The 56,788-nt window shown below is 55.4% G+C and carries 51 protein-coding genes, 1 tRNA gene and 5 pseudogenes (2 of these 57 cut by a window edge); 25 read left to right on the plus strand and 32 right to left on the minus strand.

Annotation, left to right across the window (positions count from 1 at the left end; all coding sequences use genetic code 11):
* Positions 1-315, plus strand: partial view of an IMPACT family protein gene (locus tag ACZ1HV_RS08450; RefSeq protein WP_472717818.1) — the 3' portion only. Its footprint begins 234 nt before the window's first position; only the last 315 of its 549 coding nucleotides appear in the window; the start codon falls outside the window, past its left edge; the stop codon is at positions 313-315.
* Here ACZ1HV_RS08450 and ACZ1HV_RS08455 read toward each other — a convergent pair.
* Positions 312-1,112, minus strand: a complete 801-nt coding sequence (locus ACZ1HV_RS08455) for an ion transporter (protein ID WP_472717819.1) — start codon at positions 1,110-1,112, stop codon at positions 312-314. The two genes, ACZ1HV_RS08450 and ACZ1HV_RS08455, sit on opposite strands and share 4 nt — an antisense overlap.
* A gap of 157 nt (positions 1,113-1,269) precedes the next feature.
* Here ACZ1HV_RS08455 and ACZ1HV_RS08460 point away from each other — a divergent pair.
* A tRNA-Gly gene (locus tag ACZ1HV_RS08460) sits at positions 1,270-1,343 on the plus strand.
* Here ACZ1HV_RS08460 and ACZ1HV_RS08465 read toward each other — a convergent pair.
* Positions 1,332-1,610: a DUF1127 domain-containing protein gene (locus ACZ1HV_RS08465; RefSeq protein WP_472717820.1), complete on the minus strand. Its 279-nt coding sequence runs from the start codon at positions 1,608-1,610 to the stop codon at positions 1,332-1,334. The two genes, ACZ1HV_RS08460 and ACZ1HV_RS08465, sit on opposite strands and share 12 nt — an antisense overlap.
* A gap of 154 nt (positions 1,611-1,764) precedes the next feature.
* Between ACZ1HV_RS08465 and ACZ1HV_RS08470 the strand changes: the two genes are divergently transcribed.
* Positions 1,765-2,217 (plus strand): Lrp/AsnC family transcriptional regulator, encoded by a 453-nt coding sequence (locus ACZ1HV_RS08470; protein ID WP_298813516.1) that lies wholly within the window; start codon positions 1,765-1,767, stop codon positions 2,215-2,217.
* A gap of 135 nt (positions 2,218-2,352) precedes the next feature.
* Here ACZ1HV_RS08470 and ACZ1HV_RS08475 read toward each other — a convergent pair whose 3' ends face one another.
* Complete coding sequence (locus ACZ1HV_RS08475; protein WP_472717821.1) at positions 2,353-3,279, minus strand: MurR/RpiR family transcriptional regulator; 927 nt, start codon at positions 3,277-3,279, stop codon at positions 2,353-2,355.
* Between the two features lie 182 nt (positions 3,280-3,461).
* Between ACZ1HV_RS08475 and ACZ1HV_RS08480 the strand changes: the two genes are divergently transcribed.
* The 5 genes and pseudogenes from ACZ1HV_RS08480 (at position 3,462) to ACZ1HV_RS08500 (ending at position 8,876) form a co-directional block, all read left to right on the plus strand.
* Positions 3,462-3,968, plus strand: coding sequence for a TRAP transporter small permease (locus ACZ1HV_RS08480; RefSeq protein ID WP_298813520.1), 507 nt, complete (start codon positions 3,462-3,464; stop codon positions 3,966-3,968).
* A 41-nt stretch (positions 3,969-4,009) separates the two neighbouring features.
* A pseudogene (locus ACZ1HV_RS08485) lies at positions 4,010-5,250 on the plus strand (TRAP transporter large permease).
* Between the two features lie 30 nt (positions 5,251-5,280).
* Positions 5,281-6,321 (plus strand): TRAP transporter substrate-binding protein, encoded by a 1,041-nt coding sequence (locus tag ACZ1HV_RS08490; RefSeq protein ID WP_298983631.1) that lies wholly within the window; start codon positions 5,281-5,283, stop codon positions 6,319-6,321.
* Positions 6,322-6,409: 88 nt separating this feature from the next.
* Positions 6,410-7,875: pseudogene (locus ACZ1HV_RS08495) on the plus strand (M81 family metallopeptidase).
* A gap of 149 nt (positions 7,876-8,024) precedes the next feature.
* Complete coding sequence (locus ACZ1HV_RS08500) at positions 8,025-8,876, plus strand: transporter substrate-binding domain-containing protein (RefSeq protein ID WP_472717822.1); 852 nt, start codon at positions 8,025-8,027, stop codon at positions 8,874-8,876.
* Here the strand turns inward: ACZ1HV_RS08500 and ACZ1HV_RS08505 are convergent.
* Positions 8,870-9,722, minus strand: a pseudogene (locus tag ACZ1HV_RS08505) (sterol desaturase family protein). The gene ACZ1HV_RS08500 and the pseudogene ACZ1HV_RS08505 sit on opposite strands and share 7 nt — an antisense overlap.
* Before the next feature lie 112 nt (positions 9,723-9,834).
* On the opposite strand from ACZ1HV_RS08505, the gene ACZ1HV_RS08510 reads away from it, so the two are divergent.
* The gene (locus ACZ1HV_RS08510; protein ID WP_298813532.1) at positions 9,835-10,476 is read left to right on the plus strand and encodes an alpha/beta family hydrolase; all 642 of its coding nucleotides are present in this window, start codon (positions 9,835-9,837) and stop codon (positions 10,474-10,476) included.
* Here the strand turns inward: ACZ1HV_RS08510 and ACZ1HV_RS08515 are convergent, their stop codons facing one another.
* The 5 genes from ACZ1HV_RS08515 to ACZ1HV_RS08535 all read right to left on the minus strand — a co-directional run bounded on the left by ACZ1HV_RS08515 (position 10,477) and on the right by ACZ1HV_RS08535 (position 18,641).
* Positions 10,477-13,881 carry an efflux RND transporter permease subunit gene (locus ACZ1HV_RS08515; RefSeq protein WP_472717823.1) on the minus strand — a complete coding sequence of 1,135 codons (3,405 nt, stop codon included), beginning with the start codon at positions 13,879-13,881 and terminating at the stop codon, positions 10,477-10,479. It abuts the gene before it with no gap.
* A gap of 11 nt (positions 13,882-13,892) precedes the next feature.
* Entirely contained in the window at positions 13,893-15,308 is a 1,416-nt protein-coding gene (locus ACZ1HV_RS08520) for an efflux RND transporter periplasmic adaptor subunit (protein ID WP_472717824.1), read from the minus strand.
* 220 nt (positions 15,309-15,528) lie between these two features.
* The gene (locus ACZ1HV_RS08525) at positions 15,529-16,503 is read right to left on the minus strand and encodes an Hsp33 family molecular chaperone (RefSeq protein ID WP_298813538.1); all 975 of its coding nucleotides are present in this window, start codon (positions 16,501-16,503) and stop codon (positions 15,529-15,531) included.
* A 12-nt stretch (positions 16,504-16,515) separates the two neighbouring features.
* Complete coding sequence (gene argF / locus ACZ1HV_RS08530) at positions 16,516-17,445, minus strand: ornithine carbamoyltransferase (RefSeq protein WP_298813540.1); 930 nt, start codon at positions 17,443-17,445, stop codon at positions 16,516-16,518.
* A complete protein-coding gene (locus ACZ1HV_RS08535) occupies positions 17,442-18,641 on the minus strand; it encodes an aspartate aminotransferase family protein (protein WP_298813542.1) in 1,200 nt (399 codons plus the stop codon). Before ACZ1HV_RS08535 ends, argF begins: the two co-directional genes overlap by 4 nt.
* Positions 18,642-19,083: 442 nt before the next feature.
* On the opposite strand from ACZ1HV_RS08535, the gene ACZ1HV_RS08540 reads away from it, so the two are divergent.
* Entirely contained in the window at positions 19,084-19,620 is a 537-nt protein-coding gene (locus ACZ1HV_RS08540) for a GcrA family cell cycle regulator (RefSeq protein ID WP_298813544.1), read from the plus strand.
* Positions 19,621-19,705: 85 nt separating this feature from the next.
* Here ACZ1HV_RS08540 and phoB read toward each other — a convergent pair whose 3' ends face one another.
* The 8 genes and pseudogenes from phoB to ACZ1HV_RS08580 form a co-directional block, all read right to left on the minus strand.
* Positions 19,706-20,404, minus strand: coding sequence for a phosphate regulon transcriptional regulator PhoB (phoB, locus tag ACZ1HV_RS08545; RefSeq protein ID WP_298813546.1), 699 nt, complete (start codon positions 20,402-20,404; stop codon positions 19,706-19,708).
* Between the two features lie 73 nt (positions 20,405-20,477).
* Positions 20,478-21,176 carry a phosphate signaling complex protein PhoU gene (phoU, locus tag ACZ1HV_RS08550; RefSeq protein WP_298813548.1) on the minus strand — a complete coding sequence of 233 codons (699 nt, stop codon included), beginning with the start codon at positions 21,174-21,176 and terminating at the stop codon, positions 20,478-20,480.
* 34 nt (positions 21,177-21,210) lie between these two features.
* A complete protein-coding gene (pstB, locus tag ACZ1HV_RS08555; RefSeq protein ID WP_247649271.1) occupies positions 21,211-21,972 on the minus strand; it encodes a phosphate ABC transporter ATP-binding protein PstB in 762 nt (253 codons plus the stop codon).
* Between the two features lie 47 nt (positions 21,973-22,019).
* Positions 22,020-23,369 carry a phosphate ABC transporter permease PstA gene (gene pstA / locus ACZ1HV_RS08560; RefSeq protein ID WP_298813551.1) on the minus strand — a complete coding sequence of 450 codons (1,350 nt, stop codon included), beginning with the start codon at positions 23,367-23,369 and terminating at the stop codon, positions 22,020-22,022.
* A pseudogene (gene pstC, locus ACZ1HV_RS08565) lies at positions 23,369-24,840 on the minus strand (phosphate ABC transporter permease subunit PstC). The gene pstA and the pseudogene pstC overlap by 1 nt, the downstream one beginning before the upstream one ends.
* A gap of 83 nt (positions 24,841-24,923) precedes the next feature.
* Positions 24,924-25,961 carry a substrate-binding domain-containing protein gene (locus tag ACZ1HV_RS08570; RefSeq protein WP_298959142.1) on the minus strand — a complete coding sequence of 346 codons (1,038 nt, stop codon included), beginning with the start codon at positions 25,959-25,961 and terminating at the stop codon, positions 24,924-24,926.
* 392 nt (positions 25,962-26,353) lie between these two features.
* On the minus strand, positions 26,354-27,709 hold the full coding sequence (locus tag ACZ1HV_RS08575) for an ATP-binding protein (protein WP_298813557.1): 1,356 nt from the start codon (positions 27,707-27,709) through the stop codon (positions 26,354-26,356).
* A 190-nt stretch (positions 27,710-27,899) separates the two neighbouring features.
* Positions 27,900-28,379: an SRPBCC family protein gene (locus tag ACZ1HV_RS08580; RefSeq protein ID WP_472717825.1), complete on the minus strand. Its 480-nt coding sequence runs from the start codon at positions 28,377-28,379 to the stop codon at positions 27,900-27,902.
* 190 nt (positions 28,380-28,569) lie between these two features.
* Between ACZ1HV_RS08580 and ACZ1HV_RS08585 the strand changes: the two genes are divergently transcribed.
* The gene (locus ACZ1HV_RS08585) at positions 28,570-29,505 is read left to right on the plus strand and encodes an MBL fold metallo-hydrolase (protein ID WP_472717826.1); all 936 of its coding nucleotides are present in this window, start codon (positions 28,570-28,572) and stop codon (positions 29,503-29,505) included.
* Position 29,506: 1 nt separating this feature from the next.
* Here ACZ1HV_RS08585 and ACZ1HV_RS08590 read toward each other — a convergent pair whose 3' ends face one another.
* A complete protein-coding gene (locus ACZ1HV_RS08590) occupies positions 29,507-30,490 on the minus strand; it encodes a DUF1499 domain-containing protein (RefSeq protein ID WP_298813563.1) in 984 nt (327 codons plus the stop codon).
* Between the two features lie 230 nt (positions 30,491-30,720).
* Here ACZ1HV_RS08590 and ACZ1HV_RS08595 point away from each other — a divergent pair, with 230 nt between their 5' ends.
* The 3 genes from ACZ1HV_RS08595 (at position 30,721) to ACZ1HV_RS08605 (ending at position 32,669) form a co-directional block, all read left to right on the plus strand.
* Positions 30,721-31,119, plus strand: coding sequence for a hypothetical protein (locus tag ACZ1HV_RS08595; RefSeq protein ID WP_298813565.1), 399 nt, complete (start codon positions 30,721-30,723; stop codon positions 31,117-31,119).
* A 285-nt stretch (positions 31,120-31,404) separates the two neighbouring features.
* Positions 31,405-31,545, plus strand: a complete 141-nt coding sequence (locus ACZ1HV_RS08600) for a hypothetical protein (RefSeq protein WP_298813567.1) — start codon at positions 31,405-31,407, stop codon at positions 31,543-31,545.
* A 149-nt stretch (positions 31,546-31,694) separates the two neighbouring features.
* Complete coding sequence (locus tag ACZ1HV_RS08605) at positions 31,695-32,669, plus strand: magnesium transporter CorA family protein (RefSeq protein WP_298813569.1); 975 nt, start codon at positions 31,695-31,697, stop codon at positions 32,667-32,669.
* A gap of 16 nt (positions 32,670-32,685) precedes the next feature.
* Here the strand turns inward: ACZ1HV_RS08605 and pdxH are convergent, their stop codons facing one another.
* Complete coding sequence (gene pdxH, locus ACZ1HV_RS08610; RefSeq protein ID WP_298983612.1) at positions 32,686-33,321, minus strand: pyridoxamine 5'-phosphate oxidase; 636 nt, start codon at positions 33,319-33,321, stop codon at positions 32,686-32,688.
* Between the two features lie 81 nt (positions 33,322-33,402).
* Here pdxH and ACZ1HV_RS08615 point away from each other — a divergent pair, with 81 nt between their 5' ends.
* Both ACZ1HV_RS08615 and ACZ1HV_RS08620 read left to right on the plus strand, forming a co-directional pair.
* On the plus strand, positions 33,403-33,870 hold the full coding sequence (locus ACZ1HV_RS08615; protein ID WP_298959125.1) for an RT0821/Lpp0805 family surface protein: 468 nt from the start codon (positions 33,403-33,405) through the stop codon (positions 33,868-33,870).
* A 199-nt stretch (positions 33,871-34,069) separates the two neighbouring features.
* Positions 34,070-35,055: pseudogene (locus ACZ1HV_RS08620) on the plus strand (DnaJ C-terminal domain-containing protein).
* 77 nt (positions 35,056-35,132) lie between these two features.
* On the opposite strand, the gene ACZ1HV_RS08625 reads toward ACZ1HV_RS08620, so the two are convergent.
* A complete protein-coding gene (locus ACZ1HV_RS08625) occupies positions 35,133-36,026 on the minus strand; it encodes a DMT family transporter (RefSeq protein WP_472717827.1) in 894 nt (297 codons plus the stop codon).
* A gap of 131 nt (positions 36,027-36,157) precedes the next feature.
* Between ACZ1HV_RS08625 and ACZ1HV_RS08630 the strand changes: the two genes are divergently transcribed.
* The gene (locus ACZ1HV_RS08630; protein ID WP_472717828.1) at positions 36,158-36,457 is read left to right on the plus strand and encodes a winged helix-turn-helix transcriptional regulator; all 300 of its coding nucleotides are present in this window, start codon (positions 36,158-36,160) and stop codon (positions 36,455-36,457) included.
* 63 nt (positions 36,458-36,520) lie between these two features.
* Here the strand turns inward: ACZ1HV_RS08630 and ACZ1HV_RS08635 are convergent, their stop codons facing one another.
* Both ACZ1HV_RS08635 and ACZ1HV_RS08640 read right to left on the minus strand, forming a co-directional pair.
* Positions 36,521-37,012 carry an SRPBCC family protein gene (locus tag ACZ1HV_RS08635; protein WP_298813581.1) on the minus strand — a complete coding sequence of 164 codons (492 nt, stop codon included), beginning with the start codon at positions 37,010-37,012 and terminating at the stop codon, positions 36,521-36,523.
* Positions 37,013-37,033: 21 nt separating this feature from the next.
* On the minus strand, positions 37,034-37,384 hold the full coding sequence (locus ACZ1HV_RS08640) for an ArsR/SmtB family transcription factor (protein ID WP_472717829.1): 351 nt from the start codon (positions 37,382-37,384) through the stop codon (positions 37,034-37,036).
* 88 nt (positions 37,385-37,472) lie between these two features.
* Here ACZ1HV_RS08640 and ACZ1HV_RS08645 point away from each other — a divergent pair, with 88 nt between their 5' ends.
* From ACZ1HV_RS08645 to ACZ1HV_RS08655, 3 genes are read left to right on the plus strand one after another with little or no spacing between them, the layout of a single operon-like run.
* On the plus strand, positions 37,473-38,000 hold the full coding sequence (locus ACZ1HV_RS08645; protein ID WP_298813585.1) for a MarR family winged helix-turn-helix transcriptional regulator: 528 nt from the start codon (positions 37,473-37,475) through the stop codon (positions 37,998-38,000).
* On the plus strand, positions 37,997-38,320 hold the full coding sequence (locus tag ACZ1HV_RS08650) for an antibiotic biosynthesis monooxygenase (protein WP_472717830.1): 324 nt from the start codon (positions 37,997-37,999) through the stop codon (positions 38,318-38,320). Before ACZ1HV_RS08645 ends, ACZ1HV_RS08650 begins: the two co-directional genes overlap by 4 nt.
* 1 nt (position 38,321) lies before the next feature.
* Positions 38,322-39,020, plus strand: a complete 699-nt coding sequence (locus ACZ1HV_RS08655; protein ID WP_472717831.1) for a GNAT family N-acetyltransferase — start codon at positions 38,322-38,324, stop codon at positions 39,018-39,020.
* Here ACZ1HV_RS08655 and ACZ1HV_RS08660 read toward each other — a convergent pair.
* The 5 genes from ACZ1HV_RS08660 to ACZ1HV_RS08680 form a co-directional block, all read right to left on the minus strand.
* On the minus strand, positions 39,017-40,048 hold the full coding sequence (locus tag ACZ1HV_RS08660) for a VOC family protein (protein ID WP_472717832.1): 1,032 nt from the start codon (positions 40,046-40,048) through the stop codon (positions 39,017-39,019). The two genes, ACZ1HV_RS08655 and ACZ1HV_RS08660, sit on opposite strands and share 4 nt — an antisense overlap.
* Before the next feature lie 103 nt (positions 40,049-40,151).
* Positions 40,152-40,652: a ClbS/DfsB family four-helix bundle protein gene (locus ACZ1HV_RS08665; protein ID WP_472717833.1), complete on the minus strand. Its 501-nt coding sequence runs from the start codon at positions 40,650-40,652 to the stop codon at positions 40,152-40,154.
* A 72-nt stretch (positions 40,653-40,724) separates the two neighbouring features.
* On the minus strand, positions 40,725-41,231 hold the full coding sequence (locus ACZ1HV_RS08670) for a GNAT family N-acetyltransferase (protein WP_472718418.1): 507 nt from the start codon (positions 41,229-41,231) through the stop codon (positions 40,725-40,727).
* A gap of 116 nt (positions 41,232-41,347) precedes the next feature.
* Complete coding sequence (locus tag ACZ1HV_RS08675) at positions 41,348-42,682, minus strand: NAD(P)/FAD-dependent oxidoreductase (protein ID WP_472717834.1); 1,335 nt, start codon at positions 42,680-42,682, stop codon at positions 41,348-41,350.
* 1 nt (position 42,683) lies between these two features.
* Positions 42,684-44,009, minus strand: coding sequence for an NAD(P)/FAD-dependent oxidoreductase (locus ACZ1HV_RS08680; protein WP_472717835.1), 1,326 nt, complete (start codon positions 44,007-44,009; stop codon positions 42,684-42,686).
* Positions 44,010-44,208: 199 nt separating this feature from the next.
* On the opposite strand from ACZ1HV_RS08680, the gene ACZ1HV_RS08685 reads away from it, so the two are divergent.
* Both ACZ1HV_RS08685 and ACZ1HV_RS08690 read left to right on the plus strand, forming a co-directional pair.
* Entirely contained in the window at positions 44,209-44,439 is a 231-nt protein-coding gene (locus ACZ1HV_RS08685) for a DUF3329 domain-containing protein (RefSeq protein ID WP_209006670.1), read from the plus strand.
* A gap of 7 nt (positions 44,440-44,446) precedes the next feature.
* On the plus strand, positions 44,447-46,816 hold the full coding sequence (locus tag ACZ1HV_RS08690) for a fatty acid cis/trans isomerase (protein ID WP_472717836.1): 2,370 nt from the start codon (positions 44,447-44,449) through the stop codon (positions 46,814-46,816).
* Positions 46,817-46,838: 22 nt separating this feature from the next.
* Here ACZ1HV_RS08690 and ACZ1HV_RS08695 read toward each other — a convergent pair whose 3' ends face one another.
* Positions 46,839-47,726: a LysR substrate-binding domain-containing protein gene (locus ACZ1HV_RS08695; RefSeq protein WP_472717837.1), complete on the minus strand. Its 888-nt coding sequence runs from the start codon at positions 47,724-47,726 to the stop codon at positions 46,839-46,841.
* Between the two features lie 184 nt (positions 47,727-47,910).
* Here ACZ1HV_RS08695 and ACZ1HV_RS08700 point away from each other — a divergent pair, with 184 nt between their 5' ends.
* Genes ACZ1HV_RS08700 through ACZ1HV_RS08710 form a run of 3 tightly spaced genes read left to right on the plus strand, consistent with a single transcriptional unit; the run spans position 47,911 to position 52,232 of the window.
* Entirely contained in the window at positions 47,911-49,524 is a 1,614-nt protein-coding gene (locus ACZ1HV_RS08700) for a GMC family oxidoreductase (protein ID WP_472717838.1), read from the plus strand.
* Entirely contained in the window at positions 49,524-51,011 is a 1,488-nt protein-coding gene (locus tag ACZ1HV_RS08705) for an aldehyde dehydrogenase family protein (RefSeq protein ID WP_472717839.1), read from the plus strand. The genes ACZ1HV_RS08700 and ACZ1HV_RS08705 overlap by 1 nt, the downstream gene beginning before the upstream one ends.
* 9 nt (positions 51,012-51,020) lie before the next feature.
* The gene (locus ACZ1HV_RS08710) at positions 51,021-52,232 is read left to right on the plus strand and encodes a mandelate racemase/muconate lactonizing enzyme family protein (protein WP_472717840.1); all 1,212 of its coding nucleotides are present in this window, start codon (positions 51,021-51,023) and stop codon (positions 52,230-52,232) included.
* Between the two features lie 34 nt (positions 52,233-52,266).
* Here ACZ1HV_RS08710 and ACZ1HV_RS08715 read toward each other — a convergent pair whose 3' ends face one another.
* The 4 genes from ACZ1HV_RS08715 to ACZ1HV_RS08730 all read right to left on the minus strand — a co-directional run.
* Positions 52,267-52,617, minus strand: a complete 351-nt coding sequence (locus tag ACZ1HV_RS08715; protein WP_298813613.1) for a putative quinol monooxygenase — start codon at positions 52,615-52,617, stop codon at positions 52,267-52,269.
* A 188-nt stretch (positions 52,618-52,805) separates the two neighbouring features.
* Positions 52,806-53,780, minus strand: a complete 975-nt coding sequence (locus tag ACZ1HV_RS08720) for an MFS transporter (protein WP_472717841.1) — start codon at positions 53,778-53,780, stop codon at positions 52,806-52,808.
* A 56-nt stretch (positions 53,781-53,836) separates the two neighbouring features.
* Positions 53,837-54,910 carry an ABC transporter ATP-binding protein gene (locus ACZ1HV_RS08725; RefSeq protein ID WP_472717842.1) on the minus strand — a complete coding sequence of 358 codons (1,074 nt, stop codon included), beginning with the start codon at positions 54,908-54,910 and terminating at the stop codon, positions 53,837-53,839.
* Positions 54,907-56,788: the 3' portion of an ABC transporter permease gene (locus ACZ1HV_RS08730; protein ID WP_472717843.1), read on the minus strand. The gene runs 329 nt beyond the window's last position; only the last 1,882 of its 2,211 coding nucleotides appear in the window; its start codon lies off the right edge, out of view — the gene reads right to left on this strand; it ends in the stop codon at positions 54,907-54,909. The genes ACZ1HV_RS08725 and ACZ1HV_RS08730 overlap by 4 nt, the downstream gene beginning before the upstream one ends.

Here is a 56,788-nt window from a genome sequence, read left to right on the forward strand (position 1 = left end):
ACCTTGCGCGTTCTGCAAGGGGCGGAGCTCATCAATTGCGCGGTGCTGATTGTGCGTTATTTCGGTGGCACCAAACTAGGCGGCGGTGGCCTCGCGCGGGCCTATTCCGGCGCAGCTCAGGACGCCATCAACAACGCCGATCTCGTGCCTTTCAGAAAAATGGCGCAAAGGGAGTTCAGTGCGGACTTCGCCCACAGCTCAGACCTGGAGCGACGGGTTGAGGTGCTTGGCCTCAGCGTTGTCGCGCGCGATTACACGGAAAACGGTGTACGTCTTCTCGTTGAAGGTCCCCAGGAGACGCTCGAGGACCTCTAGGATCTGGTCTTGTCGACCTCGGCTCTGAGCGCCTTCAGTTCGGTTCTAAGGGCTTTCACTTCTTCCAGGATCAAGCCCGTATCGTCATGGATCGCCTGCCGGTTTGCATCGGCTTCGGCATCATGTTCTTCCTGCATGGCCGACACGATGATACCGATGAAGAGGTTGAGCACCGTGAATGCCGTGCACAGAATAAAGGGCACGAAGAACAGCCAGGAATAGGGATAAGCTTCCATCACCGGACGGACGATGCCCATGGACCAGCTTTCCAGCGTCATGATCTGGAAGAGCGTATAAAGCGAGGCTCCAAGATCGCCGAACCATTCGGGGAAAGATTCTCCGAAGAGCTTGGTCGCCATGACGGCAAAAACATAGAAAACCAACGCCATAAGGACGACAATCGAGCCCATGCCTGGAAGGGCTGCAATCAGGCCGCCGATCACGCGTCTGAGCGAAGGAACGACCGAAATCAGGCGCAGGACACGCAAGATGCGCAACGAACGCAGCACCGAGAGATTTCCACTGGCCGGCACAAGCGAAATCGCCACGATGACAAAGTCAAAAATGCTCCAGGGATCCTTGAAGAATTTCAGGCCATGCGCGTAGAGGCGCAAGATCAGCTCGACGACGAAAATCCCGAGGATCACCTTGTCGACAAACACCAGCGTTCCGCCAACCTGGTCCATCACCGTCTTGCTGGTTTCCAACCCCAGCGTGATGGCGTTCAGGACGATAATCCCGATAATACAGAATTCCCAATTGCGCGAAGTGACGAGCGCCTTGACCTTGTTTCGCATATATCCGACCTGGAGTGTGCCATCATCATTGGCGCAGTTTGCGCCCGCGCGAACATGGCGATTTCTTTGCCGCAGTGCAAGATCAACAGCTCGTCGAAATCCAACTTCTTGAGTTGACAGACCCGTCCACTCGGCGCAGAAAGCTCCCGGAGCCATCGCGGGTGTAGCTCAATGGTAGAGCAGAAGCTTCCCAAGCTTAAGACGAGGGTTCGATTCCCTTCACCCGCTCCAGCAATTCAGCCGCCTTAAAATCCTCTGCGTCTCGGTCTCGCTGTAATCGGTTGGAACAGTGGTCAGTTCGCTCCTCAGCATTCTTGAGGCATCTGTCCGGCTTAGGCCGAGGTCGCGCAGCAAGTGATCCGGCATCTGCGCCAGGCTTTGCGCGTCCTTCCGGCGCTTCGATTGGCGCTGAAGATTTCGAACAACAATCTGCAACAGTTCCGGGAAAGACGCCCAGGTGAATTGGAGTGGGCTCTGACTTGTTGTTTGATCGCTCATCTCGAGTGCTCCTTTGTCTTGACTGTATTGAAGACTAGGGAGCATCGCTGCACTCGGTGCGCAAACATCTCACTTAACCAAGAATTTTTCGCAAAAAATAGAAGATTGTGATAATTTCTCGCACCTGATTTCTTTTTTTGAAGAGGTAACTCTCATGGACCCACTAGATGACTTCGACCACCGCCTGCTGCGTCTGTTGAGCCTCGATGCACGCCAGACCGGCAAGGAACTTTCCGAAAAGGTCGGTCTGTCGCCTGCAGCGTGTCTGCGACGGGTTCAGCGGCTCCGGGAGATCGGCGCGATCCGTAAGGAAATTGCCATCCTGGCGCCCGAGGTAACCGGCACTACCGTCACCCTGCTCGCCATGCTGGAAATGGTGCGTGGCCAGCCGGAAAGAAATGCCAGAGCCCGTGAGACGCTGTTGAAATTGCCGGAAGTGAAAAAGCTCTACCATGTCACCGGCAAGGCCGACCTGGTGCTGACCATTGAATGCGCCTCCATGGAAGCTTATGCCGCCTTCACCGAAAGGCACTTTTATGCGGAGGAAATAAAGGGCTTCGACACGATCGTTGTGCTGAGATCTTATGATCCGGAGGTGGAGGACTGACACCGCGCTTGACAAAGCCGGCAAGTGCGCTGTGTCCTTGAGTAGTGTCTTTCGCACATCACGGGCTTCATATTCCGGGAGTTATGCGCCAGGGATCTGAAACCGGTCCGATAAAAGGCCTTGTCGCCACCTCGTCTAGTCGCCCAATGGCTGAGGAGCGGTGCGCCCGTGATATGCTGTCAGGGACGCGCGGATCCGGCGCAGGTTCTCCGTTGTTTCCTCGCTTGTGTCGTAAGCGACCGACATGGCGATCGCGTCCAAAACGGCGAGGAATGCATAGCGGCTTGCAGTCGGCTTGAAGATATGCGGGTCTTCCGGCAGATCAACGACGATCGGGATGGAAACGACGCTTGCAAGCCGGCTGCCGGGCTTTGAAATGCAGATTGTCTTTGCACCATAGGCTTCTGCAACCTTTGCGGCGGCGACAATCGCATCGGTTTCGCCACTTGCCGAAAACAGGAGCAGCGTATCACCGCGCCCCAGCGTCGCGGCCCTCATTTGCAGGATGTAACTGTCATTGACGGCCATTGACGTGATGCCCAGCCTGAAAAAGCGGTTGGCCCCCTCCTGCGCAAGCACGGATGACCCTCCGCCCATACCAGCGACAAGCAGCTGCTTGCTGCCTACGATCGCTGTCTTGGCTTGCTCCAGCTGCGCCGGATCGAGCTGCTGGCGCATAGCGTTGGTCGTCGCGTAGATTGCTGCCAGAACGTGGTCGATCGAATTCTCCATGCTGGCAGGCTCTTCACCCACGTCCGGTCGAATATACTGAAGGCTTACCGCCAGATTCTGCGCCAGACGCAGCTTGAATTCCTTGAAACCATCGCACCCCAGCGACCTGCAGAAGCGGATTACGGTCGGGGTGGAAACATCGGCAGCCCCAGCAAGCTCTGCGATGGTCATTGTGCTGATGCGGTCGATATTGGCCTTGACGTAATCTGCAACACGTTGTTCGCGCGTAGCAAGTTGACCGTCTATGCGGTCCAACGCGGAAATCAGATCTGCAACGGCACCCTGACCACGTTTGGGAAGTTCTGTTTCCGCGCCTTCACCATCCGACATTTCCTGCTCCCACGCCTTCATTTTGATTTGTAACGTAAGTACATTTCTTTTTGAAATCCAGACTCAAGATACAGAATTCTGAGCTCGCCTCGCTTAAATTTGTACTTTAGTTAGAAATTTTGCTTGATTTTGTATTTTTACCTCCACACAATGTACTTCAGTTACGTATCTGGGAGGGTGGAATGCAAACGTGGGCACGTCTCGCTAGCGCACGGATCAACACAATCACCGAAGCCGTGGTTGCCTTATTGATGCTGCTGCTGGTGCTTGATGTCTGGCTGGGCGTTGTCGACCGTTATTACTTTCATTGGCAACTCCCCTGGCCCGAGGTCATGGCTCGCTACCTGATGATCTGGGCGGCGATGTTGGCGATTTCCTGCGGTATTGCCCGGCGGGAACATATTGGTCTCACAGCCTTTTTGAATTTGTGGCCCAAGCCAGTGCAGCGAACGGTCCTCATTTTCATGGACCTGCTCGCTCTGAGCCTCTTTCTCTATGTTCTTTGGTATGGCCTTGGCTTCGCTCAAAGCGGCGCCAGCCGGCAGGCAATGATCTTCGGGCTCAGTCTCGAGCCTTTTTATGCAGCCATACCGGTTTCTGCCGCGCTTTGCAGCACTCAGCTCGCTCTCGTTCTTGTGCGGGATCTCGGCACACACCTGGAGTTTCCTGCCGAAGAGGAAGCTGTCTGATGTGGGCGGGCATTGCATTTGTTCTTCTGATCCTGCTCGGCATGCCGATCGGTTTTGCCATTGGTCTTGCCGGGGTTGTCGGTCTGATCGACATGGGCGGCACCCAGTTCCTGTCCATCGGACCGAGCAAGATCTTCAACGGTCTGAATATCTTTCCGTTTCTCGCCATGCCGTTCTTCATCCTTGCCGGTGAAATCATGAACGGCATCGGCATCACCAACAGGCTCGTCAACCTGGCGCAGGTTCTGGTAGGCCGGTTCAGGGGTGGTCTGGCTCACACCAACATGCTGGCTTCTGTTTTCTTTGCCGGATTGACCGGTTCGGCGACTGCAGATGCGGCCGCTTTCGGACGAACACTCGTGCCGGCCATGGTCAAGGAAGGCTACAAGCGCGACTATGCCTGCGCCGTGACCGCAGCCGGTTCCATCATCGGTCCAACCATCCCCCTTCCGGGCTCATGGTTGTCTATGGCTCACTCATGGGCGTTTCGATCGCCGGTCTGTTTGCAGCCGGAATTCTGCCTGGTCTTGTCATCTGCCTGGTCTGCATGGCGGTCATCGTGATTGGCGGAAACCGTGAAAACCTGCCAAAGGCGGCGCGTGGCGCCACCTTGAAGGAAGTCTGGTCGACATTTGTCAGCTCGCTTACGGCGCTGGCCATGCCGATCATTATTCTGGGTGGCATTCTGGGTGGTGTCGTTACGCCGACGGAAGCGGCCTCCATCGCAGTGGCCTACGCGGTCTTCATAGGTGTTTTCGTCTACCGCACGCTCAAGCTCAAAGCCTTCTACCGGATGCTGGTACGCACCGCCCGGATCACCGGCGTCATTTTCGTCATCATCGCCTTTGCCGGAATTCTCGGCTGGTGGATGAGCTTTGAACGTATTCCGCAGCTGATCGCCGAGAACGTTCTAAGCCTGTCCGACAACCGCTACGCGGTCATTGCAATCATCATCGGGCTTTTGCTGCTTGTCGGCATGGTGATGGATATCACCGCGATCCTGATCATCCTTGCACCTGTCCTCGTGCCACTGACCGAGCAGGTCGGTCTGGAACCCATTCACGCCGGGATCATCTTCGTTCTTGCACTGAACATTTCGCTGATGACACCGCCGGTCGGCGCCTGCCTTTTCGTCCTGTCCTCTGTGACGGGGGAAAAGCTCGAACGCATATCGATCAAGCTGATGCCGTTCCTGGTGGCCGAAATCAGCATCCTTTTCATCTTCGCATTCTGGGAAGACGCAGCGTTGATGCTGCCCCGTTTCCTTGGATTTGCCAACTGACCTCATAAGAAACCAGAGAGGACTGAAAAAATGAGACTACTTACAACAGGACTGGCCCTAGCCGTGACCATGACAGCAAGTACCGCGCTCGGTGCTGGCGGTACCATCAAGTTCGGCCACGACAACAAGACTGACCCATTTGAAAATCCGGCACATGCGTGCACAGCAGTGTTTTCCAACCTGGTTCAGGCGGGGACCAACGGCAGCGTAAATGTCGAGGTTTTTGGCTCGAACCAGCTCGGCTCAGCCGCAGAACACGTTCAGCAGGTTCGTGACGGACTGATCCAGGCAACTCTCACGTCTACCGGGGCACTCGCCAGCTACTATCCGCGCATTGATGTTCTGAACCTTCCGTTTGCGTTTGCAGGCAACGAAGCGACCTACAAGGTTTTTGACGGCGACTTCGGCAAAGCGCTCGCAGCCGACATCGAAGCATCATTGGGTGATGTTGTCGTCCTGGGCTTCCCAGACACGGGTGGCTTTTTCGCTGTGACAAACTCGCAAAAGCCAATTGCAAACCTTGAAGACTTCGAAGGCATCCGCATCCGCACTATGACCCTTCCTTCACACCAGACAATTATTCAAGCGCTTGGTGCCGAGGCCTATCCGCTCTCTTGGGGTGAGGTGTATTCCGGTCTGCAGACTGGTGTGATCGACGGTCAGATGAACCCCGTTCCGATCATCTCCTTCGCCAACTTTTCCGAGGTACAGAAGTATCTGACGCTCACCAACCACCTGTTCTCGCCATACACGTTCATGATCAACCGCGCTTTTTATGAAGGTCTCAGCGATGAGGAGCGCGCTACGCTTCATGCAGCGGCGGAAAACTGTGTCACCGCAAGCCGGGGCCTGTCCCGCATAATCGAGTCCTCTGAACGCGGTCTCGCCGGTCTCATGGATGCCATGGAAGTCACCGCTCTGGACGATGCTCAGCGCGAGGCGATGGCCGCGGCGACGCAGCCTGCATTTGAAGGCCACGTGAATGAAAACCTCGATGAAAAGGCGGTTGAGCTCCTGACCCTGTTCAAGGCGGAAGTCGCCAAGGCAAACGCTGAAACCTACCTCGACTAATCAGGGATGGCCGGTGGAGACCCACGACCCGCCGGCCATCTTCCGACAACGAGAACAAGAAACGCCTCTCATTGGACAGGACATTTCAATGCGCGTCTTCTGTGCTTCCATCGCGACTGAAACAAATACATTTTCTCCGCTCCGAACGGATCTCGCCGACTTTAAAGAAAGCTTCTATGCCCCTCCCGGGGAACATCCCGAGACACCAACCCTATGCAGCGGGGTTTTTCCAGCGCTTCGCAAACGCGCACGTGCCGGTGAGATCACTCTGATCGAAGGCACTGCAACCTGGGCAGAACCAGGCGGATTGGTCAACACGTCAACCTGGACCCGATTGCGCGAGGAAATTCTCGGGCAGCTTCATGCCGCACTGCCGCTTGACGCCATCATCCTCGGTCTTCACGGAGCAATGATCGCCGACAATTGTGTCGACTGCGAAGGAGATCTGATCGCTGCGGCTCGCCAGATTGCCGGACGAGCAACTAAGATCGGCGTGACTTTTGATCCGCACAGTCACCTCAGCGACAAGCGCGTCCAGAACGCCGACATCATTACGGTCTTCAAGGAATTTCCGCATACGGATTTTGCTGAGACGGGCGAAGCATGTGTGGACCTCACATTACGGGCATCGCGGGGCGAAATTGAACCGGTCCTGTCTGTGTTCGATGTGCGCATGATCGAAATTCTGCCGACAAGCCGTGCTCCCATGCGTGCTTTCATCGACAAGATGGTGCGCCTTGAACAGTCCGGAACAGCCCTGTCGTTGTCCGTCATCCATGGCTTCATGGCAGGAGACTCGCCCGATCTCGGTGCCAAGGTCCTCGTGACCACCAACAACGCGAAGCAAGCAGGCGATTTGCTGGCTGAAAAACTCGGACTGGAACTGTTTTCCTTTCGAGGAACGACCCGGCCGGAATTTCTGTCGCCAAGTGCAGCCCTTGCAAAGGCAGCAGCGCATCCGCAAGGACCTGTTGTCATTGCCGATGTCTGGGACAATCCCGGCGGTGGGGTAGCAGGCGATTCAACCATATTGCTGCGCCGGGCACTTGATCTGGGATTAACGGAGATTGCGTTCGGTACGATCTGGGACCCTATGGCTGTCCGTCTGTGCCATGCAGCCGGAGAAGGCGCGTGTCTTGACCTCAGGTTCGGGGGAAAACCGCCTCAGACGCCGGCGACCCTGTCGACGGCAACGTTAGGGTGCTTAAGACACAGCGCAACGCTGTGCAAAGCTTTGGTCAGTCCGTTGTTCCCCTTGGAGACAGCGCGGTTATTGATATCAATGGCATTGTCGTGGTTTTGAATTCGAACCGGGCACAGACCTTTTCGCCGGATCTCTTTACCAATCTAGGCATCGACATCACCGCTCAAAAAACACTTGTTGTGAAATCCACGAACCATTTTCACAGCGCATTCGAAACCATTGCTGCGGATATTTTATACTGTGCCGTCGATGGGCCCTATCCGAGCGACCCCAGGAACAACGCCTACACAAGACTGGAACGCCCGATCTGGCCGATCGTCGAAAATCCTCATGAGACCGAAGCTGCTTAAAGAGCCATTGTCGACTGGACTGATTGTCTGGTCATGAAATGACATTGCGTGCTGACAAGCTGACCCTGAACACGATACTCTGCGCCCACAACTGATTTGGCAGCAAGGCAGCTACTGCGCTGTAGCAAATGAGGCATCGGGAATACCGCGTGAGGATAGACCAACCAAATTCCATTCGCTTTCTGTGCGCCTGCTTTTGCCTTCTTGCTATTATGGGCCAATCCGCGAGTGCCCAGGACGAGGCGATCCGGGTGCCGAATTTCTGGGATCCTAAAGCGGTGCATGATCGCCCGAGTACGATCCCGGACAAGATCCAGTTTCTTGCAACTGATGGATATCCACCTTTTGTCTTTCGCGACTCGCAGGGCCGTCTGACAGGTTTCAACGTCGACCTGGCGCGCGCGCTCTGCCAGGAATTGGGCAGCTCCTGCGCGCTGCGGATCAAGGACTTCGATGTTCTTTTGCCGGCGCTTGATGAGGACGAAGGCGATGCCATCATTTCCGGCCTGTCGCGCAATCTGGCGAGCACGCGGCGCCTGAATTTCACTGAAGACTATATGAAGCTGCCCGCCCGGTTCATCGTCGCTGCCGACAAGGCGGCAACATTTGACGAGCAGAAGCTGGACGGCGTCAAAATCAGCGTCGAAACAGGCACACGCTACGAAGCCTTCGCCAACAGGTTCTGGCCCATGGCTGAGATTGTCAGCCTGGAGACGGAAACAGCAGCCCGAGAAGCAATCATATCAGGCGAAGCAGACGCGCATTTCGGCGATGGGCTCAGCCTTTCTTTCTGGCTTCCTAGCCAGGCCGCCGATGGTTGTTGCAAATTTGCGGGCGGTCCCTGGTTGGAGCCCGGCTATTTCGATGAAGGATTGGCAATCGCCACACGCTCAGACGATCCGGAGCGCGCCGCCGCCCTGACTTATGCGCTCCGCCAGCTGCATCAAAAAGGTATCTTCCGCGAGCTTTATCTGCGGTACTTCCCGCAGAGCTTTTACTGACGGTCCACCTTCTCTTTCAGTCCGCTTTTTCTTTCCGGCCTGGTGTCGCCATTTGCCAGGAAAGGAATTGCGAGGCTAAAGGGAAACGAATGCGCACGCGGCGTCAGCGCCGGTCCCAGACCGATTTCCATGCCGTCATGGCCTTTTTCCGGTTCTTCCACATAGGTGCCGAAGAGCCTGTCCCAGATAGAAAGATAGAAACCGTAGTTGGAATCGGTTTCCCGGCGCAGCACCGAGTGATGGATGCGGTGCATGTCCGGCGTGACGATGACGAAGCGCAGAATATTGTCCAGTCCTGCGGGGATACGAAAGTTGGCATGGCTGAAGACGGCTGAAGCATTCAGCACAATCTCGAAGATCAGGACGGCTTCCCAGGGCCCGCCAAGCGCGACGATCACCAACCCCTTCCAGACAAAGGACAAAAGGATTTCTATAGGGTGAAAACGCAGCGCCGTAGTGGCATCGACTTCGCTGTCAGCATGGTGCATCCGGTGGATCTCGCCAGAAAATCGGCACTTTGTGTGACACGACATGCTGGCCCCAGACGGCAAAATCAAGCACGAGAAATGTCAACACGCCGGCAACGAGACCGCCCCAACCCAAGAGGCTAAGGAGCCCCCATCCCTGTTCCTGTGCAAGAAGGGCAAGACCCACACCACCGATCGGGAAGATGAGGCGCACCAGCAGTGCATCCAGGAAGATAATGCCCCAGTTGGTTGGCCAGCGCTTCAGCCTGCTGCTTTTCATCTGCCGCCGTGGCAAACCCGCTTCGAGCAGAGCCATAAGCAGGAAAATGCCGGCAAAACAGGCCATGCGAACCTGATTGATATCCAGCTGTTCAAACATTGGGCCTCGTCATTGCGGAATGGATCATGCGCCTTGCAAAGGCGTCCCCGGCTCTATACGCCAGATACTACCGCCTTTTACATCAAATACCCCTGCGACAGATCACATCATCATGAGCGCCTTTCTCTGGACCCGACCCGACACGCCCGCACACGCCAGCCTGTTGCTTGCCCACGGCGCCGGTGCACCGATGGATTCAACCTTCATGGGAAAGCTCGCCACAGCGCTGGTTCTGCAAGGCGTGGCTGTTGCGCGGTTCGAATTTTCCTATATGGCCGGACGCCGGACCGGCGGTTCCAAACGTCCGCCACCGCGCGCGGACAAGCTGATCAGTGAATTCCAAACGGCACTACAGGCAACCCTGGCGGAAACTGAAGGGCCTTTGCTGATTGGTGGCAAGTCCATGGGTGGACGTGTCGCTGCGATGCTTGGCGGCGGCGGGTCTTTGCCTGCACGGGTTAAAGGCATTTGCTGTTTCGGGTACCCCTTCCATCCGACAGGCAAACCTGATGCGGACTGGCGAATGTCTCCGATCGAAGACGCAAAACGACCCGTTCTGATTCTGCAGGGAGAGAGGGATCCGTTTGGCAACAAAGCTGAATTGGACGAGATCAAGCTGCCGGATCACGTGTCCCTCTCCTATCTGGAGGACGGAAACCACGATTTCGGTCCGCGCGGACGATCCCCGGCAACGCTCGACGGCAATATCGAAATTGCGGCCAAGGCAACGGCAAACTTCGCCCAAGACATTTGATCATTCGGCGGGAGTGATCCCGCGCCCACCTGGCGCCGGTGCCGGCAACTGCCTGCGGCTGCGACGTATCTGAACCAGCCCGGCAAGGTCATCTCCGATCTTGATCAGGGCGGGCACCAGAACAAGCACAAGCGCGGTTGCCGTTGCCAGTCCGAACACAATGGTAATTGCCATCGGCAGCAGGAACTGGGCCTGAAGGCTGGTTTCGAACATCAGAGGAAGCAAGCCTCCGATTGTGGTCATGGATGTCAATAGGACCGCCCTCAATCGATCACAACTGGATCCGACTGCTGCCGAATAGAGCTCCTCTCCAAGCTTCCGGCGCTCTTCGAACCGGGCAACGAGAATGATCGAGTTGTTGACCAGAATGCCAGCCAGCCCGAGCAACCCGATCATACTCAAGATTGTGAGATTGAAGCCCATGAGATAGTGGCCGACAATCGCCCCGACGATACCGAAGGGGATGATCGACATGACCACAAGCGGTCTGGAGTAGCTGGCGAAGATCGCCGCCAGGATGATGTAAATACCGGCAACCGCCATCATCACCCCGGTCAGAAGATCCGAAAAGGCGTTTGACTGTTCCTCGGCACGTCCTGCAAAGGAATATTCAAGACCGTAATTCTGTGCGAGTTCCGGCAGAAATGCCTTATTGAGTTCGGCGATAATCTCGTTGTTGGAAGTGATGGTGCTGTCGACATCGGCAACAACCGTGACAACCGTCTTGCCATCCCGCCTGAGGATCACTGAAAAGCCCTGCGCATCTGTCAGATTGACCACTTCGGTCAAGGGCACGAACTCACCAGCTGGTGTTTTGAGCGAAAGTTGACGAAGCGCCGCCGTACCGTTCTGGTCAAACACCTGTTTCACCCGGACGGCAACTTCTTCATCGCCTTCCGCAAAACGTCTGGCAATATTTCCCTCAAACGCGTTGCGGATCTGTCGTGCTGCGCTTTCGACCGTAAATCCGAGCGTCCTGCCGCGCGGGGTCAACTCGACCAGAAGCTCAGGCTTGCCATAGGGCAGATCGTCTTCCACGCCGCTTGTGCCGGGAAAAGCAGACAGTTCCTGCTGCAACTCTTGAGCGGCTGCCTTCAGATCCTGCAGAGGTGCTCCGGTAAGGCGGATATCCAAGTCCCTGCCAGGAGGCCCGCCGCGTCTTTCCGCAATCGCGATCCGTGAGGTGCCGGGGATGGCGGGAAGTGCCGCTCGCCAGGCACGCACGATTTCCGGTGTTCGCACGGTTCTTTCTTCCGAAAGGGTCAACTGAACCGAAATGCTGGCAATATTGTCGCCGCGATTGTTTCCAGCGGACCCCAGCGTGACATAGGTTGCCCTGACAAGGGATTGATCCAGTCCCTCGGTCAGTTTGGCTTCAGCTTCCTTCAGGGCCTTTTCGATGATCAAAATACCTTCGATGGCCTGCTCTTCGGGAATGCCGGCATGGAAGAACACGGACGCCGTGAGGTTTTCAGCCTCAGGAGAGGGAAAGAACGTGAAACCGACACGTCCGCCGCGCACCAGCCCGACGGCAAGTATTAAGGCAGCAATCGCGATGGCTAAAGTCACATAGCGCCAGTGAACCGCTGCAGACACCAACGCTCTGAATGGATAATCCCGGATCCAGTTGAACCCGCCGTCAAACCCGCGCCGGAACAAGCTTGGTCTTTCTGCACCCTGATCACGTCGTTTGCTGCGCCGCAAGGCTGCCAGAAGGGTCTCAACCGCAACAGCGAGAAGGAAACAGCAGGCGATCAGAGTGACTTCGAAGGCGAATATTCCGACAGTGTCTTTCAGGGCGCGCAACGGATCATCGATCACATCCAGGAAGGGCGGCACTGAAAGATCCGGCTGCGTTACCAGGCCAGTCAGGAAGAATGCCGGTGCTGCAGCCAGAATTGCCACCCGCCACCAGCTCCAACCCGGCCGACTTCCAAGCGCATGGGACAGGTGCCCAGGTAGAATGAGAAAGCATTCGATCACCGACGCAATGACCACCGCGACGACCACGACCGGCAGCGTGCCCATGATCTGCCCAAGCACATCGCTGATCAGGAGGATCGGCAGAAAGGCAGCAATGGTTGTGGCGCTGGCAGCAAATATCGGAGCAAACATGGTCGAGGCTCCGATGATTGCCGCGTTTTCGGGTGAGTCGCCCATGGCCTGCCGCGTTGCAGTGTGTTCGCCAACGACAATCGCGTCATCGACAATCACACCCAACATCATGATGAGCGCGAACATGGAAATCATGTTGATGCTCTCGCTCATCAGCCACATGATCCCGAGTGTGGCCATCATTGCAACGGGTATGCCGGCGGCAACCCAGAAAGCAATCCTGGAATTGAGGAAGAGAAACAGGATCCCGACGACAAGCACCAAGCCGGTCAGACCGTTTTCGACCAGCAGTGTAATTCGTCCTTTGACCGCATCGGCACGGACATCGTATTTCAACAATTCGAGCGACTGCGGTAGTTGCGGGCTGATTTCGGCCAAATAGTCGTCGACGATCTGTGCTGCCTTCAAGGTATCAGTGTTTTCCGCCCGCAGGATCTGCAATTCTATTGCGCGGGTTCCGTTTGAAAACCCCTGATCTTCACCCGTATCGAAATCGCGGCTGACATCTGCAATGTCCTTGACCAGCGTTTTTTCGCCCGTTGCGAAGGACTTTACATCAATTCGACCGACAGCCTCTGGTGACCGCTGCTCCGATAATGCGCGGATCTGGCGCTCCACGGCGCCGTCAAGACTGCCTGCAGGAAGATCGATAGTGTTCCCGGAAATCTGACTGGCAACGTCGGAAATGGTCAGGTCCAGCCGACGCAATTCCCGTTCTGGCACCTCAACGAGATATTCCGGAGACCGGTAGCCGTTCAGCTCCACCTTGTCGATCCCGCGCGCAAGAAGGTCATCCCGGATCTGCCGGGCGAACACCTTCAACGCGTCCTCAGAGAACGGACCTCGCAGCGCGATGGTAGCAACGCCATCGGTAAACGTATTGGAAGATATGACAGGCGTTTCTGAATCTATTGGTAGCGTCGTAATGTTCGAAATGGCCTGTTCGACGTCAGATAGTGCCACCTGCATGTTGGCACCTTCCAGAAACTCCATTCTGATCGTCGCGCTGCTTTCCCGTCCGTAGGAGATGATTTCATCGAGACTGTCCAAAAACCGCAATTCCGGCTCGACCACTTCCAGAATATTCGATGTAACATCCTCAGCGCTTGCGCCAGGCCAGGTGATCGAAACAGTGATCATCTCTGTCTTGACGGTCGGAAAAAACTGCGTATTGAGCTTTGCAAGCCCATACGCACCGAAGAGCACCATGACGGCCATAATGAGATTGGCCGCATTGGGGTGGCGAACAATGACCTCGAGCAGACCGCGGGACTTTCCTTCAAAAACCATCAGCCGTCCCTTTACCGATTGTCGCCGGAAGCGGTGTCCGTCTGACCGGCATTCTGCGAGGCAGTGCCCTCGTCACCGGATGCGATGTCCTGCACGAGCAGGCCTTCTCCAGCTTCGGGTATACGTGTCACGAGCAGCGTTTCTCCCGGCTCAAGATCCCCTTTCACCAGGATGAAGCCGTCATCAATGGCAAGCGCCATCACCGCGCGCCGTTCAAGCCTGTCATCCTTGACGACGTAGACAGTCCCTTCGCCATAGTATGCGGTTTCGGGAATGCTGAAGCTGTCGGCATAGGTCTGGTCAGGTACGGAAACTTCCACAAATGCGCCAGGGCGAAGAGGTACATCCACGCCTTTACTTTCAATAGAGGCGATCAAGTCGACACCGCCTCTGGTACTGGCAACGTCCGCACCGATGCGCGTAACAACGGCCCTATAGCTGATTGGAACATTGCCCAGGTACCAGGTCACCTCCACAGACCGCCCGACAACCGTGCCACTTTCAGCGAGCAGACGACCATACTGGTTGTCCGACAAAGTGAACCGCACTTCGAATTCGTCGCTGCTATAGAGCGAGACAACGGCGTCATTGACATTGACGAGCCGACCAGGCTCCGCTTCCTCTGAGCGCACAATCGCGTCAAACGGAGCCCTCAAGATTGTGTTGCTCAGCTGACGCTCTGCATTCTCCATGCGCCATTCCAGCCGTTTGATGGCAGCCTTTTGCTGAACCACCTTAGCCTCTTCCAAGGCAAGAGAATTTTCGGTCTGTTCCAGCGACTGCTGCCGCTGAGAGACAAGAAGCTTTCGCTCATCGAGGGTCCGCTCGGTAACCGCCCCTCTGCCCAAAAGCTCCTGTGCTCGTTCCAGATCACGCGCGGCAAAATCCAGTTGTTCCTTGACCCGGACAACATTTGCCTTTTCCAGCCGAACCCGACCTTCGCTTTCCACCAGGGCGGCCTGCGCTTCTGCCATATTGGCCTCCGCCTCGGTCACCGCGCCCTCGTAGTCGAAGCGATCGATTGCGACCAGCACTTCACCCTGCGCAACCTGGCCACCCGCTTTCAGGTCCGGATGAACCTCAACCACCTCACCGGCAACCAGCGTCCTCAAATCAACTTCACGTCCGGCCATTGTTTCGCCGAAAACATTGATCATCGGAGCATAATCGCCGCGCACGGCTTCAACCGTGGTAACGGCGTAACTCTTTTCCTGGACAGGCCGCTTGGGAACATCGGGTTTGGTTGCAACAAGCGAGTTCATGCCTGTCACCGCACCAAACAGTATGGCAAATGCAAGTAAAGCCTGAAGTAGGGCCTTTAGCACAGTCGCGATCCGTCCGGGCCGCCGGTCCTGCTCCCTGTGTTCAGGTGGCAGGACTTCAGAGACCTGCGTGTTGGCGGTTTCGGACTTAATAGACTGCAGCATGTTCTGTGCACCCGGAGGTCAAGACGCTTCTAAGGCCAAGCATTGCTTTGCCGGTTCGAAGGATAAATTTCCTTCGCGATGCAAAATTCAAGAGTCACATAAGCGCGGATCTGACGTTTGGCACGTTGAAAAGTGTAACAGAATGTTGCTGAAAGCGGCGATTGCGTTTCGGAAAGGGGAACGGGCACACAATTAACTGAGCGCCCGTTCCTGCATTCGTTCAGTCGTCGAACTCGTATTTGGTGCTGCAGAACTCACAGGTAACGACGATTTTTCCATCAACTGTCATCTGCTCGATTTCTTCAGCACTGAAGCCAGCCAGAACGCCTTCGATCTTCTCACGCGAACAGCGGCATTTGTCCAACAGGGGCTGAGGCTCGAAGAGACGCACACCGCGTTCATGGAACAGTCGGAACAGCAACATTTCTACACTGACCTCCGGATCGGTCAGCTCGACATCCTTGACTGTTTCGACCAAAAGCTTGGCTTCAACCCAGGCGTCGTCTTCTTCAACTTCGTGAAGTTCGGTGCCATGCGGAGCATCGCCTGGATCCAGATCCGCCTGGCGCATCCGCTCGGGAGACTCGGGCAGAAATTGCACCACCACCCCGCCTGCGGTCCAGCTCTGGTCGGGGCTTTCGCCTTCCTGTCTGGTGAAGAGTTCGCCGACAGCAAGACGGACTTCAGTCGGGATTTGCTCAGACCGTTCGAAATACCGCCGAGCAACCTCTTCCAGCGAGACACCGTCCAGCTCCACAAGGCCCTGGTAGCGCTGCATATGCTGGCCCTGATCGATTGTCATGGCCAGATGACCGTGGCCAAGCAGGGCCTCTGGTGCCGCCTTTCCTGCTTCCATGAGCGCCTCGACCCTGTCAGCGTCATAGGTCGCACAGGCACGAATTGCATCTGGAGATGCAAAATCGACAACCAGCATGGATACCGGTCCTTGCGTCTGTGTCTGCAGGGTGAAGCGCCCGTCGAACTTGAGCGACGTGCCCAGCAGGCAGGTCAGTACGATCGCTTCGGCCAGAAGGCGAGAGACCGGCTCCGGATAGTCATGCCGGTCCAGGATGGATTGCAAAACCGGACCGAGCGCAACAGCACGACCCCGGACGTCCAGAGATTCAACAGCAAAGGGCCGGACAGCATCCAGCCCTGCGGGCGTGATGCCCAGTTCATCAAGATTCAATGCCACGATGGAATTGCCTTAACTTGCGCCGAAGCACCAGGCCAGAATACCCTTCTGGGCATGGAGCCGGTTTTCTGCTTCGTCAAACACCACAGAGTTGGGACCGTCCATCACTTCCGACGTCACTTCCTCGCCGCGATGAGCCGGTAGGCAGTGCATGAACAAAGCGTCGCTGTTCGCTTCCGACATCAGACGCTTGTTCACCTGATAGGCGCTGAGCAGATTGTGACGCGATTCCGCGTCATCATCGCCCATGGACACCCAGCAGTCGGTCACGACACAGTCGGTCCCCTTGACCGCCTCATATGGGTCTGTGGTCACGATAATTGAACCACCCTTGGCGCGGGCAGCATCGATAAGGTCTTGCGGCGGTGCCAATTCGGCTGGTGTTGCAATGCGCAGTTCGAAGTCGAGACGCGGGGCTGCGTGAACCCACGACGCCAGAACGTTGTTGTTGTCGCCTGTCCAGGCAACGCTCTTGCCCCTGATAGATCCGCGATGTTCTTCAAACGTCATCACATCGGCCATGATCTGACAGGGGTGTGAGACTTTGGTCAGCCCGTTGATAACCGGAACGGTTGCGTTTTCGGCAAGTTCATTGAGTTCATGATGATCGAGGATACGGATCATGATGGCATCGACGAAACGCGACAGAACCTTGGCCGTATCTGCAATGGTTTCTCCCCGGCCCAGCTGCATTTCAGTGCCGGTCAGCATCAAGGTTTCGCCGCCCAGCTCACGCATGCCGACATCAAAGGATATGCGCGTGCGTGTCGAGGGTTGTTCGAAGATCATGGCCAGCACCTTGCCCGCAAGCGGACCTTCGCCGCGGCGTACACCGTTGCGGCTGGACTTGATCTTGAGACCGGTGTCGAGAATGGCGCGCAGTTCGTCGCCTTCAAATTGAGTCAGATCCAGAAAGTTCCGGTAGCTTCCGTTCGCGGTCATTCTGCCGCTCCTTCCACCAGTTTCGCTTCGATCGCCAGCGCGGCCTCTTCAAGGCGCTCTACGGCAATTGAGATTTCATCTTCGCTAATTGTGAGCGGCGGCATGATGCGCACCACGTTGTCGCCCGCAGGCACCGCCAGCAAGCCCGCTTCGCGCGCGGCACCCACATATTCACCAACGGGCACAACACACCGTATGCCCAACATCAGACCGTTGCCTCGCACCTGATCCAGCACTTTGGGATGACTGTCCACGAGGCCCGCAAGCTTCTGCTTGAGATGGAGCCCTTTGTGTCGGACATCTTCCAGAAAGCCGTCACCAAGCACGACGTCCAGGACAGCGTTGCCGACCGACATAGCGAGAGGGTTGCCGCCGAAAGTCGTTCCATGCGTTCCCGGTGCTAGCGCTTCCGCGCAGTCCGCGGTCGCAAGACAGGCACCCATCGGGAACCCGCCGCCGATGCCTTTGGCAACAGCCATGATGTCCGGCTCAATGCCGCTCCACTCATGAGCAAAAAATTTGCCCGTGCGCCCGACGCCTGTCTGGATTTCGTCCAGGATCAACAAGATACCTTGATCGTCACACAGCTGGCGCACGGCACGCAGGAAGTCCGTCGGGATCTCCCGAATACCGCCCTCACCCTGGACAGGTTCAAGCGCAATCGCCGCCGTCTGCGGTCCGAGAGCCTCCTTGAGAGCATCCAGATCGTTTGCAGGCACTTGATCGAAACCCGGTGCCTTCGGGCCAAATCCTTCCAGATATTTGGCTTGGCCGCCCGCGGCGATGGTCCCCAGTGTCCGGCCGTGGAACGCTCCCTCGAACGTGACGATATGGTAGCGTTCCGGCTGTCCTTTGTCGAAATGGTACCTGCGCGCGCACTTGATGGCGGCTTCCATCGCTTCAGCGCCGGAATTCACAAAAAGCACCTTTTCGGCAAAAGAAGCGTCGCAAAGGCGCTGCGCAAGGCGCTCACCCTCCGGTATCTGATGAAGGTTGGACACGTGCCACAGTTTTGCGGCCTGCTCCTGTAGCGCCGACACCAGGTGCGGATGGCTATGCCCGATGGAATTGACAGCAATACCGGAACCGCAATCGAGGAATCGTCGGCCGTCTTTCGTAACAAGCCAGACACCTTCCCCATGATCAAACGACAGGTTCGATCTTGCGTAGTTACCGAATAATGCAGTCTTGGACATAACCTCTTTTGTCTCCTTAAGAACGCCTGCACGAAGGTGACGTTCGCGCCCGACAGGAGCAACGATGTCACAGTTACTGTGTCAGGCCAAAATGCAACATGCCGCCCCGAAGAGGCGGCACGCTGCGGTTTTCTTATACACCCCCGGCCCCAAGGCCTGTCAATGGAAATGGCGCTTCGCCGCAACCTGCAGCCCCTGAGCGCAGATTCAGCAAAAGTCTCAAGGGTCTCGCCATACTTGGGGAAAAGTCGCTTCATCCCCAATTGGTTTTGGGCGAATGGTTGCCTGACAAATTAACGTTATTGTAACCTCTTGATATTCAAACACGAGATCTCGTGGGGCTAATCATTCTTAGGCACTAGATATGCCATATCAGGCGTGCCTGCGCATGCCAAGCACGGGGTTAATGGCCGGCAAAACGGTCAAATGAAAAGGTGCGGCAATGAGTTGGACAGACGAACGGGTTGAGCTTCTCAAAAAGCTTTGGAGCGATGGCTTGAGTGCAAGTCAGATTGCGGGTGAGCTGGGTGGCGTAACCCGGAACGCCGTCATCGGCAAAGTACACCGACTTGGATTGTCAGGTCGCGCAAAGTCCTCCTCGTCCAGCAGCAAACCTCGTCGTCCGCGCACAAGCGCGCCCGCAGCCGGGACTTCGGCACCCAAAAAACCGACACCTCAACCACAGACTATTGGGGCGACGGCGCTGAAGGCCGACATTGCACCAACACCCATCGTCGAAGCAGAGCCTGACCTTGAGCCGATCGCAGAGCTGATCCCGATTTCCGAACGCGCGTCGATCCTGACCCTGACCGAACGGACATGCAAATGGCCGATTGGCGATCCGGCAACCGATGACTTTTACTTCTGCGGCCGCCAATCCGACGCAGGTGTTCCCTACTGCGCGCACCATTGTAAAATCGCCTATCAACCGGTTGCAGACCGCCGCCGTGATCGCAAAGTGATCGCCCGCGCAGGATAGCGGTCAAGCAGCAGCAAAAATGCAAAGCCCGCCAGATTGGCGGGCTTTTTTGTTGTGATTTTTGCACCTGGAATTCGTCACTTCATCATGCAACCACCGAAAACTGATCGTTGAATGCATAGCCGGCACCGCGGACCGTTCGGATCGGGTCTCTTGCCTTGCCCTTATTCAGAGCCTTGCGGAGGCGGCCAACGTGAACATCAACGGTCCGCTCGTCGACATAGACATCATGCCCCCAAACACCGTCAAGCAGTTGCTCACGCGAGAAAACCCGTCCGGGTGAGGTCATGAGAAATTCCAGCAGACGGAATTCCGTCGGCCCAAGGTGGACTTCTTTCGCATTCCTGCGAACCCTGTGCGTTTCACGGTCCAGTTCGATATCTCCGGACCGGAGCATTGTAGACACAACTTCAGGACTTGCCCGGCGCAAGATTGCGCGGACCCGCGCCATCAATTCAGGTACGGAAAACGGTTTGACCACATAGTCGTCCGCCCCTGTCGACAGTCCTCTGATACGCTCTGCCTCTTCACCGCGCGCCGTCAGCATAATGACGGGCAATCGCTCGGTGTCTTCCCTGGCTCTCAAGCGCCGACACAACTCGATCCCAGACAGGCCCGGAAGCATCCAGTCGAGCAGCAAAAGGTCCGGCACGCTTTCCCGCAACCGAATTTCTGCCTCATCGCCACGAATACACGATTCAACCGTGTATCCTTCGGCTTCCAGATTGTATCTCAACAGAAGACTAAGCGGTTCTTCGTCTTCAACGATGAGCACCTTCGGCATACATCTCGCTCCATGTCATGCAGCAGGCGCAGCCGCGCCGGCTGGATCATTTTTCCGCAAGTTCGTTCGGCGACTAAGAAACGCTGGTGGTTTCGTCCAGCTTGGTCCGTTCTTCCGGCAGCCGGTCACCGGTCACCATGTAAAAGACGTTTTCAGCAATGTTGGTCGCGTGATCACCAATGCGTTCAATGTTCTTTGCGCAGAAAAGGAGATGGACACACTGCGTGATAACCCTTGGATCTTCCATCATGTAGGTCAGCAGCTCGCGGAACAGCGATGTATAGATTGCGTCCACTTCCGCATCGGCTTCCTGCACGCGTTTCGCGGCTTCCGGGTCCTTGCGGGTATAGGCGTCCAGGACCTGCTTCAGCTGGTTCAGCGCAAGCTCGGTCATGTGCTCGACACCTATCGCAAGCTTTTTGGAACCGAGGCTGTTGTCGATTGCAATGGCGCGTTTTGCAACGTTCTTGGCCAGGTCGCCAACGCGTTCCAGATCATTGGCGATACGCGTGGCGGCCGTAATTTCCCGCAGGTCCTGACCCATGGGCTGACGGCGCGCGATCATTTCGATCAGCTTTGCTTCCACTTCCTGATGCAACGTATCAAGCCGTTCATCCTGGGCAATGGTGGTTTTGGCCAATTCCAGGTCCCGTGACACCAGAGCAGAAACGGCATCGGCGAAAGCCTTTTCGGCCAAGCCGCCCATTTCAGCGACCTTGCCAGCCATTTCTGTCAGTTCTTCGTCATAGGCAGAGACTGTATGTTCAGACATACTTTGTCCTCTTTAGTAATCTCGAAAGAATTTCTTAGCCGAAGCGGCCAGTTATATAATCCTGAGTACGCTTGTCTTTCGGGTTTGTGAAGATGTCCTGTGTCGGACCCTCTTCAACCAGAATGCCAAGGTGGAAGAACGCCGTACGCTGGGACACACGCGCTGCCTGCTGCATGGAGTGCGTCACAATCACGATCGTATAGTTCTCGCGCAGTTCGTCGATCAGCTCTTCCACCTTCGCGGTCGCAATCGGATCCAAAGCCGAACACGGCTCGTCCATGAGGATCACTTCAGGACTGACGGCAATCGCCCGGGCAATACATAGACGCTGCTGCTGACCGCCGGACATGCCGGTTCCGGGCTCATCCAGCCGGTTCTTCACCTCTTCCCAGAGACCTGCCTTTTGCAGGCTGGAAGAGACGATGTCATCGAGTTCTGACTTGTTTTTTGCCAGACCATGAATGCGCGGACCGTAGGCGATGTTGTCATAAATCGACTTCGGAAACGGGTTCGGTTTCTGGAACACCATGCCGACCTTGGCGCGCAACTGCACCGGATCGACCTTGGGATCGTAGATGTCTTCGCCGTCAATCTTGATCGAGCCTTCGACTCGGCAAATGTCGATGGTGTCGTTCATACGATTGATAGTCCGCAGAAACGTCGACTTGCCACAACCTGATGGGCCGATAAAGGCCGTCACCGAACGTGGCTGGATTTCAATGTCCACGTCCTTGATGGCCTGGTTGTCGCCGTAATAGACCTGAACCTTGTTTGCAGAGATTTTGCTATCGGTCATTTTAATCGCCTGTTCAATGTTCGGCATCTCGTTCATCGCATCAATCCTCACCAGCGGCGTTCAAACCTGCGGCGCAGGATGATCGCGAGAATGTTCATTGTGAGCAGGAAGATCAGCAGGACGATGATACCGCCCCAGGCTTTTTCGTAGAATGCGTAGTCCGCCCTGGCTGCCCAGGTGTAGATCTGCGCCGGCATGGCAGAGTTCGGGTCAAGGAAACCCGAAACGAAGCCGTCCGGATATCCGCGCGCTACAAAGCCGACCATACCGATCAGAAGCAGAGGTGCAGTTTCACCCAGCGCCTGTGCCAGACCAATAATGGTGCCTGTCAGAATACCCGGCATCGCAAGTGGCAAGACGTGATGGAAGATCGCCTGCATTTTCGACGCGCCCACACCAAGTGCCGCGTCGCGAATGCTCGGAGGTACCGCCTTCAGCGAGGCACGTGTCGAGATAATGATCGTGGGGAGCGTCATCAGTGTCAGAACAAGGCCGCCGACCAGCGGTGCTGATTGCGGCAAATGCATGAACTGGATGAAGACGGCCAGACCCAGGATACCGAACACAATGGAAGGAACGGCAGCCAGGTTCGAAATGTTCACCTCGATCAGATCAGTGAACTTGTTCTGCGGTGCGAACTCTTCAAGGTAGATGGAGGCAGCCACGCCAATGGGGAGCGACAGAAACAGAACCACCAGCATCATGAAGAAGGAGCCAATCACCGATGCACCGATGCCGGCACCTCCCGGATTGTCAACGCCAGAATCTGCTCCGGTTATGAAGCTCCAGTTGAAGACAGACCTAATGATACTGGCTTCAACCAGAATGTCGACGAGATCCAGATCCGTTTTTTGCAAGAAACGGCTGTCGGTCATGTTCTCGCGTGTCACGCGTCCGTTGATGTATCCGTCCACGCGGGAGGAAGCTGCCAACTCGAACGAAACGGGCTGTCCAAGCTGGCTCTCATCCGCCTTGAAAAACGACCTGATGTCGCCACCAGGCTTGCCGACGATGCGTTCAATCGTGCTGGCGTCGAACGGAACGTCGAGGCCCTTTTCCTCAAGCTGACCTTGCAGCGCGCCGATAAAGATCTGCTCGTAGGCCTTGGTCTTGAAGAGCTGGCCCTCGGCTTCGTCATACTGCTCCTGTGTCAGCGTGAACTCCACCTCGACAATCGTCTTGGTGAAGGCGGGAATGCCCTCGGAAATGATGGCAATGGCCAGGACAACGAGGAAAAACAGGCCTATTCCAATCGCCCCTATCCCGTAGGCTTGAAAGCGCTTCTCCGCTGCGTTCCGTTTGCGGGTCAGTTCATCGATCGCATAAAGAGACTTCGGTTGCGCAGGCTTCGCGCTGGAGGGCTCAGATGTTGCGGGAGGAAGTGTTGCGTCGGTCATCAGTCATACTGCTCCCGGTACTTGCGCACGATGTAGAGTGCGACGATGTTAAGTCCAAGTGTCACCACAAAGAGCGTCATGCCGAGGGCAAAGGCAACCAGGGCAACCGGGGAAGCAAAGTCGGCATCGCCGGTCAACTGACTGACGATTTTCGCAGTCACCGTCGTCATGGCTTCGAAAGGATTGAGGCTCAGGCGCGCAGCTGCACCAGCGCCGAGTACAACGATCATCGTTTCGCCGATTGCACGCGAGGCAGCGAGCAGGATTGCACCGACAATACCCGGAAGAGCTGCAGGGAGAATGACCTGCTTTACCGTTTCCGATTTCGTTGCGCCAAGACCGTAGGAGCCGTCACGCATCGCCTGGGGAACTGCATTGATGATATCGTCGGAGAGCGAGCTCACAAACGGGATCAGCATGATGCCCATCACGAGACCCGCTGTCATGACCGCCGTTCCGGCTTGCATGATACCAAGCCCATTGTCGCCGAATACCGACAAGAGAAGCGGCCCGACTGTCAGCAATGCGAAGAGACCGTAAACAATGGTCGGGATACCGGCCAGGATCTCAAGAAGCGGCTTGGCAACAGAGCGAACCCGCGAACTGGCATATTCAGACAGATAGACTGCTGCAAAGAGGCCGATCGGAACCGCCACGACAAGAGCGACAATCGAAATATAGAATGTGCCCCAAAGCAGTGGAATGATACCAAGTTCCGATGAACCGCCACGACCGGAGAAACTCGGCGACCAGGTCAGGCCAAAAAGAATTCCGTAGCCGGATAGAGCCTGAAGAATTCAATCGTGTTGAAGACCAGAGACAGCACGATCCCCACGGTTGTCAGAATGGCGATCAGGGCCGCAGAGAACAGGATGACCCTTATCCCCTTTTCCACCGTGTTTCGTGCGCGGAAATCCTTGTTTGTTTCCTTCAGCCCCCAAAGCGCACCCGCAATCGCTATAAGGACAACAACAATCGACATGTAAAGATTGCCGGTTGCAACCATGATCCGATAGGACTGCGCAGCCCGCATGACCGGCTGCGTGATGTCGGATGTCACGATCTGCCCGGCTTCTTTCAGGCGAGTTGTAATGTCGGTGAAATCGGCACGAGCGTTTCGCGCAAACTCTTCACTCATCTGACCAGCTGCCACGGCGTTGTCCAGACCGGTCGCGGCGCGGCGCACCTCAGCCATGACAAGGCCCAGCGACGAGCCCTCCTGAATGGCGGTATCCGGAATAGTGCTGGAAACGGTACTGTTAATGTAAAACGGCTGCGCCAGCAGCCAGACAATCAAAACCAGAAACGCAGGAACAGCGGCCTTCATGGCCACGTTTGCTCCATAATAAGACGGAAGAGAGTGCAGTTGACTGATCTCTCCAGCAGCGCTGGAAAAGGCACGTGCGCGCCCCACGATGTAGCCCGCCAAAGAAATGGCAAGCACGATCACGACGAGCCAGAACAAGGACATATGGTCCCCCAGAGTGTGTATGTCCGGAAACGAAAAAGGGGCGACGGGAATTGCCGCCCCTTTCGTAAAGAGCCGAAGCTCTGTTACTTCATTGTTTCTTCAGCTTCGATAGACGCCTGCGTAGCAGCCAGCTCAGGATCGGCAACGAGGCCGTATTGAGCCAGCGGGCCGGACGGGCCGGCAATTTCGTCAGCAGTGAAGAACTGAGCGTATTCTTTCAGACCCGGAATAACGCCGATATGTGCCTTCTTGATGTAGAAGAACAGCGGACGTGAAACCGGATACTCACCCGTAGAAATGGTTTCGGTGGACGGAGCCACATCACCCATGGTCGCAACTTTCAGCTTGTCGGTGTTGTTCTCGTAGAATGCGAGACCGAAGATACCGATGCCGTTCGGGTTGGAGTCGATACGTGCAAGCGTTTCAGTGTAGTCACCGTCGATGTCGGTGGACTTGCCGTCCGCACGCACGTCGATGCAAGCATCTTCGGCGTCGTCTTCAGACATGCCACTGTCGAGCATCGCCTGCAGAGCACCGGTTGCTTCACAACCTACAGCCAGGACCTTTTCCTCGAACACTTCACGCGTACCGTGCTTGGTGCCCGGGATGAAGGCAGCGATATCAACGTCCGGCAGATCAGCGTTGAATTCAGCCCACTTGCTGTATGGGTTGTCTACGATCTTGCCGTCTTTCAGCACTTTGGCGCCGAGAGCGTTGAAGATGTCAGCAGCCTGAAACTCAGTGAAGGCCGGACCGTCTTTTTGAGACGCGAAGACGATGCCGTCGTAACCGATGCGGACTTCGATAATGTCCTTAACACCAGCTTCAGCACAGGCTTTGATCTCTTTCTCGCGGATCTTGCGCGAAGCGTTTGCCACGTCGATGGTGTTTTCGCCAACACCTTCACAGAAGCGCTTCAGGCCAGCGGAAGAACCACCGGACTCAACAACCGGTGTCGGGAAGTCGGTGTTTTCACCAAAAGCTTCAGCAACAATGGAAGCATACGGCAGGACTGTGGAAGAACCAGCAACCTGAACTTGATCGCGAGCCTGAGCTGCGCCAACGAATGCAGTAGAAGCAACAGCCAGAGCAGTTGCGCTTACGAGGGTCGTAAATTTCACTTGACCACTCCCTTTGAATGTCAAGGTTTGTAGAGGATCGCAAGTCGCAGAAATGCGCTAGCGATGCCGGGACCCTAGGGCCCATGGATGAGAGTTCTATGACAGTTCTTTTTCAGTTTTGTGACAATTTAAACAGCTGAAAACAAAGACATTTTTTCGTTTCGTCAAAGTTTTGTGTCAATATGACCGTCATTTTACGACTCGGCGCCCGTCCAAAATGGATACCTTGGCTTTTGTCGCGAGCCACATTCCTTGCAATTTTTGAATGACGCGACACTGGAAGCGCAATCCAACCCAGTTTGCGCCAAAGCCAACACTTGGACAATCGGGTTCAAGAGCCCGCTTTCATCTCAGCCTTTGGAGAGATCTGTCTTCGCCGGACAAGCCGGTCCTCAGCTTGACGCAGCCTCTTCAGCGCCCTCGCCTTCTGCTATCGATGGCAGCCGCACTTTGAACACGGCGCCATTTCCAGGTTCGCTTTCAACGTCCAGGCGTGCGCGATGACGGGTCAAGATGTGCTTTACAATCGCCAGGCCTAGCCCCGTTCCCTTCAGCGCACGGCTGGATTCAACGTCCACGCGATAAAATCTTTCCGTCAGTCGCGGCAGGTGCTCCGTTGGAATACCATCGCCGTAGTCGCGAACAGAAAGTTCCCAGCCGGCAGCTTCCTCTGCATCTGATCGGTTGGACAACGAGACGTCCACGAACTCGCCCTCCGACCCATATTTGAGAGCGTTCTCGATAAGGTTTTCAGTGACCTGAATAAGTTCGTCCCGCTCCCCCATCACCCTGGCCGCCTGATCAGGCACATCGAGCCTGATCGTGACGTTGAGATCTCTTGCGAGTGGAGACAAGGCATCTGAGGTATGGCGCACGACCTCACATAGATCGACAACACTGTCAGGACGGACATGGGCCTTCAGTTCGATCCGCGACAGAGACAGAATGTCATCGATCAGGCGCCGCATCCGACCGGCCTGGTCCAGCATGATCGACAGGAAACGGTCCTGTGCCTCACGGTCGTTCTTCGCAGGCCCCTGCAAGGTCTCGATAAACCCGGTAAGGGAAGCAAGAGGGGTCCGCAATTCATGGCTTGCGTTTGCAACGAAATCACTGCGCATGCGCTCCAGGCGGCGATTTTCCGTCAGATCCTGGATAACGACCAATATGAAATCAGGCAGGCTTCGCGAGCGTTCGGCAGTGTTGCTGCCTGGCATATAGATCGGCGCAATATGAGCTTCATACCAGGTCTCCGTCGGAACTTTCTCGATCCAGCTGATCCGCTCGGTTCGTCCAGTGCTGCAGACCCGATCAAACGCCTCCAGGAGCGAAGGCGCCCTGAGTGAAAACGAAAGCGGGTCACCCGGCTTGACGCCTTGATAAAGGGACTGCGCTTGAGCGTTGACATACCGCGTTATGCCTCGTCCATCCGCTACGAAACAGGGCGTTGGCAAGGCGTCCACGGTTACCTTCATTCCCGTACCGGGCCACATTTTTCGGATTTCACGCTGGGCCTTGAGTTTGACCCGCCGGTTCACTGAACGCCTTGGAACGAAGGCTGCAACCGAGGTCAGCGCGAGCATTGCAACGATGCCGGACCAGAGTGAAACACCATAAGTGAACATGCCATAGAGAACCGCGCTCACAGCGGTCACCAGGATCCAGCGCGCCTCACCAATTCTGGTCAGCGGCGAGGCTGCTGCTTTGGCCTCAGCGGCCTCCTCTTCAGACGAATGGGAATCGGTCATGAATTCGATAAGTGATTGTGAACCTGAGATCGGCGTCCCGAATTGCCGACACTATTTCGACGTCGTAGTAGTTTGACAAGGTCGAAATCAGAAATTTGAAGAACTGGTCTGTGCACCGTCTAGCACGGCAAACATGTCATTCCGGCGACAGAGGCAATACTTTGATCTACCGCCGCAGATTGAAACTTCATCATCGCCAGGCACCTGAACGGGCCGCATTTTTCAATCTGGCGATCGTGTCCGGCCAGCCTTCCGGCCTACGCATTCGTTCGAGATATTCAGCGCCGCTCTCTCCGTGCCTCAAGAACTCGCTATGCACCACTTCAAGACGTGTTGCCTCGCCGGCTTCCCGGAAATTGATCATGACACGGCTCGCCGTCGCCGGATCCGCGATTTCCGTGCCCTCCATCGTGACCTGCCAGGCGATACGAATAAAAAGCGGTGGCTCGATCGAGAGGACGGTGCCCCAGACGCGTTGCTGACCTGCACTGTCGATCTCATAGCAACTGCCACCGGCAAAAGGTTCAACACCAGCTTCCACATCTCCTTGCGCGTCTTCTGCAAACGGAGATGACCACCACAAATCCAGCCGATCGACAAGCATGGAAAATGCCTTTTCCCTCGGCATGTCCAGCAAGCTGTCAAACCGGCATTCAGTTTCGTGCGACATCACGCTCCGCCAAGGCTGTTCAATCTTGTTCAAGTGACAATCTTTCATAGAAATGCCCAAATTGGCAAAGTCCGGTTTGCCTAGCTGATTCAAACGTCAGACAGATGACGTGTGAAAGTTCCGGATTATTCCCGATGGGCCGGGCCTAATTCGTCGTTGAATTGGGGCGGAAAGCGACGCATGTAATCATTTGTCCAAGCTCAAAACAAAAGGCATCTCGGATTTGCGGCACGATAGAGACTTCACGCCCCATTACGGACAGGCCATTGAACTCCTCCCCGGTGTCCGGCGTTTGACGGCTAACAATCCCGGGCCTTTCACGTTTTTCGGAACAAACTGCTATTTGCTTGGCACTGACAGGCTCGTTGTCGTCGACCCTGGTCCGGCGGACGAACTGCAAGTGGAGGCGATCCTGAAAGCTGCGGACAGCGCCACCATAGAAGCTATTCTTGTAAGCCACACCCATGTCGATCATGCACCTGGCGCGAGACTGTTGAAACAAAGAACAGGTGCTCAGATTGTCGGGTGCGGTGTTCACCGTGCCGCGCGAGATCTGCTGGAAAACGAAGTCAATCCGCTGGATGCCAGCGGCGACAAGGATTATGCGCCGGATCGGCAACTGGAGGATGGAGAAGTCTTTCGGGCGGCAGGCCTGGCGCTGGAAACCATTTCAACGCCGGGACACACCGCCAATCATCTCTGTTTCGCACTTGATGGCGCCGACCTCTTGTTGTCGGCCGATCATGTGATGGGGTGGTCGACATCCATCGTGGCACCGCCGGACGGCAACATGCGCGACTACATGACATCTCTGGATAGGCTTCTGGCGCGTCCAGAACAGCTCTATTGTCCAGGTCATGGCGGTCTTATTCGAGATGCAATTCAGTATGTGCAGGACTTGAAACAACATAGGCTTGCGCGTGAACAAGCAATCCTGATCCAGTTGGCAAATGGCGATAAGAGCATTCCGGAAATTGTGGCCGTGCTTTATGCCGATGTGGACCCGGCCCTGCATCCTGCCGCTGGACTGTCGGTTTTTGCTCAACTGGAAGATCTGGTAGAGCGTGGCTTAGTAACACCATCACCCGGGCTCGGCCTCAACAGCCGTTACAGCAAGTGCGCTTAGATCAGCCTTCCAGATCAGTCAGACCGAAATCGTCGACTTCCAAAGCCTCTTCCTCTTCGAAGTAGGGTTTGAAACCGGGCAGCGGTATCGTGTCACGCGGTTCCTGCAGCGGCACGATTTCAGGCTCGTCCTCCAGCTCGCCTTCATCGACAGAAAGACGGGCAAGATCACCATATGTCTCCAGCAGAACCTTGTCGATCTCGGCAAATACCAGCCTGATATTGTCCGCGTTTCCGGTCAGATCCTTGAGAGGCGTCTGGGACCGGGCTCGAACATCCAGCAATGCACCGAGTGGGTCCGGACGTATGCGCAAACTGACGTCATGCTTGAGGCCCAGAAGCCGTGAGGTTCCAACGGCCTGCAATCTTGTCGGGGCATCAAGAAGATCAGGCGGCAGTTCATCAACAACAATCCATCCCAAAGTATCGACGGCTTTTGCACCAGCTGCGTGCAGCTGCGCTGGCGGTATCCGGTATCTTCGCGGCACAATATCCGGGTATTGCCTGGATCCCCCGGATGTCTCCGGCACTGAACCGGTCACCTGTGTGATCGCGGGCCAGAGATGCGTTTCCAGCGACGTGTTGAACCAGCCAAGGAATGGTTGCTCTTCCGACAGAGCTTGAATTTTCATATCCGGCGGATCAATGCGGTTGGTCGACAAGTCGTCTGGACCGGCTTGAAGCACCAGCATACCCAGAATGATACCGGGTGCGACCAGAGCAATGGTGGCCAGAAACATACCCGTCAATGCGGATGGAAGGCCCGGTCCGCCATGCGCCCAAATTCGTTGAAAGGCAATCAGCGCGAGGCCGACCGCGAGAAGCGCTGCTATCCCGGCTCCCGCAAGAGAAAGCGCAAACACATCCGCATCGACAAAACCGAAACGCTTGGACAGATAGGCTGTTACTGCCAATGCAACAGCAACCGCGCCGATAATTCGGCTTGCGGGTGCTGACCTGGTTTTATAGGCGGCGTAACGTTTCATAGCTTTCCAACTCGTTGGCCCTAAAGCGGTGCAAGCCAACACTGAAGTTCTGATTGTTTCTTTCTTTACAGACCAAATGTCAAAAATGAACTTCACTTTCCGGGGCAGCAAAGCATAAATTTGCAGAAACAGGGTTGAGTAAACGTCTGATTCAGCACCGCTGAAAAAAGACAAAAGACTTCAAGGTAGGGATGCCCGGTATGGGCTCAGGTCATCCGGTGGAAAATCTGGTGCAAAATACTGACGATAAGAACCGCAATCCAGGTATGCGGTTGCGTTCGTTCTTCCTGTCCAGCCGTAGCAACATCTTTCTATGTTACCTGATGACACTGTCGGTCATGTTGTGTCCGGTCGCCCTTTTGTTCGCAATCCTGTTTGCCGAAACGCAAAACGAAGGATTTCAAGCTCACTACCACTATCTGCGCACAACCATTGCGCTTTTGGTGATCGGTTCACTGACCGGTTGCCTGTTGATTGTATTGGGGGCTTCCCTGTCGTCGCTCCTCATTTTTGCTGGTCTTGCCTTTGCAGGTGCCGCACTGGTTCTGACGGTGCTGCGCTGCAGCCATGGTTTGATCTGCACGACGCGCGGCCTAACTCTGAGGAACCACAGAACCTATTTTATTTAGCGCCCAACTTGCGCCTATGGCGCTTTACTTGGCCAAACCGGAAACAAGTAAATAAAAGATTACTCACCTTCTTCAAATTCGCAGAATTATCGTTACATCCTGTTATGGTATTTGACTGGCCCGAACGCGGCAATAAGCACATACTTATTGGGTCCTGGCATCAAATGTGGGCGACTTTTCAATCCGCCTTCCGTTTGCCGCAATTGGACACCAAATGCAGCGCGCCCGCACAAAATCAATGTGTAAACCAGTATCGCGGGCACTGGACTACAACGGACCTGACAAATGTCTGAACAAATCTCCCGGCCGTCCACAATCGCTTCTTCTGGAGCGAAACTTGTCAATCAGTACAAGCCGGTCGGCATTGCCGCGATTACTGCAGCTGCTATCTGCAAAAACGCAGGCGCAGAGAAAAAGAAAAAGTAAGCTTTTGGCACTGCAAGCGCCAGCCTACGATGTCGCCAACGTCCTCATCTGAGGATCTGTGCTCGGCAAACAAGGTTGCCGCCGCATGATCACTTGGGCAAACTGCCGCTGATCCGGACACGATATGTGTTCCAGCGGAGACAGCTTGAATGATTATTGCCTACTGCCCGTCGGTAAACGGCCTGGAGCGTATAGAACTTGCTCCGGGCACACCGCTGCCAACAACATCCATCTGGATCGATCTGGTTGCTCCATCACAAGATGAGCAAAGGGCCGCCGAGAAGTTGATGGGAGCGGAAATACCGACGCGCGAAGAGATCGCCTCGATCGAAACGTCTGAGCGCCTTTATCTGGAGCCTGGAGCGGTTGTCATGACCGCCCAACTTCCGATCGCCACCCGCACAATCGATCCCATCCTCTCGTCCGTCACCTTTGTGGCCAACGCGAAACGCCTGGTCACCGTCCGTTATGGCGAACCCAAATCCATTGCCCTGCTCTCCCGCAAAATTCAGAGCGATGGAACGATCGCTCATCGTGGACCGGCGGTGCTATTTGCGATGCTCGACATCATCGTCGACCGCTGTGCAGACGAAATGGAAGCAGCATCCGCACGATATGACGAGCTCGCTGTTCAGGTGTTCGGTGATGGACTGAACACCCGGAAGACCGCCAGCTACCAGGATGCCATACGGCAGCTGGGCCAGATCGGCCTTCACGTCACCAAGATGCACGATGTTTGTACGAGCCTTGCCCGGATGCTCATCTACATGAACACCCATGCAAAGCGGTTTGATCTGAGCGAAGACCAAATTGCTGAAGTCAAGATGTTCAGCCGAGACATTCATTCCATCAAGGAGCACGGTGATGCATTGGACAACAAGCTGGCGTTTTTGCTCGACGCAACGGTTGGTCTGGTAACGCTGGAACAAAACCAGATATCCAAGATCTTCACGGTCCTCGGGGTTATTTTCCTGCCCCCGACCCTGATCGCGTCGATCTACGGAATGAATTTCGACAAGATGCCGGAATTGCGATGGGAACTTGGCTTCCCGTTTTCAATCGGGCTCATGCTGCTCTCCATCGTGGCAACCTTTCTTGTCTTCCGATGGAAGAAGCTGCTTTAGGGAGCCGGCTATGACCTTAGGGATATAGCCGTTCCCGCTTCCACTTCTGACCAGGAGCCTCTCGCGTCAACAGCACCCGGTCGTGTAGCCGGAAAGGCCGGTCATGCCAGAATTCAATGGAGACTGGCTCCAACCGCATTCCGGACCAGTGTTCCGGACGGGGAATGTCGCCAATGCCGAACTTGGCGGTGAATTTGGCAACTTCCTTTTCAAGTGCAAACCGGCTTTCCAGAGGACGGGACTGTTTGGAGGCCCAGGCGCCTATCCTGCTGCCACGCGGCCGCGACTGATAATATGCGTCAGCTTCGTCAGCAGGCACTTCAACAACCGGACCGCGGATGCGCACTTGCCTGCGTAAGGATTTCCAGTGAAAGCACATGGCCGCCTTGCCGGCCTGAAGAAGCTCCTTGCCCTTCGTGCTTTCAAAATTGGTGTAAAACACGAACCCGCGTTCATCGAATCCCTTCAGCAACAGCATCCGTACATTGGGCAGCCCAGTTTGGTCGACCGTTGCCAGTGAAAAGGCATTCGGATCGTTCGGTTCCGACGCTTTGGCATCCTCAAGCCATTCAGAAAAAAGATCAAATGGCTGCGTGACTTCAGTGAAGTCACCATTTGTTAACTCTTCATGAGGATCTTTGAGGTTTGTCATGGGTACCTGTCGAAGGAAACGACAGCCTGAAGTGCGGCATGAGACTGCCATCACGTGGGGGCTGTCCAAAAGATGTATCGTATGCGTTCATATACTGCCAGGCACATCAAGATCCAGCCCTTTGCCGCCGCTCTGTTCGTGGCTGGGGCAACTGTTGCAGGCTGCAGCCAGGTGTCGGTGCCAGTCGGAAGCAATAATGTCGACACCCCTACGATATTGACCGGCTCGATCGCCTCCACGGCCGATGAAGCCTATTCGGACATTAACCAGGACGATCGTTCCATAATTGCAGAAAACCTTGATGCGATAGGACCAGACCTGACCGCAAGCGACGATACAAACGGCCTGACACTGCCTTGGCTTAATTCGGTGAGTGGAAATTCCGGCACACTTTCCAGCATCGTAACATCCGGGCTGAATGAGACCGGCTGCCTGTCGTTCAAGACCACGGCGAACACCATTACAGGTATAAAACTCTACTCCGGAACCGCCTGCCGAGATGTCACGGAGAAATTCGCCGTAACGACTCTTTCCGTTGCAGGTGCTTGATCCTTCGAACAAAGACGCTAAAAGCAAAGAGCTTCAGACATGGACAGGGGTGGAATTTCCTCCTGTTCGTTCCGATATAAGAGATAAGTCCGGTTGGACTTGACCCCTTGGTATCGCGCGCTTCGGAGCAGGCATTGTGTCCGGAGCGTTTTAGCGTGGGTTGGTAGGCCGGAAAATCTTTAGAAACCTGGTGAGACGAATGCGTGATCCCTATAGCGTCCTCGGGGTGGCGAAATCCGCCAGCGAGGGCGACATAAAAAAGGCCTTCAGGAAACTGGCCAAAAAATACCACCCTGATCAAAACAAAAACGATCCGGGTGCTCAACAGCGTTTTGCCGAAGCGAACCAGGCATATGAGATTGTCGGTGACAAGGAAAAACGCGCCCAGTTCGATCGCGGAGAGATTGATGCAGAGGGCAAGCAGAAATTCCACGCCGGTGGTTTTGAAGGCTTTACCGGACACCAGGACTTCGGCTCCGCCGGCAGTTCCAGAGGCTTCAAGAACGCGGGCGGCTCCGGCGCTTTTGATGACATTTTGAACGACATTTTTGGCAGCTTTGGCAAGGAGGCTCTCGTGGCCGCACTGGCGCTGGAGCGGGCCCCGGCGGTGGTTTTGCCGGCGGTGCGCAAACCCGGACCGCATCCAAGGCCAAGGGCAAAAACGCTGAAATCGTCGCGCGGGCGTCTCTTGAGGATATCGTCAATTCCGGCAAGACGCAGGTAACGCTTCCCAATGGCAAGACCGTGAATGTTACGTTGCCCAAGGGGGTTGTCGAAGGTGAGAAGATCCGTCTCAAGGGACAAGGACATCCAGGCGAGAACGGCGGACCTGCCGGCGATGCCATGGTCGAAATCCGTTTCCGGCAACATCCGCTGTTCGAAGTGAAGGGCTCGGATTTGCATCTTGATTTGCCACTGGCGCTCTATGAAGCGGTTCTGGGAGCAAAAGTCCGTACGCCGACGCTTACGGGCGCGGTCAATCTGACTATTCCAGAAAACGCGTCTAGCGGTAAAACCATGCGGCTGAAAGGCAAGGGCTTGCCAACAAAGACCGGAGGTCATGGCGATCTGTTGGTCAAGCTGCAGATCGCAATGCCGCCTCACAATGACGAAGAGCTGGAAACACTCATGAAAGCCTGGAAGGAAATCACGCCTTATCGGGCCCGAGGCCCGGAATTCGACTGAGGCCGACCCCATGTCTTCGCGAGCAGTTGCAACCGATCAGGAATGCCGCCTTATGGGCGGCGTTTTCACGTCTGCCGTTAATAAAGCACAATAACCGCTGTGCCGATGATTGCGACTATGGTTCCCGCTATCGCCTCCAGGCTGGGTCTTCTTCCCTTTGTGACCCAAAGGATCGGAAGCACGCACAAAGGTGAAAGCGACCCTAGAACAGCGGCAACTCCTGCCTGCGTATTGGCAAAAGCATAGAGCAACAGCGACGACGAAATCCCGTACCCGATAACACCGGGCAGGATCGTTCTGAAAAGAAGATAGGGCGAGGTTTCCGTTTGCGCCCTCACGGCCCGAGATGGACAGATGCCAACCAGCGAGATCACGGCTGCTGCACCAAGAAGACGAATGGCGGTCACCGCAACCGGTTCAGCGCCTGCGGTCAGAGCCGGTTTGACCGCGAGAAAGCCCACCCCTTGAAGAGTTGCTGCCAACAGCCCCAACATCACAACGCCAAACAGGCGTTTTCCGGCAACGCCGTCTTCCCGCTCAGCCTGGCTGCCAAACCGAATGGCAATCACAAGACCGGCAAGAATAATCACACCGCCCAGCAAGTCCACCGGCCCGATTGTTTCACCAATCCAAATATAGGCAAATCCAGCGACCACGGGTGCTTTCAAACACAAAATCAGCTCGGTGAGACGAGGCCCACCCTGACGCAGGCACTCGATCATCGCAAGATTTCCAAGCAGTATTCCACCGAGAGAGCTGACCAGAAAAGCTGGCCAATGATGCCAGTCAATGCTTGGCCAGAGGCCGAGCAAACTGCTTAGCGCCGCCATCAGAGCCGCGCAGAATATGAGCTGAATGCGGGTAAACTCAAACGCCCCCAGGGCTTTGGCGGGCATCTGAGCCATCACGATCCCGCTTGCCCACCCTACGGAGGCAAAAAGAGCCGTTGATGCCGCTATCATTCCAAGCATGGCAATTATCCGCGTGCTATTCTTTACGTAGCACTAGTTTGCTACACAAAAGATAGCAAGAGGATAATTTGCCGGTATCGTCACCTCAACCAGGCCAACCTGTGCGCGGCTCGCGCTCCGGCAAGCCGATCATGGCACTCTTTGACCTCCTAGGACGCAATTGGGCGCTTGGCATCATCTGGCAGCTTTCGGAGGGACAGATGACCTTCAGAGAATTGCAGGACCGATGTGAGAGCGTATCTCCGACTGTGCTCAATCGTCGGCTCAAGGAACTGAGAGCCAGCTTGCTCATCGAGCGTGGAGAGCGAGGATATCAACTGACACCACTGGGTCTGGAACTGTTCGACATGCTGGAGCCATTTGGCAGGTGGTCTATGACCTGGGCACAGCATCTAAAGCGCGAAAAACCAGACCAGGAAAAACAATCCTGATCTGGCTGACGTCTTGATAAGGTAGATGTCGAGCAAAATTTGTCTGCTCGACATCCGTTGTGATCAGACTTTGCGTTGCATTTCCGCAAGCATTTCTGCGAGCAAATCCATACCTGCGCCCCAGCCCTTGTCGAGGCCGTCGATCGCACCGGCAAAACAAGCTATTTCCGCTTCATTTGCCTCATGCGGTGTCCAGACCAGCCGAACGTCCGTATGATCTCCGGTTTGCGAAAAGGTTACAGTCGTCAGCAACACTTTCGGCCAATCCGGCATCATCGGGTTTGAAACCACATTCCATTCGCCGTCCGAGACGGAGTGAAGCCAGACCAGTTTTTCGGGCGCAACGACTTCCGTATATTCTACGCGCTGAAAGTGCGAGTTGCTGCCGAATTTCATTTCATTCAACCAGAGCCCGCCTGGCTGGACATCCAATTTATGCACCACAGTTTCCACGCCCGGCCCATACCAGCGAGCCAGCAATTCAGGTTCGGTCCATGTCCGCCAAACCATGTCGCGCGGTGCATTGAAACGTCTTTCAAGTATAAATTCCGGCATTGCCATTGCCTAACTCCCTAACTAATCGGCGTTTTTAAGTTCCATCAAAAGATCATCGAGCTGGTCGAAACTTGAGCTCCAGAACTCCTTGAATTCTTCCAGCCAGGCAATCGCCTCCTTCATTGGTGCCGCGTTCAAACTCGCTGGCCGGCGTTGTCGGTCTGCGCCTCGCATAATCAAGCCAGCACGCTCCAAAACCTTCAGATGTTTTGAAACTGCGGGTTGGCTCATTTCAAATGGCGCAGCGATTTCATTGACCGATGCCTCACCGCTCGCCAATCGAGTCAGGATCGCCCTGCGAGTTGGATCTGCAAGGGCAGCAAAGACAGTGTCCAATTGCGTGGGCTCGTTTATATAACCAACTTGTTCCATAACCAAAAAGTTATATTCGATTCAGTGAGATGTCAACCATTGAAAAAGATAACAAGTTATATATCTTGTTATCTAAATGGAGGCATCTATGGTTGAAGACATCGTCCGAACCCTCGGATATGCAACGCTTGGCAGCCGATTGAAAAGGATTGGTGAAAAGCTGCAGTCCCAGACTCAGGACCTGACAATAACGCTTGCCAGCGAGGATTTGCCAACGCCATACAACCCGGTTTTGGCGGCCTTGGATCTACACGGGCCGATGAGCATTGGTGATCTGGCTAAGTCCCTTGGACAAAGCCAACCCGGCATCACGCGCATGATCAACAAAATGAAACGTGAAGGTCTCGTTGAGCCACGACCTGACCCGACCGACAAACGGGTCAACGCCATTCAGTTGACCGAAGAGGGCAACAAATTGGTCGAAAAACTCAAGGGCAAGCTTTGGCCTGCAGTCACCCTGGCTGTGGAAGACGCTTGCCGTGACCTGCATGGTTCGTTTCTGGAACAGCTCACTCAACTTGAAAAACGGTTGTCCGAGCTTTCACTTGCCGACCGCCATCCTCCCCCGCCCTTTCCAGACTGGAACACCATGCAGAAATCGGAAGAAAGAGAATGATCAAACGCATATGGCATGGCTGGACAACGCCGGAAAATGCAGAGACCTACCACGAGATCCTAACAAACGTGGTCATTCCCGGGATCGAAGCCAAGGCGATAGCCGGGTACCTTGGAATTGAGGTTCTCAGGCGGGACCTGGAATCGGAGATCGAATTCATTACGATCATGAGTTTTCGGTCGCGCAGCGACATCATCGCCTTTTTGGGTCAGGACTACGAGCGTTCCTACGTACCGGACGTTGCCCGGACAGTTTTGAAAAGATGGGAGCAGACAGCGCAACACTATGAGCTATGCACCAAACGCAGCCACAAGGAATGACATGGACACGCTCTTAAGCCGAGTCGTCTGGTCGGCTCTGACATCTCGCCAACACCGGTTTTCACGCGGTGGGAACCTAGCGTTGAAGTTCGATCCAGACGTATCTCCGTTCGCAGCATCCAAGGACAATTCGCCAGAAGCGCTGGCAGCACTCGCCGATCTGATGTCGCCCAAAGATCCACCTGTCTATCTGCTTCAGGCCGATGAGATTGCATTACCGTCCAGCCTGAAAGTTGAGATGACGGCACTCGGTGTTCTGATGACGGAGCAGACCCCTCAATCCAAAGCAATTCCAAAAGCCCCGATTGTCCCCTTGCAGCAGCGGGATATTGCTGAGATGGTCAGCCTTGCCGACCTGACAAAACCCGGACCGTTCGCCAAGCGCACGCCGGAACTCGGGCAGTTTTACGGTGTCAGACTGGATGGCAGGCTCGCCGCAATGGCCGGAACGCGCCTGAACCTCGACGGATTTACCGAAATCAGCGGCATCTGCACACATCCGGACTTTCGAGGACGTGGTCTTGCATCAGACTTGTCGATCTGGGTCGCATCCAAAATTCGAGAGCGAGGCGACACGCCTTTCCTTCATGCCTATGCGGACAATGACGGCGCCATCGCGCTTTACCGGAAACTCGGTTTTGAGATCTGGAGTGAAGTGAATGTTGCCGTAGTCCGGCGATTGGAGGGCAGTGCAGACTAAGATGTTGCTGGCCAAAGGCCGTACGCGATCATCACAGCACTCAAAACAATCCAGGTAGAAACAAGCGCCCAATAGAGAACCGGGTGTTCCAACTTTTTGATTGGTTCGACCAGATATGTTTCTCCAGACTTTAATGCCGGAATGACCCAAAGCAGGAAGAGAATTCCCCAAATCAGATAAACCTCAAAGACGACGCCAATCCACAGGATGGCAAGTGCCAGAAGGGTCTTCCATTTCGAGCCTGCGGTTTCACGGACGTTTTGTCCCTCGGAAACCGTAGCAGCCGAGCCGGTCTCCCTTAGGAACAAGGCAGCGCCATCAGGGTCCTGAATGATCACACTTCGATCTTCCGATGTTTCGTATAGGATTTTGCCGCCCATTTCCTCGACTGCGTCCCTGGCGACCGTCAGGTCATTGACCCCGATAAAAACTCCCCAAAACTGCGAAGCTCCGCGGATTTCCTCGGGTAATTCGACAACATCTGAAACGTGCCGCTCCGCCAATTTCATGGCAAAGCAGCCCGATTGATCTCCAACCGAAGAGATCCAGCCAAACAAGGCTTGATAAAATGGAATGACGGCAGCGGCATTGGAGACATAAAGAGCATTCCAAACCATGCTTCCAGCACTGGCCAAGTTATCTCTAACAGGCAAGGCAGGTTTCTCGATCACCGTAAAACCAGCACCCAACGGGTCCCGGATAAGGGCAATACGCGACGTTTTGAAAAAAGGCGTGGGTTTCAGTTCGATTTTGCCGCCAAGTTTTTCTGCGCGCGCGACAGTGTCTTCTATGTCGGAAACCTCGATATAGGACATCCAGAAACTTGGCAGTCCGATCTCCCGGTACTTCGCTGGCATGTCAAACAATCCGGACTGCTGACGGTTTCGATTAGAAGCAATGAAATAGGGATCTCCGTTCGACTGCCAGTCTCGAACATAGCTCCAGCCGATCACGGCCTCATAAAAGCCCTTGGTAACATCAGATCGATACGTCGAGAGATCACACCAGACAAAATCACCATGGGCCATCAATGCACCTATCAGAACACTCGGTAGTTCTCAGCTAAGAGGCATTGTGCTGTCCCGCAAGGTATGACAGCGTAAGCACACTGTGTTGTCGATCCACAAGGCGTTACTTGACCGCGGCGATGCGCATTCTCTGGCGCAGATATTTGGCAGCAGACCTGTAGTGGCTGGGCCCTGCGGCCTCCGCCCAGCGCCCTGCCGTCCAGTTGTTGTTCGCGCCTTTCATCGGGCCACCATAAAGCTCTTCTTCCGATAGGCTTTCGATCAAGGCAAGCAGCTCGGCGTGATTGGATTCAAGCATGGATCGCGCCGCATCCCAAGTGAGCCCGGATTGCTGCTGCCTCAGATCGGCATTGTAGCGCTTGGTCTCGTTCCACTTGTAGCCTTTCGCCGGAAAGAAAACCTCCTTGCCTGCACGCCCATCCCTGAACCAGCCAAGATACAGTTCGATCCAGTGCGCCCTATGTCCGATGATATCCTTCGGCGAGGTCTCTTCCTCGTCTTTTTGAAGACGCAAGATCGCGGGTAGCTCATCAAGGATTTTCAAAAGCTTTTGCCATTCCTTGGTGCTGAGATCGAGTAGTTGCTGTTTTGATACTGCGGCCATGACAACCTCCTCAGGGCTGCATGCATATTCGAAAAACTTCACAGACCGGGCCTTGATGCAGGACAATCGAGCCTAAAGAATTCGGCCGCACCAGACCGTGCCGCGCGAGCCGCCTTGCGGGTCTTCACGAACAGGTTCAAATCCGCGCGCAGTCCAGAATTTCAATCCGGCCTCATTGGCTGCGCTTACACCTGCGTGCACTGCGCGGACACTCTTTTCCGCCGCACTCGCCCCCCAGGACGCCAGCAATTGGCTCCCGATCCCCTGACCTTGCGCTTGAGGCAGTAAATTCATGTGAATATGCGCAGGATAGGCCTGCACGATGTCAGCAGGTACCGGTCGCGGGTGATGGAAAAAGTTTATTCGATGGTCATCGGGCGTCCACATCGCCGGATCACCTTGTGGCTCGGCATACTGCTTGCGCAACTGAGGCCACCAATTCAGTTCCAAGTGGCGCTCAAAAGATCGGCTATCTGTCGCACCCGCCACATAACCAAGGACACCCTCTTCATCTTCGGCAACAAAACAGATCGCCTCATCAACGAAAAGATAAGGCGCTGCATAGATCAAGCCGATCAAATCAGGGTCCTGATATAGACTGGTCGCATCTTTGCCCGCGTTTCCCGTTCGCAAGCAGATAGATCTGACAGCGTTCATGTCAGACTTTTTTGCGGCACGTATCACAACCAACTTAGTCACCGATCCTTCAAACCATAAAGCCAATAGGCACCCTGCAGGTACAGTTTGCGGAGCGCCGGTAAGGGAAACCTTGTGAAGGGTCTTTGTAGCGGGGCAGGCAAATCCGTTTGGCGCAACTTGCCTGTTATCAACCCCGCGATCTTTTCGCCTGAAATTGACGCCATGGCGACGCCGCTACCGTGCCAGCCCATCGCGGCGTAAACACCATCCAGGCCCGGCACCTCTCCAACAAAAGGTGTCAATGTGCGCGCTATGCAGACGTGACCGTGCCAGCTGAAATCTGTTTCAGCATTCGACCAGGCAGGGAACATCGATTCAAAATCAGCGCGTGCGCGTTTCTGCATGGCACTTAACGAGGGTGCATTTTCGAAAATGCCACCCCGCGTTCCGAACAAAAACCGTTTGTCGGGCAAGAGCCTGAAATAGTGAAGAAGTATCCGGGTATCGGCGGCCATCGTGTCGGAGGTCCAGCCCTGTCCTGCCAGCTCCGCTTCACTTAAGGAGCGCGTGACCTGAATAGACGACATAACCGGCATCGTGCGCCCGTGAAGCCAAGGAGGGACGGTTTCATCTGAGTATCCATTGCTGGCCAGCACGACGTTCTTGGCCCGCACAAACCCGTTTTTCGTCTCAAGCCGCCAACGGTCACTGTCCCGGTCAATTGCGGAAACTGGCGTTTTGCCGAAAATTTTACCCCCGGCTCTGCGCACCCGTTCAGCGAGCGCCTGTACGTAGGCCATCGGGTTCAGGGCAAAGCCGTAAGGCACGTGCAGACCACCATGGAATGACGGCCCGCCGTAGCCCTCCTCAGTCAATTGCTCGCGAGACAACAACCTGGTCCTGATACCGAAGTTGGCTCTCAAAAACTCGGCTTCCGACTTGAGGCCGGTAACGTCCTTCGCTCGGTGCGCCAAATAGATCTCGCCCTTTGAATGACGGCTGGCATCAACACCCCAACTGTCCAGACGCTGTGCAACAAGATTGATACCAGCCACCTGAAAAGCCAGAAACTTGCGCGCTTCTTCCAAACCGAACTTTTTGACCAGCTGCCGCGCATCGAGCTTCGTGCCGCCAAGACAACAAAACCCGCCATTGCGCCCCGACGCCCCGTAGCCGACATGTTCAGCTTCGAGAACACACACCGAAATACCCAATTCAGCAAGCCGCAAGGCAGCGCTCAGGCCTGCGAACCCGGCACCAATGACCGCAACATCGAAGAAGGCGTTGCCGTGAAGTTGCCGGTCCTGTCTGGGCTGAGGGAGGCTTGCCTCCCAATAGCTTCCAATTGTTCGGCGTCCATCTGTTTGAACAGGGGATGGCTTGATGTCCATGTCAAATGCCCAGTCGGTCGCGCAATGAAAACCAGGTCATTGCCAGAACAAGCAAGGGAAAGCGGAGCTTGTCTCCTCCCGGGAATGCGGGAACGTCAAGCTTCTCAAACACGTCAAAGCGCCCTGAAATACCGCTGACAGCTTCTGCAAGGATCTGACCGCCAAGCGTTGCCATTGCAACACCGTGTCCGGAATAGCCTGCGGCTGTGAACATGTTTGGCGCCGGCCGGGCAAAATAGGGCATGCGTTTCGGCGTAATAGCAAGGGTTCCGCCCCAACCGTAATCGATGCCAACATCCTCAAGCTGAGGGAAAATCTCCAGCATGGGTGCGCGCACAAACGATTTGATGTCCTTTGGGAAATGGTAGCCGTAGTTCTCACCACCGCCGAACAAAAGACGTTTGTCACTGGACAGTCGAAAGTAGTTGATGACGAACTTGCTGTCGGCAACGGCAAGGTTGCCGCGAATGATCTGCTCGGCCTCCGTGGCCGCCAGTGGTTCGGTAGCGATGATGAAGTTGTTGATCGGCATTACGTGCGCTGCCGTCTTGCGTTCAAGACGGCCGAGATAACCATTGCAAGCCAGAATGGCATTGTCCGCCCGCACTTCACCACGCTCTGTTTTGATCAATATGCGCGGTTGTCCGTGGCTTTCAATTTCTGTCACTCTGGTCTCTTCAAACAACAATGCCCCCGCAGCCTCCGCGGCGCGGGCCAGTCCGAGCGCAAAATTCAATGGGTGAAGATGGCCCGCTCCCTGATCGAGTGTGCCGCCAAAATATTTGGGACTACCGACATGCGCTCCGATTTCGTCCGGACCGATGTATCGGATGTCTTCGTAGCCGTATTGGATACGCAGATGTTCGACATAGTCCCGGCTCTCTTCCAGAAAGCTCTTCCGGTGATCAGCATGCAGAATGCCAGGAGCGTAGTCGCAGGCGATCTGATGGCGCACGATCAGTTTTTTCACAAGGGCCTTGGATTCTTCGGCAAGATCCCAAAGCAATCTGGCGTGAGATTTTCCGTGCCGGTCTTCCAGAACGGTTTGTTCAACACGTTGTCCGGACCCGACCTGTCCGCCATTGCGGCCAGAGGCGCCCCAACCAACACGGTTGGCCTCCAGAAGCATCACGTTTTGTCCGCGTTCTGCGAGATGAAGTGCCGCGGAAAGACCGGTATAACCGCCACCGATCACACAGGTGTCGCATGTCCGAGCGCCTTCCAGCGGTGCGTGTGATGTCTGCCTGCTGGCTGTTGCCGCGTAGTAGGAAGGCGCATGCTGACCGGGGTTGTCATTTGCCGTTAGGAGGTCAAGCGCTGTCAACATGTCCGAACGCAGGCTCCTCTTGGATACGTGTTGGTTGTAGCGCCTCAAGTTACGTCAACATCTCTCGTTCAGTGACCATTTTCAAGACCAAATAGCGGCACCAGGCTCAGGTTTCGCTTGATTTTGCAAGCTCTTGAGGCTCCCTTAACGGTATGTGTGCGATGCCCGTCTCGTTTTTATCCGAAGGAAAGGCAAAATTGTGCTTGGACCTGTTGAGCATCCCTGGTTTGACCCTCTCTGGAGAAGGATCCTGCTGGTTCTCTTTTGCGGAGCCTGGGCCGGAATGGAGTATTATCTTGGGAACATAACCTGGGTCTATATCATTGGCGCGATCACGGGTTATGCAGCTTGGGCTTATCTGATCGGATACAAGGGACCAGACGACCCCTCACGCAAAACACGACCGCGTATGGATGACAACGACGGGTAACCCCCTGATGATCGAGATCTGTTTCCGTCACCTGAACGCACTTCTGCCAAAGTCCCGGCTTTTGGCCGTGGTATTAATGGTGATACCGCTCACGGCGGCGCCGCTTCAGGCACAACAGACAAATGCGCCTAAATCTGCCATTCAGGATGTCTTGAACAAGCGCTGTGTGGTGTGCCACGGCTGCTATGACGCGCCCTGTCAGCTCAAGCTTTCCTCTTCTGACGGTTTGTCCAGAGGTGCAAGCAAAACAAAGGTCTACGATTCAGCACGGCTTGACGATGCCCCCATGACACGCCTCGGGATCGATGCAAAGACCGCTCCCGAATGGCGGCAAAGGGGTTTTTTTGCAATCACCGAAAGCAACAATGGGCAGTCGGTTCTCGAACAATTGCTGCGTGCAGGGCGCAACAACGATTTTAAACTCGGTGCCGCCTTGCCTGATCGGCTGAACATCAGTCCGCTTCGCAAGAACAGTTGCCCGATGCCGTCGGAGATGGGCGACTATCTGGATGATCACCCTCTGGGCGGAATGCCGTTTGCAACAGCGCCTCTTCCGGATGCGGACTATCAAAAGCTGCTCTCGTGGGCAAAGGCGGGTGCACCGCCGGACGAGACTCCAACCGTCCTGCCAGAAAAAAGCATCGAACACATCGAAAAAATCGAGACATTTCTGAACAACGGACAGTTGAAGGCAAAACTGACCGCTCGCTATATTTACGAGCACCTGTTTTTGGCTCACCTGCATCTGGAAGATGACACGTCGAGGACCTTCTTCCGGCTTATCCGCTCGCGCACGCCAACCGGCGAGCCACCGGATGAAATAGCCTCGCGCCGACCATTTGATGACCCGGGTGGAGACTTCTTCTACAGGCTCGTTCCTCTTGGTGACACGATCCTCCACAAGGAGCATATTGTCTACGAGATCGGTCCGAAGCGTTTGGAGCGCTATAAAAGCCTGTTCCTTGCAAGCGACTGGGAAATAGACGCGCTTCCTCATTATTCGATCGACGCGGGTGGAAATCCGCTATCCACATTCCGCGCCATTCCGGCCCGCAGCCGCTATCAGTTTCTGCTCGACGATGCGCTTTATTTCGTCCGTTCTTTCATCCGGGGTCCGGTCTGCTACGGACAGGTCGCCGTCAATGTGATTGAAGACCGGTTCTGGGTGACCTTTCTTGCTCCGGACGCGGATCTGTCGGTTACCGATAACGCCTATCTTGAGGAAGCAATTCCGATCCTTGAGCTTCCGCTTGCGAAGGTTGAAGGCAAGATATCGGACCGGCTGAAAAGCTTTCTGACACTCGGCCCAATCAAGTACCAGGAACTGCGCCAGTCACGCTATGCGGCCGAGACCGCTCAAAATGGTGGGCCAACCTACCGGGACATCTGGGACGGCGACGGCAACAACATCGATGCACGTTTGACCGTTTTTAGAAACTTCTCTTCCGCGTCGGTCGTCCCCGGGTTTAGCGGTGCTGTTCCGGAAACTGCCTGGGTGATCGATTTTCCACTCTTTGAACGGATCTACTACAACCTGGTGGCTGGCTTTGATGTGTTCGGCAATGTCGAACACCAGCTGACAACACGGATCTATATGGACAGCCTGCGCCGTGAAGGAGAGCGCAATTTCCTGGCCTTTCTGCCCCGCGACCTGCGTGATCCCCTTCATGAGAGCTGGTATCAGGGGCCTCTGGTTTCGCTTGTTGACCGGTGGAAAGAACGTAAGCTTGATACGTCATCACCAACCGGAATTCGTTTTCAGACAGGTCAGCCAAAGAGCGAGTTCCTGACAGAGCTTTTGCAGATCGAACCGCGGCTCTGGCCTGTCAGTGATCCGATCAACCGGTGCTCGGCCGGTCAGTGCGCAGCGACAGATACAATCGAGGGCCGGTTGCGCCCACTTACAGCAACCCCGGCTCCCTTTGCCAAATTCCTGCCGGATATCGCATTGATGCTGGTGGAAACGGACGCAGAGACGAAGATCTTCACGCTCGTGCATGACAAGGCGCACAGCAATGTCGCCTTTATTTTCAACGAAGATCTTCGCAGGGACCCGGAAAATGACGGCCTGACAGTTCTTCCGGGCCAGTTCAGCAGTTATCCGAACTTTGTCTTCAAGGTCTCAGACGCCAATGTGGCTGCCTTCGTGGATGCTGTAAGAGACGTTCGAACACAAAAGGACTATTTGAGAGTTGTCGAACAGTTCGGCATCCGGCGCACCGATCCAAGTTTCTGGAGCATGCTTGATTTGGTCCAGGCAGGTCTTGATGCCCAGGACACCATTCAGGCCGGTCTACTGGACATCAACCGCTATCGTGATCCCAAGCCGCTTGATCCGATCGAACGGCTGTTTGAATACACGTTTTCCGTCGACTGATATCGCCTCTGAATGAAAGCAATTACACACTGCGAAGTTCATCGATCATCCAGTTACAAAAATTCTGGGCTGCTGGTGCAAGTGCCTTTCGAGGTCCGGAAGTGACCAGATAGTAGCTGTGACGGCTGTTGATCCGCCGGTCGCAAGACCTGATCAAGCGGCCCTTATCAAGATAGGGTTGTGCAAGTGTTTCCAGGACGAGTGCATGACCGTGCCCCAATGCTGCGAGTTCAAGCGCAGACAGCGTCTGATCAACCTGGAGGCCATTGCGCGCTGGCACCTCGTGCCCGTAGCCGCGAAAGAAGCTCTCCCAGGTATCGATTACCCCCATGATGTCGAGGCGTGGTGCAGCTCCGAGGGCTTCAAGGTCGTGTCTGGTCGCGGGAATCGACAAGTCGGGATGGCAGACGGGAATGATCGGGTCGTTCTGTAGAAACTCCACAATACCATCGGTCCAGGTTCCGTCGCCGAAACGAATATCGATATCGAACAGTTCCGGATTGAGCGTTTCAGCCCAGGACGCCGAAATCATCTGGAGATCAACGTCTGGATGAAGTTCCCGGAAGCGCTTGATGCGCGGGATCATCCAGAGCTGGCCAAAGCTGTTGAGGCATCGGAACCGGACCGGTTGCCTGTTGCGCTCGCCGAACACGGAGACGGTGGCTATCGATAGATCGGAGAAGGCCTTTTCGACTGTGGGCAAATAGGTCTGACCTAACCGGGTCAATACAAGTGTGCGGTGCAGTCTCTCAAACAGCGGATAGCCAAGCTGCTGTTCAAGTTGGCGCACCTGATAACTGATCGCAGCCGGTGTGATCAGCAACTCTTCCGCGGCACGTGTGAAATTTCCGAGACGCGCACTCGCTTCAAAAGCCCGCAACCAGGACAAGGGCGGAAGGTCATACGGCATCCAAATAATCCGTTGTTCGCTGCACCTCGACGCAAGAGGGACCCGACAGGTAAATGTGCAGACTTGTGCGAATACTTGATTTCCTACAAATTTTTTCGAAGTTACACCAAATAATTTTTCGCTTCATTTTTTTATCCTCTCGCCGAAATTTATCGAACGAGCAAACAAGCCGACGGCGCATTGCATGCAAACGGTTGACTTCATCATCGTCGGGGCGGGATCCGCCGGATGCATTCTGGCCGAACGCCTGAGCGCGGATCCCAACGTCTCCGTGCTTTTGCTAGAGGCTGGCGGCTCCGATACATCGCCGTGGGTGTCGATACCCCTTGGCTACGGCAAGTTGAACGGGGACGCCAAACGCACCTGGCAATATCAGACCGAACCTGACGGTGGCCTCGACGGTCGCTGCGCATGCTGGCCACGGGGGCGCATTGTCGGTGGATCGGGCTCGATAAATGCGATGGTTTATTGCCGGGGCCTGCCCGGTGATTTTGAGGACTGGGAAACAGCAGGCGCGCAGGGTTGGGGCTGGCAAAGCGTCAAACCGGTCTTCGAACGGCTCGAAACCAAAGTGTCAGCGGACGGAAAGAAGCACGGGCAAGGCCCCATAAAGGTGCAGAACGTCGCCGATCAGATCCACAGCATCAACCGCCATTTTCGAACCGCGGTCCAGGAGGCGGGATTGCCCTGGTGTGACGATCTGAACGGTGACAATCCGGAAGGTGGCGGTGTCTATCAGATCAACACCAGCAACGGACAGAGGTGCTCTTCTGCGCGGGCCTTTCTGCGCCCTGCCCTAAAACGCCGAAACCTGAGTTTGCGCACGAATGCACAGGTCAAACGTATTCTTTTTGAAAACACAGAAGCCACCGGCATTGAACTGCTTGATGGCCTTCGGTTCTTTGCACGACGGGAAGTCATCCTGGCTGCTGGAGCGATCGGCTCACCTCAGCTTCTTCAGGTTTCCGGTGTCGGACCGGGCAAACTGCTGAACGAATTTGGCATTCCAATCATCCGGGCCAACGACAATGTCGGTGGCAATCTGCAAGATCACCTGTCCTCGAAGTTTACGTTCCGCGCAAAGGAACCGACATTAAACGCAGTGCTGCGCCCGGCAATCGGTCGGACATTCGCGGCAATCCAATATGCCCTGACGCGCAAAGGTCCTCTATCGCTCTCGGTCAATCAGTGCGGCGGTTTCTTCCGCTCAAGCCGCGAATTGAACCGGCCGGACCAGCAGCTTTATTTCAACCCGATCAGCTACCAGTTGGTGGCCGACAAGGATCAGACCCGGCTGGCCATCGACCCGTTCAACGGTTTCATTATCTGCGCGCAGCCAACCCGTCCGACCAGCCGGGGGCATATTGCCATCAAAAGCGCTGATCCCGCTGTTCCACCTGCTATTCAACCGAATTCGCTTTCAACCGAAGAAGACCGCCTGGCCGTAATTGATGGCGGCCGGCTCTGCCGGAGGCTGATGGCAAGCGACGCCTTGAGCGGACTTGTCGAAGGACCGGTTGCACCCGATCTCGGTATGCTCGATGACGAGGGCATTCTTGCTGATTTCAAGTCCCGCGCGAGCACTGTCTACCACCCGGTTTCCACGTGCCGCATGGGAGGAAATTCAGAAACGAGCGTCGTCGACAGCCGCCTGAAGGTTCACGGCGTGCAGCGCCTGCGTATCGTTGATGCTTCGGCCTTTCCCAATATCACTTCGGGCAACACAAACGCCCCGACCATGATGCTGGCCCTGAAGGGGGCCGATCTCATTCTTGAAGATCAGAAGAAAGCCATTTGATGACAGCTCAAACAATCGCCGACGACTACCTTTCCAGCGGACAGCTGAGAGCGCTGCCCGAAGGTCATTTCATAAACGGAAAGCTGACGCCGGCTTCAAACCGGAAGATGCAGAGCTTCGACCCAGGATTTGCCGAACCCTTTGCCGAGTTTTCACTAGGCAGTGCTCAGGACCTGGATCACGCGATTGACACCGCTGAAAAGGCCGCCAGACACTGGCGGAAAGTGACACCTGCAGAGCGCTGCCGCGTACTCAACAACGTTGCCCGCCTATTTCGCGATAATGCCGACCGGCTGTCGGTGATTGAAGTTGTCGACAGCGGCAAGACCCTTTCGGAGGCGTCCGGTGACGTCCAGGCATCCGCGCGCCTTTTTGAATATTACGCAGGTGCAGCCGACAAGCTTGATGGCAGATCTGTCAATTTGGGTCCAGACCAGACCGCTTTTACAGTGCGTGAACCGGTCGGCGTGACCGGGCATATCATTCCCTGGAACTACCCGACCTCGACCTTTGCCCGCGGTGTTGCTCCTGCTCTTGCGGCCGGATGCTCAGTTGTTGCCAAACCAGCCGAAACAACACCCTTCACCGCACTGGTCATGGCAGAACTGCTTTCAGAAGCCGGCGTGCCCGATGGGCTCGTGAATGTCGTGACAGGCCTCGGCACCGATGTCGGTGCAATGATGGCACGGGACCCGCGCATCAAACAGCTTACCTTTACAGGTTCGGTTTCAACCGGTGTCAATGTTGCTCAGATCGCGGCACCGAATGTCACGCGCCTGACGCTGGAACTTGGTGGCAAGTCGCCGTTGATCGCCTTCGAAGATGCAGACCCTGAAAAGGTGGCCGACGGCGCTTATTGGGCAATCTTCTCCAATTCGGGTCAGATTTGTTCAGCTGGATCGAGGCTTGTTTTGCATTCATCCTTGCGCGATGAAGTGCTGGCCCTGCTGATGGAAAAAGCTGCCCGGATCAAACCCGGACACGGCCTGTCGCATCCCGACATGGGCGCAATCAACTCCGACCTGCACCTCTCGCGGATCCAGCGTCATGTTGAAGCGGCCAGGGCACGCGGAGCCAATATCCTGACCGGAGGCAGCGTCACGACGGATGAAAGAACCGGGAAAGGCTGGTTCTTTGAGCCGACGGTTATTGCCGACCTTTCCCCTGACGACCCCGCTGTGCAGGAGGAAATCTTCGGTCCAGTGCTCTCGGTACAAATGTTCAACACGGAAGATGAGGCGATTGCACTTGCGAACGGCACCGACTTCGGTCTGATTTCAAGTGTCTACACAAGAGATGTCGGTCGCGCGATGCGCGTTGCCAGCGCAATGGATTGTGGCCAGGTTTCGATCAACGACTATTGGGCCGGCGGACTGGAACTGCCTTTCGGAGGAAATAAAAAATCCGGTTATGGCCGTGAAAAAGGCTGGGAAGGGCTCGACGCCTATACCAAAGTGAAATCCATCACTATCAGCAATGCCAGCTAGGCGAGATCCATGAAACTCGACCAAATCGAGACATTTGTCGTCGCAAATCCTCCTCCCCGTCATGGAGGCCGCTATTTCATTTTCGTCAAGCTGGTCACCGGTTGCGGGATCACAGGCTACGGCGAGATCTATAACGCCACCTTCGGGCCTCATCTGGTGGCTGCGATGGCGAAGGATATTTTCGAGCGCCAATTCCTGGGCGCCGATCCGCATCATATTGAGAAGCTTTGGCACAAGACCTATGGCGCTGGTTATACACAGCGACCTGATGTCACCGTCATGGGAGTACTCTCCGGCCTCGAGATGGCGTGCTGGGACATTATCGGCAAGGCAGCCGGAAAACCCGCATATGAATTGCTCGGCGGAAAAGTTCATGAGCGACTTCGGTCCTATACCTATCTTTATCCCGCCGACGGTGACGTCTATCCAGATCCCGAGCAGCCGAATGTCTACAATGATCCGGCTCTGGCAGCGGACGCGGCAAGCAAAGCCGTTGAACAGGGGTTCACGGCAGTCAAGTTCGATCCCGCCGGTGCATACACGATCTTTGACGGTCATCAGCCGAGCCTCGATGACCTGGACCGATCCGAAGCCTTCTGCAAGTTCATTCGCGAGGCTGTCGGCTCAAAGGCCGACCTGCTTTTTGGCACTCATGGCCAATTTACAGTCTCGGGAGCCAAACGCCTTGCCAGGCGCATAGAGGCTTATGATCCACTCTGGTTCGAAGAGCCTATCCCGCCTGAAAAGCCGGAAGACATGGCTAAGGTTGCCCGTTTCACGTCGATCCCTGTTGCGACCGGTGAACGTCTTTGCACGAAGTACGAGTTTTCACGCGTTCTGGAGACAGGCGCAGCCAGCATATTGCAGATGAATCTCGGCCGTGTCGGCGGGCTCCTGGAAGCCAAGAAAATCGCCGCCATGGCGGAGTGCCATTCCGCCCAGGTGGCACCGCATCTTTACTGTGGGCCACTTGTTGCACTTGCCAACATTCAGCTGGCCACCTGCAGCCCCAATTTTCTGGTCCTGGAGTCGATCCGCACATTCGATGGCTTCTATACTGATCTTTTGACGAAGCCGATCTGTTGGGAAGGCGGCTATGTAATCCCATCAACCGAACCGGGTCTTGGACACGACCTGAATGAAGACGTCGCGCGATCACACCCTTACGAGGGCAACGAACTGCATCTCGGTCTTCAGGAAGTTCCAGCGCTGCCTCTTTGACCTGGTCCGTTTGGCCGCCAGTATCGACTGCGAGTCAATCCTGTTCTGCCGGTGGCAAACACCAACCGGATGATAAATCAATGTGTTGAATGGAGTGGTCTTCGATCATGTCGCCATAACCTTCCGGCAGGAAGGACCGATCCCATTGATCGCCAAACCGTTGTTTGACGGACTTCATGTCCGACCACAGAGACGCGAATATGAGCCTGTTTTCCTGCACGCTTACCTCGCGACCGAAGAAGTATCCTTTGTTTCCCGGCTCATTGCGGACGACATCAGCTGACGTCGTGGCAAACTTTGCAAGAAGGCTGTCTACACTTCCATCTTTGACCCTGACTTGGAACAACCGCAAAATCGGGCCCTGCTGAGTTTTGTTCGAGGCCATGCACTTTCCTTTTTCTTTGCCGGATGACGAAAAAATCCTGTTCTCAATTCAAACCCTCCATGCAAATGAACTGCATGATCGAAAGGTCAAGAAAATGCCTCTGGTATACAGCGATTAAAGCGGTCCAAAGACTGAGGAGGGCAAAAACCGCGAATAGGCAGGCCACGCCCCATAGAATAAGGGACCTGTTAGGCACTGCTCACGGCTCCCTGAAGTCTGCTAAATTTGGAAGTTAGTGGTTGCTCATCGATCGGAAGGTGCAGAAATGCAGCCATGATGCCGGCCAGAACCACGCACCACCACATGATGTCGTAGTTGCCTGTCTGCTCGAATACGAGCCCACCGAGCCAGGCACCCAGGAAGCTTCCAATCTGGTGCATGAAGAATACGATGCCAATCAGTGTCGCGAGATACCGGGGGCCAAAGACCTGGGCAACGATGCCGGTGGTAAGCGGTACTGTTCCAAGCCAGGTAAAACCCATCACCACGGCGAACAAGAGAGTTGAGACATCAGAGGGCGGCAGCAGCACGAAGGTGGCAACAGCGACTGCCCGTGCCAGGTAAAGACCTACAAGGATCTTTTTCTTGCTGATGTGATCGCCAACGACACCGCATATGAACGTTCCGGCGATGTTGGTCGCACCTATCGTCGCAAGAGCAGCGCCACCAAGCCAGGCTCCCAGGTTTCTGTCCAACAGGTATGCCGGCAAATGTGTCCCGATAAATGCAAGCTGGAACCCGCAAACAAAGAAACCGAGCACCAGCAATACAAAACCTTTATGCCTGAGCGCCTCGAAGAGTGCTTCGGTGAGCGACTGGTCTGTCCCCTGAGCCTCAATGCGCCCGGACAGCATCGGTGCCAGCAAGCAGATCGTCACTGCGACAAGACCCAGGCTGACAAATGCTAAGGACCAATTCACGCTGTCGATCAGGCTCAATGTGACGGGAACACTTAGAAAGATCCCCAGGGAGCCGCCCAGTGAGGCAATGCCGAGCGCCGAGGTACGTCGTTCTGGAGGAAATTTGCGTCCGACCGCACCCAGGACCACAGCATATGTTGTTGCGCTGAGACCGATTCCGACAAGGACACCTAATCCCAACACCAATCCAAGCGCGCTCGAAACGGCCGACGCGCACAGACCCTGACGGAATAGATTGTTCAATATGCCTTGGTCCAACTTTCGATGGAAAGACGGTTCAATCGATCGCAAGGAAAGACTTATTCAGCCGCCAAGAGCACAGGACCCGATTTTGCGAAAGAAAGCCTCAGGTCCGACCCCACTTCCAGCGTCTGATCCACATTGTCCTGCACCGCAAAGACCTGACCGAACTCGCCCTCAAGTGTGTATTCCATTCGAACACCGACATAGGTCGCCTTGGCAACGCGCGCAGGCATGCCTTCAGCTTCCCCCAAAACCAGCCGTGACGGTCGCACAGCAATGGATGCAGCGCCTTTTGACAAACCGCGCGAGGCCAGCTTGTAGCGGTACCCGCAAACCTCCACAGTTGCGGTTTCGCCCTGGACGTCCATGATCTCGCATGGGATCAAATTCGCTTCGCCAATGAAATCGGCAACGAATGCATCAACCGGTTGGTCATAGAGCGCCCGCGGCGTGCCGATTTGAGCAATCGATGCATTGCGCATGACGACAATCTCATCTGAAACCGCGAGTGCTTCCTCCTGATCGTGCGTGACATATACCACCGTCAAGCCAAGATCTTGCTGGATTGCCCGAATGTCTTCGCGGACCTGTCGGCGCAATTTTGCATCAAGGTTCGACAAGGGTTCGTCAAACAGCAGCACCTGAGGCTCCAGAACAAGAGCACGGGCGACCGCGACACGTTGCTGTTGACCGCCGGACAATTCGCTTGGCAAACGCTCGCCGAAGCCCTTCAAACCGACCAGTTCCAACCCTTCAAGCGCCCGGGATCGCGCTTCGGCCTTGTCGAATCCTGAAAATGTCAGGCCATACATCACGTTTTCCAGAACACTCATGTGCGGAAACAGTGCGTAGGACTGGAACACCATCGACACATCACGATCCGTTGCCGGCAACCTTGTGACCTCTGTATCCCCGATGAGAATGCGCCCCGAACTGGCCATCTCCAGTCCCGCGATCATGCGGAGCGTCGTGGTCTTGCCACAACCGGATGGGCCCAGAAGCGTTACAAGTTTTCCCGCTTCGATATCCAGGTCGATGTTGTCGACTGCGACCACATCCTTCCCGAAAACCTTGGACACCTTTTCGAACCTGACCGGCGCGGCCTTGCTGCGAATGTGTGTTTCGCTCATGTCGCCCCCTTCATTTCGACGTGTTTTCGACGCCCGATCTGCACACGGCCAACCAGCAACTGCAGCAGGCCGACGGCTGCCAGCATGACAAAGATCAGTGTTGTGGAATAGGCAATGGCGAGACCGTAGTCGTTGTTTTCCACCCGCCCGATAATGTAACTGGTCGCCATGTCATATTCTGCTGAAACCAGAAAAATTACAGCGGAAATGGCAGTCATCGCCCGCACGAAACTGTAGACCAAAGCGGCCAGGATCGCTGGCCGCAACAAGGGCAGGATCACTCTTCGGAAGGTTTGCCATGAATTGGCTCCGAGCGTGAGCGAGCTCTCGTCGAGCGACTTGTCGATCTGCGACATGCTTGCGATCCCCGCTCGCACGCCGACCGGCATGTTCCTGAAGATGAAACTCACGACGAGGATAATGCCCGTTCCGGTGATTTCTATCGGAGGCACGTTGAAGGCCAAGATGTAGCTCACACCGATGACCGTTCCGGGAATGGCGAAGGACAGCATCGTGCCGAACTCGAACGAGTTCTTGCCGGCGAAATTCTGCCGGGTCAGCAAATAGGCTGTCACCAATCCAACGGCCGCCGTCAGCGGTGCCGCAATGGCAGCTATGGTAATTGTTGTCCAAAAACTGTCCCAGGCAGCGCCGGTCCAGCGTATCCCTTCTTCGGCAAACCGAACCGAGAACGCTGTCACGTAGTGCTTGAATGTCAGAGAATTGTTGACGCCCCAGAGCTCAACAACACTGCCATACATGATCATCGCATAGACCACGGCGGTGAAAGCGGCCCAGGCAAGCGCAAGGGTCAGAACCGGGACCGCAAGGCCTTTTGGCATCAAAGGGTGTACGCCCGCATCTCCCTTGCCAGAGACTGTCGTGTAGCTCTTCTTCCCCAGCCAGGCCCGTTGGGCGTAAAACGCCGAGAGCGTGAAAAAGAGCAGAACCATTGCGAGCACCGCTGCACGCCCTTGATCATATTGCGCGCCGACAATGGCAAAGAAAATCTCGGTCGACAAAACATCAAAGTTTCCGCCCAGAACCAGCGGATTGCCGAAATCGGCCATGCTTTCGATGAAACCGAGCAGAAATGCGTTTGCGAGCCCCGGACGCATGAGCGGTAAGGAAACAGTTCTGAAGGTCTGCCAACGGTTTGCCCGAAGCGTCTGCGCGGCTTCTTCCATTGAAGGAGAGACGCCTTCAACAACACCGATGAGGACCAGAAAGGCAATCGGCGTGAATGCAAGCGTCTGGGCAATAAGCACTCCAGGCAGACCATACAGCCAACGCGTCGGCTGCACGCCAAACAATTCGGAAATATAGACCGTAACCGTGCCGGAAAGACCAAAGAGCAATATTAGCGCTAGTCCAATGACGAATGGCGGCGTGATGATCGGCAACACCGTCAGTGCCCGCATCACTCGTTTGTAACGGAAGCCCGACCGGGTCACGACGAGCGCAAACGCAAGGCCCAAAAGCGTTGTGATCAATCCAACCAGAACAGCGAGAAAAAGGGAGTTCCATGCTGCTCCGCAACGCGCACCAGCCAGGCAGCCCAGGCCCCAGATCCGGTCGTCGAAGAACTTGTCGAAAAAGACCAAAATCGAGTAAGCGCCGTCATCTGTGACGAAGGCGGCAAACAGCATTTTAGCAATTGGAAAGAAGACAAATGCCGTGACAATTGCGATGACGCCACCAATGGCACTAACGACAAAGACATCGCCGTTGACAGCTCCGCGCGCCGCGATGCCTTGCGTCAGCAGAAAAAGGTAGGCTGACGCGCAAAGCATCGCGCCGTATCCCATGCCAAACTGCCGATCGTCCAACGGGCCGAAGGCCGCATTCATCCATTCGAAATTGTACCCGCGGATGCCA

The sequence above is a fragment of the Roseibium sp. JB4-4 genome (assembly GCF_055693425.1).

Excerpts from the sequence above, each read along its gene's own strand:
- ACZ1HV_RS08455 (WP_472717819.1), bottom strand. The coding sequence starts at position 1,112 with ATGCGAAACAAGGTCAAGGCGCTCGTCACTTCGCGCAATTGGGAATTC.
- ACZ1HV_RS08465 (WP_472717820.1), bottom strand. The coding sequence starts at position 1,610 with ATGAGCGATCAAACAACAAGTCAGAGCCCACTCCAATTCACCTGGGCG.
- ACZ1HV_RS08470 (WP_298813516.1), top strand. The coding sequence starts at position 1,765 with ATGGACCCACTAGATGACTTCGACCACCGCCTGCTGCGTCTGTTGAGC.
- ACZ1HV_RS08475 (WP_472717821.1), bottom strand. The coding sequence starts at position 3,279 with ATGTCGGATGGTGAAGGCGCGGAAACAGAACTTCCCAAACGTGGTCAG.
- ACZ1HV_RS08480 (WP_298813520.1), top strand. The coding sequence starts at position 3,462 with ATGCAAACGTGGGCACGTCTCGCTAGCGCACGGATCAACACAATCACC.
- ACZ1HV_RS08490 (WP_298983631.1), top strand. The coding sequence starts at position 5,281 with ATGAGACTACTTACAACAGGACTGGCCCTAGCCGTGACCATGACAGCA.
- ACZ1HV_RS08510 (WP_298813532.1), top strand. The coding sequence starts at position 9,835 with ATGAGCGCCTTTCTCTGGACCCGACCCGACACGCCCGCACACGCCAGC.
- ACZ1HV_RS08515 (WP_472717823.1), bottom strand. The coding sequence starts at position 13,881 with ATGGTTTTTGAAGGAAAGTCCCGCGGTCTGCTCGAGGTCATTGTTCGC.
- ACZ1HV_RS08520 (WP_472717824.1), bottom strand. The coding sequence starts at position 15,308 with ATGCTGCAGTCTATTAAGTCCGAAACCGCCAACACGCAGGTCTCTGAA.
- argF (WP_298813540.1), bottom strand. The coding sequence starts at position 17,445 with ATGACCGCGAACGGAAGCTACCGGAACTTTCTGGATCTGACTCAATTT.
- ACZ1HV_RS08535 (WP_298813542.1), bottom strand. The coding sequence starts at position 18,641 with ATGTCCAAGACTGCATTATTCGGTAACTACGCAAGATCGAACCTGTCG.
- ACZ1HV_RS08540 (WP_298813544.1), top strand. The coding sequence starts at position 19,084 with ATGAGTTGGACAGACGAACGGGTTGAGCTTCTCAAAAAGCTTTGGAGC.
- phoB (WP_298813546.1), bottom strand. The coding sequence starts at position 20,404 with ATGCCGAAGGTGCTCATCGTTGAAGACGAAGAACCGCTTAGTCTTCTG.
- phoU (WP_298813548.1), bottom strand. The coding sequence starts at position 21,176 with ATGTCTGAACATACAGTCTCTGCCTATGACGAAGAACTGACAGAAATG.
- pstB (WP_247649271.1), bottom strand. The coding sequence starts at position 21,972 with ATGACCGATAGCAAAATCTCTGCAAACAAGGTTCAGGTCTATTACGGC.
- pstA (WP_298813551.1), bottom strand. The coding sequence starts at position 23,369 with ATGACCGACGCAACACTTCCTCCCGCAACATCTGAGCCCTCCAGCGCG.
- ACZ1HV_RS08575 (WP_298813557.1), bottom strand. The coding sequence starts at position 27,709 with ATGACCGATTCCCATTCGTCTGAAGAGGAGGCCGCTGAGGCCAAAGCA.
- ACZ1HV_RS08580 (WP_472717825.1), bottom strand. The coding sequence starts at position 28,379 with ATGTCGCACGAAACTGAATGCCGGTTTGACAGCTTGCTGGACATGCCG.
- ACZ1HV_RS08590 (WP_298813563.1), bottom strand. The coding sequence starts at position 30,490 with ATGAAACGTTACGCCGCCTATAAAACCAGGTCAGCACCCGCAAGCCGA.
- ACZ1HV_RS08600 (WP_298813567.1), top strand. The coding sequence starts at position 31,405 with ATGTCTGAACAAATCTCCCGGCCGTCCACAATCGCTTCTTCTGGAGCG.
- ACZ1HV_RS08605 (WP_298813569.1), top strand. The coding sequence starts at position 31,695 with ATGATTATTGCCTACTGCCCGTCGGTAAACGGCCTGGAGCGTATAGAA.
- pdxH (WP_298983612.1), bottom strand. The coding sequence starts at position 33,321 with ATGACAAACCTCAAAGATCCTCATGAAGAGTTAACAAATGGTGACTTC.
- ACZ1HV_RS08615 (WP_298959125.1), top strand. The coding sequence starts at position 33,403 with ATGCGTTCATATACTGCCAGGCACATCAAGATCCAGCCCTTTGCCGCC.
- ACZ1HV_RS08625 (WP_472717827.1), bottom strand. The coding sequence starts at position 36,026 with ATGCTTGGAATGATAGCGGCATCAACGGCTCTTTTTGCCTCCGTAGGG.
- ACZ1HV_RS08630 (WP_472717828.1), top strand. The coding sequence starts at position 36,158 with ATGGCACTCTTTGACCTCCTAGGACGCAATTGGGCGCTTGGCATCATC.
- ACZ1HV_RS08635 (WP_298813581.1), bottom strand. The coding sequence starts at position 37,012 with ATGCCGGAATTTATACTTGAAAGACGTTTCAATGCACCGCGCGACATG.
- ACZ1HV_RS08640 (WP_472717829.1), bottom strand. The coding sequence starts at position 37,384 with ATGGAACAAGTTGGTTATATAAACGAGCCCACGCAATTGGACACTGTC.
- ACZ1HV_RS08645 (WP_298813585.1), top strand. The coding sequence starts at position 37,473 with ATGGTTGAAGACATCGTCCGAACCCTCGGATATGCAACGCTTGGCAGC.
- ACZ1HV_RS08650 (WP_472717830.1), top strand. The coding sequence starts at position 37,997 with ATGATCAAACGCATATGGCATGGCTGGACAACGCCGGAAAATGCAGAG.
- ACZ1HV_RS08655 (WP_472717831.1), top strand. The coding sequence starts at position 38,322 with ATGGACACGCTCTTAAGCCGAGTCGTCTGGTCGGCTCTGACATCTCGC.
- ACZ1HV_RS08660 (WP_472717832.1), bottom strand. The coding sequence starts at position 40,048 with ATGGCCCATGGTGATTTTGTCTGGTGTGATCTCTCGACGTATCGATCT.
- ACZ1HV_RS08665 (WP_472717833.1), bottom strand. The coding sequence starts at position 40,652 with ATGGCCGCAGTATCAAAACAGCAACTACTCGATCTCAGCACCAAGGAA.
- ACZ1HV_RS08675 (WP_472717834.1), bottom strand. The coding sequence starts at position 42,682 with ATGGACATCAAGCCATCCCCTGTTCAAACAGATGGACGCCGAACAATT.
- ACZ1HV_RS08680 (WP_472717835.1), bottom strand. The coding sequence starts at position 44,009 with ATGTTGACAGCGCTTGACCTCCTAACGGCAAATGACAACCCCGGTCAG.
- ACZ1HV_RS08690 (WP_472717836.1), top strand. The coding sequence starts at position 44,447 with ATGATCGAGATCTGTTTCCGTCACCTGAACGCACTTCTGCCAAAGTCC.
- ACZ1HV_RS08695 (WP_472717837.1), bottom strand. The coding sequence starts at position 47,726 with ATGCCGTATGACCTTCCGCCCTTGTCCTGGTTGCGGGCTTTTGAAGCG.
- ACZ1HV_RS08700 (WP_472717838.1), top strand. The coding sequence starts at position 47,911 with ATGCAAACGGTTGACTTCATCATCGTCGGGGCGGGATCCGCCGGATGC.
- ACZ1HV_RS08705 (WP_472717839.1), top strand. The coding sequence starts at position 49,524 with ATGACAGCTCAAACAATCGCCGACGACTACCTTTCCAGCGGACAGCTG.
- ACZ1HV_RS08710 (WP_472717840.1), top strand. The coding sequence starts at position 51,021 with ATGAAACTCGACCAAATCGAGACATTTGTCGTCGCAAATCCTCCTCCC.
- ACZ1HV_RS08715 (WP_298813613.1), bottom strand. The coding sequence starts at position 52,617 with ATGGCCTCGAACAAAACTCAGCAGGGCCCGATTTTGCGGTTGTTCCAA.
- ACZ1HV_RS08725 (WP_472717842.1), bottom strand. The coding sequence starts at position 54,910 with ATGAGCGAAACACACATTCGCAGCAAGGCCGCGCCGGTCAGGTTCGAA.